General features: G+C 72.4%; 49 protein-coding genes, 1 tRNA gene and 1 pseudogene (2 of these 51 only partly in view). 36 read left to right on the top strand and 15 right to left on the bottom strand.

The features are described 5' to 3' along the window. Nucleotides 1-200 carry the 5' end (the start) of a threonine/serine dehydratase gene (locus ACH4OA_RS02775; protein ID WP_397935450.1) on the bottom strand. The gene continues 808 nt to the left of window position 1, outside the view, so the window shows 200 of its 1008 coding nt (coding positions 1-200); its start codon is at nt 198-200; its stop codon lies beyond the left edge, outside the window. A 323-nt stretch (nt 201-523) separates the two neighbouring features. On the opposite strand from ACH4OA_RS02775, the gene ACH4OA_RS02770 reads away from it, so the two are divergent. Beyond that, complete coding sequence (locus ACH4OA_RS02770) at nt 524-2353, top strand: hypothetical protein (protein ID WP_397967300.1); 1830 nt, start codon at nt 524-526, stop codon at nt 2351-2353. A gap of 172 nt (nt 2354-2525) precedes the next feature. Here ACH4OA_RS02770 and ACH4OA_RS02765 read toward each other — a convergent pair whose 3' ends face one another. After that, the gene (locus ACH4OA_RS02765; protein WP_397935447.1) at nt 2526-3422 is read right to left on the bottom strand and encodes a LysR family transcriptional regulator; all 897 of its coding nucleotides are present in this window, start codon (nt 3420-3422) and stop codon (nt 2526-2528) included. A 194-nt stretch (nt 3423-3616) separates the two neighbouring features. Between ACH4OA_RS02765 and ACH4OA_RS02760 the strand changes: the two genes are divergently transcribed. From ACH4OA_RS02760 to ACH4OA_RS02750, 3 genes are all read left to right on the top strand, one after another. Next, entirely contained in the window at nt 3617-4495 is an 879-nt protein-coding gene (locus ACH4OA_RS02760; RefSeq protein WP_397967298.1) for a carbon-nitrogen hydrolase family protein, read from the top strand. Further along, the gene (locus tag ACH4OA_RS02755) at nt 4492-5883 is read left to right on the top strand and encodes an APC family permease (protein WP_397948091.1); all 1392 of its coding nucleotides are present in this window, start codon (nt 4492-4494) and stop codon (nt 5881-5883) included. The genes ACH4OA_RS02760 and ACH4OA_RS02755 overlap by 4 nt, the downstream gene beginning before the upstream one ends. Nucleotides 5884-6432: 549 nt before the next feature. Then, on the top strand, nt 6433-6906 hold the full coding sequence (locus ACH4OA_RS02750) for a hypothetical protein (protein ID WP_397935441.1): 474 nt from the start codon (nt 6433-6435) through the stop codon (nt 6904-6906). Nucleotides 6907-6943: 37 nt separating this feature from the next. Here ACH4OA_RS02750 and ACH4OA_RS02745 read toward each other — a convergent pair whose 3' ends face one another. Then, the gene (locus tag ACH4OA_RS02745; protein WP_397967295.1) at nt 6944-8095 is read right to left on the bottom strand and encodes a Dyp-type peroxidase; all 1152 of its coding nucleotides are present in this window, start codon (nt 8093-8095) and stop codon (nt 6944-6946) included. An 82-nt stretch (nt 8096-8177) separates the two neighbouring features. Here ACH4OA_RS02745 and ACH4OA_RS02740 point away from each other — a divergent pair, with 82 nt between their 5' ends. Beyond that, nucleotides 8178-9545 (top strand): right-handed parallel beta-helix repeat-containing protein, encoded by a 1368-nt coding sequence (locus ACH4OA_RS02740; RefSeq protein WP_397935437.1) that lies wholly within the window; start codon nt 8178-8180, stop codon nt 9543-9545. Here ACH4OA_RS02740 and ACH4OA_RS02735 read toward each other — a convergent pair. Together ACH4OA_RS02735 and ACH4OA_RS02730 are read right to left on the bottom strand one after the other, a co-directional pair. Next, entirely contained in the window at nt 9529-10209 is a 681-nt protein-coding gene (locus tag ACH4OA_RS02735; RefSeq protein WP_397948181.1) for a hypothetical protein, read from the bottom strand. The genes ACH4OA_RS02740 and ACH4OA_RS02735 overlap by 17 nt on opposite strands. A gap of 305 nt (nt 10210-10514) precedes the next feature. After that, on the bottom strand, nt 10515-12962 hold the full coding sequence (locus ACH4OA_RS02730; protein WP_397967293.1) for an SdrD B-like domain-containing protein: 2448 nt from the start codon (nt 12960-12962) through the stop codon (nt 10515-10517). Between the two features lie 1156 nt (nt 12963-14118). Between ACH4OA_RS02730 and ACH4OA_RS02725 the strand changes: the two genes are divergently transcribed. The 16 genes from ACH4OA_RS02725 (at nt 14119) to ACH4OA_RS02650 (ending at nt 32400) form a co-directional block, all read left to right on the top strand. Beyond that, nucleotides 14119-15420, top strand: coding sequence for a glycosyltransferase (locus ACH4OA_RS02725; protein ID WP_397948085.1), 1302 nt, complete (start codon nt 14119-14121; stop codon nt 15418-15420). Nucleotides 15421-15504: 84 nt separating this feature from the next. Then, the gene (locus ACH4OA_RS02720) at nt 15505-16731 is read left to right on the top strand and encodes a sedoheptulose 7-phosphate cyclase (RefSeq protein ID WP_397935432.1); all 1227 of its coding nucleotides are present in this window, start codon (nt 15505-15507) and stop codon (nt 16729-16731) included. Further along, nucleotides 16721-17467, top strand: a complete 747-nt coding sequence (locus ACH4OA_RS02715) for a cupin domain-containing protein (RefSeq protein ID WP_397935430.1) — start codon at nt 16721-16723, stop codon at nt 17465-17467. Before ACH4OA_RS02720 ends, ACH4OA_RS02715 begins: the two co-directional genes overlap by 11 nt. Beyond that, on the top strand, nt 17464-18393 hold the full coding sequence (locus ACH4OA_RS02710) for a VOC family protein (RefSeq protein WP_397935429.1): 930 nt from the start codon (nt 17464-17466) through the stop codon (nt 18391-18393). The genes ACH4OA_RS02715 and ACH4OA_RS02710 overlap by 4 nt, the downstream gene beginning before the upstream one ends. After that, nucleotides 18390-19190 (top strand): HAD-IA family hydrolase, encoded by an 801-nt coding sequence (locus tag ACH4OA_RS02705; RefSeq protein WP_397967292.1) that lies wholly within the window; start codon nt 18390-18392, stop codon nt 19188-19190. Before ACH4OA_RS02710 ends, ACH4OA_RS02705 begins: the two co-directional genes overlap by 4 nt. Beyond that, a complete protein-coding gene (locus tag ACH4OA_RS02700; RefSeq protein ID WP_397967290.1) occupies nt 19187-19954 on the top strand; it encodes an SDR family NAD(P)-dependent oxidoreductase in 768 nt (255 codons plus the stop codon). Before ACH4OA_RS02705 ends, ACH4OA_RS02700 begins: the two co-directional genes overlap by 4 nt. 65 nt (nt 19955-20019) lie before the next feature. Further along, a complete protein-coding gene (locus tag ACH4OA_RS02695; RefSeq protein WP_397967288.1) occupies nt 20020-21303 on the top strand; it encodes a glycosyltransferase in 1284 nt (427 codons plus the stop codon). 203 nt (nt 21304-21506) lie between these two features. Further along, entirely contained in the window at nt 21507-22646 is a 1140-nt protein-coding gene (locus tag ACH4OA_RS02690; RefSeq protein ID WP_397948078.1) for an MFS transporter, read from the top strand. A gap of 84 nt (nt 22647-22730) precedes the next feature. Beyond that, nucleotides 22731-23969: an MFS transporter gene (locus ACH4OA_RS02685; protein WP_397935421.1), complete on the top strand. Its 1239-nt coding sequence runs from the start codon at nt 22731-22733 to the stop codon at nt 23967-23969. Nucleotides 23970-24020: 51 nt separating this feature from the next. Continuing rightward, nucleotides 24021-26510: an NUDIX domain-containing protein gene (locus ACH4OA_RS02680; RefSeq protein WP_397967286.1), complete on the top strand. Its 2490-nt coding sequence runs from the start codon at nt 24021-24023 to the stop codon at nt 26508-26510. 18 nt (nt 26511-26528) lie between these two features. Continuing rightward, entirely contained in the window at nt 26529-26963 is a 435-nt protein-coding gene (locus tag ACH4OA_RS02675) for a hypothetical protein (RefSeq protein ID WP_397935417.1), read from the top strand. Continuing rightward, nucleotides 26960-28129 (top strand): sugar phosphate nucleotidyltransferase, encoded by a 1170-nt coding sequence (locus ACH4OA_RS02670; RefSeq protein ID WP_397935415.1) that lies wholly within the window; start codon nt 26960-26962, stop codon nt 28127-28129. Before ACH4OA_RS02675 ends, ACH4OA_RS02670 begins: the two co-directional genes overlap by 4 nt. After that, the gene (locus ACH4OA_RS02665) at nt 28126-29187 is read left to right on the top strand and encodes an ROK family protein (protein ID WP_397935414.1); all 1062 of its coding nucleotides are present in this window, start codon (nt 28126-28128) and stop codon (nt 29185-29187) included. The genes ACH4OA_RS02670 and ACH4OA_RS02665 overlap by 4 nt, the downstream gene beginning before the upstream one ends. Then, on the top strand, nt 29184-30089 hold the full coding sequence (locus ACH4OA_RS02660; protein WP_397948075.1) for an SDR family oxidoreductase: 906 nt from the start codon (nt 29184-29186) through the stop codon (nt 30087-30089). The genes ACH4OA_RS02665 and ACH4OA_RS02660 overlap by 4 nt, the downstream gene beginning before the upstream one ends. A 59-nt stretch (nt 30090-30148) precedes the next feature. Beyond that, nucleotides 30149-31390: a glycosyltransferase gene (locus ACH4OA_RS02655; protein WP_397948074.1), complete on the top strand. Its 1242-nt coding sequence runs from the start codon at nt 30149-30151 to the stop codon at nt 31388-31390. A 35-nt stretch (nt 31391-31425) separates the two neighbouring features. Continuing rightward, nucleotides 31426-32400, top strand: coding sequence for an isopenicillin N synthase family dioxygenase (locus ACH4OA_RS02650; RefSeq protein WP_397967284.1), 975 nt, complete (start codon nt 31426-31428; stop codon nt 32398-32400). A 226-nt stretch (nt 32401-32626) separates the two neighbouring features. Here the strand turns inward: ACH4OA_RS02650 and ACH4OA_RS02645 are convergent. After that, nucleotides 32627-33307, bottom strand: a pseudogene (locus tag ACH4OA_RS02645) (polysaccharide deacetylase family protein); the annotation flags it as partial. Nucleotides 33308-33390: 83 nt separating this feature from the next. Beyond that, a complete protein-coding gene (locus ACH4OA_RS02640) occupies nt 33391-34086 on the bottom strand; it encodes a glycoside hydrolase family 11 protein (protein ID WP_365881600.1) in 696 nt (231 codons plus the stop codon). Nucleotides 34087-34452: 366 nt separating this feature from the next. Between ACH4OA_RS02640 and ACH4OA_RS02635 the strand changes: the two genes are divergently transcribed. Next, entirely contained in the window at nt 34453-35538 is a 1086-nt protein-coding gene (locus ACH4OA_RS02635) for an endo-1,4-beta-xylanase (protein WP_397967283.1), read from the top strand. 205 nt (nt 35539-35743) lie between these two features. Then, nucleotides 35744-36160 (top strand): ATP-binding protein, encoded by a 417-nt coding sequence (locus ACH4OA_RS02630; RefSeq protein ID WP_365881596.1) that lies wholly within the window; start codon nt 35744-35746, stop codon nt 36158-36160. Between the two features lie 53 nt (nt 36161-36213). Here the strand turns inward: ACH4OA_RS02630 and ACH4OA_RS02625 are convergent, their stop codons facing one another. Further along, on the bottom strand, nt 36214-37236 hold the full coding sequence (locus ACH4OA_RS02625) for a LacI family DNA-binding transcriptional regulator (RefSeq protein ID WP_397967280.1): 1023 nt from the start codon (nt 37234-37236) through the stop codon (nt 36214-36216). A gap of 134 nt (nt 37237-37370) precedes the next feature. Here ACH4OA_RS02625 and ACH4OA_RS02620 point away from each other — a divergent pair, with 134 nt between their 5' ends. From ACH4OA_RS02620 to ACH4OA_RS02605, 4 genes are read left to right on the top strand one after another with little or no spacing between them, the layout of a single operon-like run. Continuing rightward, nucleotides 37371-38672, top strand: coding sequence for an ABC transporter substrate-binding protein (locus tag ACH4OA_RS02620; RefSeq protein ID WP_397935403.1), 1302 nt, complete (start codon nt 37371-37373; stop codon nt 38670-38672). A 7-nt stretch (nt 38673-38679) separates the two neighbouring features. Next, nucleotides 38680-39636 (top strand): sugar ABC transporter permease, encoded by a 957-nt coding sequence (locus ACH4OA_RS02615; RefSeq protein WP_365881590.1) that lies wholly within the window; start codon nt 38680-38682, stop codon nt 39634-39636. Continuing rightward, complete coding sequence (locus ACH4OA_RS02610) at nt 39633-40451, top strand: carbohydrate ABC transporter permease (RefSeq protein ID WP_397967278.1); 819 nt, start codon at nt 39633-39635, stop codon at nt 40449-40451. Before ACH4OA_RS02615 ends, ACH4OA_RS02610 begins: the two co-directional genes overlap by 4 nt. Next, entirely contained in the window at nt 40448-42832 is a 2385-nt protein-coding gene (locus ACH4OA_RS02605; protein ID WP_397935401.1) for a glycoside hydrolase family 3 N-terminal domain-containing protein, read from the top strand. Before ACH4OA_RS02610 ends, ACH4OA_RS02605 begins: the two co-directional genes overlap by 4 nt. Nucleotides 42833-42884: 52 nt before the next feature. Here the strand turns inward: ACH4OA_RS02605 and ACH4OA_RS02600 are convergent, their stop codons facing one another. Continuing rightward, nucleotides 42885-44252 (bottom strand): cellulase family glycosylhydrolase, encoded by a 1368-nt coding sequence (locus ACH4OA_RS02600; RefSeq protein ID WP_397967276.1) that lies wholly within the window; start codon nt 44250-44252, stop codon nt 42885-42887. Between the two features lie 127 nt (nt 44253-44379). Here ACH4OA_RS02600 and ACH4OA_RS02595 point away from each other — a divergent pair, with 127 nt between their 5' ends. The 3 genes from ACH4OA_RS02595 (at nt 44380) to ACH4OA_RS02585 (ending at nt 46919) form a co-directional block, all read left to right on the top strand. Next, nucleotides 44380-45366, top strand: coding sequence for an aldo/keto reductase (locus ACH4OA_RS02595; protein ID WP_397967274.1), 987 nt, complete (start codon nt 44380-44382; stop codon nt 45364-45366). Nucleotides 45367-45551: 185 nt separating this feature from the next. Next, on the top strand, nt 45552-46454 hold the full coding sequence (locus tag ACH4OA_RS02590) for a sugar phosphate isomerase/epimerase family protein (RefSeq protein ID WP_397948064.1): 903 nt from the start codon (nt 45552-45554) through the stop codon (nt 46452-46454). Between the two features lie 267 nt (nt 46455-46721). Further along, complete coding sequence (locus tag ACH4OA_RS02585; RefSeq protein WP_365883912.1) at nt 46722-46919, top strand: hypothetical protein; 198 nt, start codon at nt 46722-46724, stop codon at nt 46917-46919. A gap of 49 nt (nt 46920-46968) precedes the next feature. Here ACH4OA_RS02585 and ACH4OA_RS02580 read toward each other — a convergent pair whose 3' ends face one another. Next, the gene (locus tag ACH4OA_RS02580) at nt 46969-47973 is read right to left on the bottom strand and encodes a Gfo/Idh/MocA family oxidoreductase (protein WP_397935395.1); all 1005 of its coding nucleotides are present in this window, start codon (nt 47971-47973) and stop codon (nt 46969-46971) included. Between the two features lie 136 nt (nt 47974-48109). On the opposite strand from ACH4OA_RS02580, the gene ACH4OA_RS02575 reads away from it, so the two are divergent. After that, nucleotides 48110-49132 (top strand): LacI family DNA-binding transcriptional regulator, encoded by a 1023-nt coding sequence (locus ACH4OA_RS02575; RefSeq protein ID WP_397967273.1) that lies wholly within the window; start codon nt 48110-48112, stop codon nt 49130-49132. Nucleotides 49133-49279: 147 nt separating this feature from the next. Here the strand turns inward: ACH4OA_RS02575 and ACH4OA_RS02570 are convergent, their stop codons facing one another. Next, complete coding sequence (locus ACH4OA_RS02570) at nt 49280-49624, bottom strand: cupin domain-containing protein (protein ID WP_397967270.1); 345 nt, start codon at nt 49622-49624, stop codon at nt 49280-49282. A 130-nt stretch (nt 49625-49754) separates the two neighbouring features. On the opposite strand from ACH4OA_RS02570, the gene ACH4OA_RS02565 reads away from it, so the two are divergent. After that, complete coding sequence (locus ACH4OA_RS02565; protein WP_397948061.1) at nt 49755-50270, top strand: hypothetical protein; 516 nt, start codon at nt 49755-49757, stop codon at nt 50268-50270. An 87-nt stretch (nt 50271-50357) separates the two neighbouring features. Here ACH4OA_RS02565 and ACH4OA_RS02560 read toward each other — a convergent pair whose 3' ends face one another. Continuing rightward, nucleotides 50358-50936 (bottom strand): TetR/AcrR family transcriptional regulator, encoded by a 579-nt coding sequence (locus tag ACH4OA_RS02560; RefSeq protein ID WP_397935387.1) that lies wholly within the window; start codon nt 50934-50936, stop codon nt 50358-50360. 204 nt (nt 50937-51140) lie between these two features. Between ACH4OA_RS02560 and ACH4OA_RS02555 the strand changes: the two genes are divergently transcribed. Beyond that, nucleotides 51141-52574, top strand: coding sequence for an MFS transporter (locus ACH4OA_RS02555; RefSeq protein ID WP_365883382.1), 1434 nt, complete (start codon nt 51141-51143; stop codon nt 52572-52574). 46 nt (nt 52575-52620) lie between these two features. Continuing rightward, nucleotides 52621-52694, top strand: a tRNA-Pro gene (locus ACH4OA_RS02550). Between the two features lie 141 nt (nt 52695-52835). Here the strand turns inward: ACH4OA_RS02550 and ACH4OA_RS02545 are convergent. Both ACH4OA_RS02545 and ACH4OA_RS02540 read right to left on the bottom strand, forming a co-directional pair. Continuing rightward, nucleotides 52836-53876 (bottom strand): LGFP repeat-containing protein, encoded by a 1041-nt coding sequence (locus ACH4OA_RS02545; protein ID WP_397967268.1) that lies wholly within the window; start codon nt 53874-53876, stop codon nt 52836-52838. Nucleotides 53877-53928: 52 nt separating this feature from the next. Next, complete coding sequence (locus ACH4OA_RS02540) at nt 53929-55119, bottom strand: DUF4185 domain-containing protein (protein ID WP_397967267.1); 1191 nt, start codon at nt 55117-55119, stop codon at nt 53929-53931. Nucleotides 55120-55582: 463 nt separating this feature from the next. Between ACH4OA_RS02540 and ACH4OA_RS02535 the strand changes: the two genes are divergently transcribed. Further along, nucleotides 55583-56632, top strand: coding sequence for an alpha/beta hydrolase (locus ACH4OA_RS02535; protein ID WP_397967266.1), 1050 nt, complete (start codon nt 55583-55585; stop codon nt 56630-56632). A 154-nt stretch (nt 56633-56786) separates the two neighbouring features. On the opposite strand, the gene ACH4OA_RS02530 is transcribed toward ACH4OA_RS02535, so the two are convergent. Further along, entirely contained in the window at nt 56787-57002 is a 216-nt protein-coding gene (locus ACH4OA_RS02530; protein WP_397967263.1) for a hypothetical protein, read from the bottom strand. Nucleotides 57003-57122: 120 nt separating this feature from the next. On the opposite strand from ACH4OA_RS02530, the gene ACH4OA_RS02525 reads away from it, so the two are divergent. Continuing rightward, nucleotides 57123-57223, top strand: partial view of a vWA domain-containing protein gene (locus ACH4OA_RS02525; RefSeq protein ID WP_397967261.1) — the beginning only. 772 nt of this gene lie beyond the right edge of the window; the window shows 101 of its 873 coding nt (coding positions 1-101); it begins with the start codon at nt 57123-57125; its stop codon lies beyond the right edge, outside the window.

Here is a 57223-nt window from a genome sequence, read left to right as displayed (position 1 = left end):
GCTTCCGGTGGCGCGGCGGCCAGGGCGACGAGGGCACCGCGCACCTTGAACGATCCGGTCGGCTGGAGACTCTCCAGCTTCAGCACCGGTTCCCGGGCCGTGCCCGCCCCCATGTCGACCGGAGTGGGGGACAGGTGCCGTGCGATCAGACGGCGTGCGGCTTCCAGTTCCTCCGAGGTGGGGGACGAGCGGTGCGTCATGGGCCGGTGGGTTCTGCCGGGCGTACACAGGTCGGGCCGGCTTTCCGGCCGGGCAGCGCGATTCCGCTCACTCAGGCTCCCACCGCGCGGCCCGCCCGCCCCGTCGGCCCGGCGGTCGCGCAACGTCTCGGCTGTGTCGTCTCCCTCCCAATGTACGTGCTACCTCCGCCAGTTGGGCCGCCCCGCGGACGCCGGTCCGGCCGGCCTCCGACCCCTGGCGATGCCTTCGAGGCATGCCGTCGAACCCCGATGGGTCTTCGACGGCAGCACCGTGCGTCCCCAGAATGCGGGCATCACCCCTTCGTGTTCCCGAGGAGTTCACCGTGCCCTTCTTGCATGCCCGGCGCCGCTGGGCTGTGTTGACCGTGCTCGTCCTGGCCCTGGCCCTCGTGCCGTTCTCACCGCTGGCGGCAAAACCCGCGTACGCCGCGACCGCCGTACCCGGTGATCCGCTCACCGGCAGCGGCGCCGTGTCCAGGTCGGTGCTGACCGCCGCCACCCTGGCCGGCGGCGTGGCCACCGGCACCGTCACCAACGACGCCTTCGCGCTGCCCGCGGCGGCCGCCGCCCCGACGCACGCCTTCGAGGGCACCCTGACGCTCAGAGGCGTGGCCAGAGCGGGCGGTTTCCGCACCATCAAGGACACCTACGGCTACGCGGCCACCGCCGCGCTCAGGCACCTGCCGCCGGTGAGCATCGACCTCGTGCAGAACGGCAGCCACGTCATCCCCGCCGTCCGCGGCCTGCAGATCACCGGGAGCGCGTACTGGAACCTGATCGTCGAGGGCGGCCGCGCCTGGAACGAGAACGGCGACGGCGGCCGCACCCGTGTCTCGCTGCCCTTCGCGCTGGTCGAGCGCAACGCCAACTGCGTGCACAACGGCCTGCTGGCCTTCCTCTTCGACGGCGGCACGATCTCCCAGGTCCGCTACCAGATCACACACGAGACGTGCCAGTACTTCCAGTTCGACATGTGGGGCCAGGTCGGCGCGGCCTACTCCCGGCACACCGTGACCGGTGACACCCGCCTGAAGAACGCGTACGCCGCCGAGGTCGCCGACCGCGTTCCGACCAAGCCGATCAGCGCGCTGAGCACCGACCACCCGGACGCCGGCGTCGACACCAGCGCGTTCGGCAGCGGCATCACCGCCTCGGCGCTGAGCACGTACGGCGTGTCCTACGGCGGGGTCAACTACGTCGGCGCGTGTCAGACCCGCCGGGGCGCCTACCCGTACTGCAACCAGATGGTGCTGCCGTCGTTCTCGCTGGCCAAGACGGTGTTCGCCGGCATCGTGCTGATGCGGCTGACGCAGGTCTACGGCTCGTCCGTGCCGTCGCAGCTGATCCGCGACTGGGTCGGCGAGGCGGACACCTCCGCCTGGACCGGCGTCACGTTCCAGGACACCGCGAACATGGCCACCGGCAACTACTCCTCCCGCGCCTTCGAGGCCGACGAGTCCGGCAGCGGCATGACGGCGTTCTTCGACGCCGAGGCGTACCGGCCGAAGATGACCGCCGCGCTGGCCTTCCCGCACTCCGCCGAGCCCGGCACGCAGTGGGTCTACCACTCCTCCGACACCTTCGTGCTGGCCCGGGCGATGCAGAACTACCTGGTGGCCAAGGCCGGCGCCGGCAGCGACATCCACCGCTGGATCCGCGACCAGGTGCTGGTCCCGCTGCACCTGAGCCCGGACGTGCTGACCACCGAGCGCACCGGCAACAGCGCCACCGGGCAGCCGTTCGGCGGGTACGGCCTGTTCTACACGCAGGACGACATCGCCAAGGTGAGCCGGTTCCTGAACGCCGACGGCGGGAGGATCGACGGCGTGCAGATGCTCGACCCGACGATGCTCGCCGACGCGATGCAGCAGAACCCGGAGAACCGCGGCATCACCACGACCGCCGACACGACCGGCAGGACGTACCAGTACCAGGACGGCTTGTGGGCCCGGCGGTTCACCTCGGCGGACGACCCGGTGTTCACCAGCCCGGTGTACGTGCCGTTCATGTCCGGCTTCGGCGGCATCACCGTGGCGATGCTGCCCAACGGCGCCACGTACTACTACTTCAGCGACAACGACGAGTTCGGCTGGTCGGCGGCGGCCGCGCAGGCGTACAAGCTGCCCGCCACCGGCGGAGACGGCGGAACCTGAACGGCCGGCCGACTGCTCGGCAGCGGCGGCCTCGAGACCGGCACAGCGGACGACGACGCCGTGTCCGACAACGGACGAAGGCCGTCGCCTGAGCCACGCTGACCGCCGCGGTGCCGGACTCCTCCGGCACCGCGCGTCCGCCGGCCACCTGGTCCCACACCGTGGCCGCGGTTCACCGGCGGGCGGCGACCTGTGGCCCGTACCGCTCGACACAGAAGGCAGACAAGCCGGTAGCGAATGCCTCGATGCTGTGCAGCGCATAGTGGCCGGCGTCCCACGCCGCGTGCAGGTGGATCTGCAGCGGTTCGCCCGCGCTGTCGAGGATCAGCAGCGGGTGCAGGTCGAAGCGGGGATCGTCGGAGACCACCGCGACACCATGGCCCGAAGCCGCCATGGCCTGTGCGACGTGCGGGGTGTCGCATTCGAGCACGATGTCGTACGAGGCGTCCGCCTCCTGCACGGCATGGTCCAGGATGCGTCGGGTGCCGTGCGCGGGGGTGAGGACGATGAGCGGCTCCGCGGAGAGTTCCCTGATGGTGACGCGGTCCCGGCCCGCCCAGGCGTGGTCGGCACGGACGTAGGCCCACAGCGGCAGTCGGGCCACCGGGAGTCCGGCGAAACGGCGCCTCGGAGGTGCCGAGGAGATGGCGACGTCGGCGCCCCTCGCAAGGGCCTGATACGCACGTGCCGGACTCTCCGCCTGCACGGTGACCAGCGGATCCTCCGGCCCCCAGGTGGCCAGGAACGGCGCGATCACGTCGGTGATGGTGGTGGGCGGCGCCGCCACGGTGATCCGCATGGCACAACCGGCGGCCAGCGCACCGACCGCGGCCTCGGCGGCGTCCGCGCGGGCGACCAGGTCGCGGGCCAGCGGAAGGAAGCGCCGGCCGGCCGCCGTCAGGACCATCTGCTTGCCGCCGCGGTCGAAGAGCGTCATCCCCAAGGTCCCTTCAAGGCCGCGCAGTTGGCGCGACAGTGAGGGCTGAGCGATACGGACCACCTCGGCAGCCCTGGTGACGGAACCGGTCTCCACGATGGTCAGGAAGTAGCGGAGCACTCGGAGTTCCATGGCGGTGGCCCCTCGGGAGACGGAGGAGACATGACACCTTCATGCCTCAAAGGCATGGTAATCAATCCCGCCAAGTATTTGAAGCTATGACTGACTGGTTGCATTCTTGTCGCATCGGAATTCGCGGTTATCGGCACCCGAATCTCCGAGGACTTCTTCTCGTACAGTGATCCTCTTGATTGGCTGGTTCCCGCATGGCCCGCCCCCTGCCCCTGATCCTCGCCCAGGCGCCCGGCCGTCCGGCCGACGACCTCGCAGGCTTCGCCGCCGACGTGGAGCGGCGCGTGAGACTGCGCGTACCCGGCGCCCTCGTCGTCTACCCCGAACTGCACCTCGGCGAGAGCGCCCCCGGCGTCCCGGCCACCCCGGAGGAGGGGGCCGAGCCGCTCGACGGCAAACGCGATGCGGCCTTCGCCCAGCTCGCGGGGGACCTGGGCATCTGGCTGGTGCCCGGCAGCGTCTACGAGCGAGGCGCGGGCGACCGCGTCCACAACACGACACTGGTCTACTCACCCCAGGGTGAGCGCATCGCCACCTACCGCAAGATCTGTCCGTGGCGCCCGTACGAGACGACCACACCCGGCGACCGGTTCGAGGTCGTCGACCTCGCCGGGGTCGGCCGTATCGGACTGTCCATCTGCTACGACACCTGGTTCCCGGAGATCTCCCGCCATCTCGCCTGGATGGGCGCGGAGCTGATCGTCAACGTGGTCCGCACGTCGACGAGCGACCGCGCGCAGGAAGTCGTCCTCAGCCGCGCCAACGCCATCACCAACCAGGTCTTCGTCGCCAGCGTCAATGCCGCCGCCCCCTCCGGGGTCGGCCGCAGCCTCCTCGTCGATCCACAGGGCACGGTGCGCGCCGAAACCACCGATGCCGGCGACTCCACCCTCACCGACGTGATCGACCTCGACGAGGTCGGCAACGTCCGCCGCTACGGCACCGCCGGTCTCAACCGGATCTGGGACCAGTTCCGCCCCGGCGACCCAGCCCTCGAGCTCCCGCTGTACGGGGGCCGCATCGACCCCGCCACCTGGAACCCCGCCCACACCACCGAGGAGCCACCACGATGAGCAGCGAGACCACCGGGAACAGCATGAGACTGAAGGGCGACCTGAGCCTCCTGTCCGTCGTCCTGTTCGGCCTGGCCTACATCTCCCCGGGCATCGTTGTCACGATCTTCGGTGTGGTCGCCGCCACCAGCGGCGGCGTGGCCCCGACCGCGTTCGCCGTCGCCACCCTCGCGATGCTGCTCACCGGGCTGAGCTACGCGAAGATGGCGCGCGCCGTGCCCGGCGCGGGGTCGGTCTACACCTACGCCCGCAGGATGCTCGACAGCCGCATCGGTTTCCTGTCCGGCTGGGCGATGCTGCTCGACTACTTCTTCATCCCGATGGTCGGCTGGCTGATCACGGCGATCTACTTCAACGCCCAGTTCCCCGAGGTACCCAAGTGGGCCTGGCTGATCCTCTCGGTGGGCGTCACCACAGCCGTCAACGTCTTCGGCATGAAGCTGGCGGACCGCGTCAACAAGGTCCTGATGTTCATCGCTCTGGGGTCGCTGGTCCTCTTCGCCACCCTGTGTACCGTCTTCCTCGGCAAACACGGCTCCTCCGCCCCCGCCACGGACGCCCTCTGGAACTCCGGCACGTCGATCGGCGCGGTCACGGCGGCCGCCGCCATCGCCGCGTACTCCTTCCTCGGCTTCGACGCCGTCTCCACGCTGGGTGAGGAGGCCAGGGGCGGGGCGAGGACGATCGGCCGAGGCATCGTCGGCTGCGTCATCGCCGCCGGAGCGATCTTCATCGTGCTGTCCCTCGTGATGCAACTGGTGCACCCCGGCGCGAAGTTCGCCGACGTCGACGCGGCCGCCTACCACCTGAAGGTCCAGGTCGGCGGCGAGACGTACGCCGAGATCATCAACTTCGTCACCATCGCCGGATCCATCGCCTCCTGTATCGCCCTGCAAGCCTCCGCCGCCCGCCTCATGTACGTCATGGGACGCGACGGCGCACTGCCCAGGGCCGTCTTCGGCAGCCTGTCGGGGAAGACCGGCACGCCCGTCCCGAACCTGCTGCTGACCGCGGCCGCCGGTGTCATCGCCATGAAACTCGACCTGACCACGGCCACCTCGTTCATCAACTTCGGCGCCTTCCTCGGCTTCACCCTGGTGAACGTCTGCGTGATCGCCCACCTGGTCCGCGAGCGCAGACACGGCCGCACCCCCCACCTCTTCTCGTACCTGGTGATGCCCGCCATCGGCGCCGGCGTCTCCCTCTACCTCCTCACGAGGCTCGGTCACGTCGCACTCCAGATCGGCGGCGTATGGCTGGCGATCGGCGTCGTCTACCTGGCCGTCCTGACCAAGGGCTTCCGCCGGCCCGCACCCGAGATGACCTTCGACGACGACACCACCGCCACCGACGGAGCCCCCGCGGCCACGGACAGAGTCACCGCGTAGCTCTCCCGACGCACGGCTGCGGACACGACGTACGAGCTGTCCGGACCGGGCGCGGCGACCATCGGCGAGGCGGTCGCCCTCCTCTCCGACGCCACCGCCGCCGGCGCACGGCGCGACTGACCTGACGGCCGACCGCTCACCTCAAATGCCGCTCAGAAGATCACCTGGTCCCCGCTGCTGTCCCGCTCACGGTCCTAGGACGGGAGCGGTGAAGAGGGCCACTGCCTGCGCAGGAGCGGCGGCGTTGGTGGCGCTCTCCGGGTGCAGCGGCGGCCAAGATGGTGTGACCAAGGCTCCGGCCCTGGCGGGAGGAAAGGTGAAAGCGCAGCTCGCGAAATGCCCGGGGGAACCGGGTACTGGAGATCCGCGGCGGAATGCAGGCCGGTCCCCTTTCGGTCATCGTCACATGCCGGGGAAGGGGAAGGGTGACTGTCTTGGTTCGGCGTGCGGTGGGCACTCACCGTCGGACAGTAGCCACCACGGTCCCGCCCGCCCCGCGCGTGCCGTTCCGGTCCGCTCTGTCAGAGGTGGCCGGTAGCCTCGGGCGCCATGGGGATACGGATCGAAGTCGCGGTGGATTACCCGGTCAACGATGAGATGGAGCGGGTGCTCGGGCTGGCCGAGGCGGTCGGTGAGCCCGTCGCCGTCACGTTCCTGTGGGAGGGGAGCGAGGAGGCGGAGCGGGCCGTGCTGGTGCCCGCGGCCACCCTGGCGCGCTGGGAGCACTGGGCCCCCTCCGCCTACCCCGGGAGCGGCGCGGAGGAGGAGGACGGAGCCGTGGCGCGGAAGCCGGAACTGGCGCACCCGGCGGAATTCGGCCCCTTCACGCTCTTCCGCCGTCGCACGGGAGGACGCACGGCGGTCGCCCGGGACGGCGTGGTGGTCGCCGAACTGCTCGACCCCGACGAGGCGCACTGGCTCCAGGAGAAGGCCCGCGGGGTCCGTCAGGGCTTCATGGACCCCAGGCAGAAGGCGGCGTTCGAGGAGTTCCTCGCCCGGCAGGCTGCCCTCGGCGAGCAGTGACGCGACGGCTCCCACGGCACGCCGGGCACCGGAGCTGTCAGCGGAACGTCCCGGCGCCGAGCGGGTGTTGTTCGTCGAAGCCGGGGAGGATGAGGAACGTCGCGCTGGCGGTGGTGGTCGTGAAGGACAGCAGCGCGTCGGAGGCGTCCATGCGGGCCAGGGTCTTGGTGAAGGCGCGCAGGTCGTTCTGGAAGCTGATGAAGAGCAGGCCGGGGGCGGGCTCGTCGGTGCTGTAGGAACGGCGGAGCATGAGGCCGGCGCCGACCACGTTCGGGTTGGCGCGGCGGACGTGGGCGTCGGCCGGGACGAGGTAGCGGCCGTCCGGTGTCTTGGCGCCGAGGTCCGGGTTCCCGGCCGCGGTCCCGCCGGAGAGGGGCACGCCGGTGGCCCTCCGTCGGCCGAAGACCGCCTCCTGGCCGGCGACGGGGAGCGCGGCGAACCGCGACAGGTCCACTTCCATGCGCCGTAGCACGGCGATCGTGCCGCCGGCGACCGGAGCCGGCCCGGCCAGCCACAGATGGCGTCGGCGTTCGGCCGTGGTGTGCGGGCCCACGATGCCGTCGATGAAACCGAGCAGGTTCCGCGGCGCGGAGACGCCCTTGCCCACGGACACGTCCGGACCGCGGCGTCCGGACTGCCGCCAGCGTTCCCGCAGCCGGTGGCCCGCCTGCCGCAGGAGCGCGGCGGCGACGACCGGTAACAGCAAGGGGTCACCGGCGCAGATCTGTAGCAACAGGTCCCCGCCGCGCTCCTGCGGGGCGATCCGCTCGCGGGAGAAGCGGGGAAGGTCCGCCGCGCCGGGCAGGGCGGGATCGACCCCGCGCACCAGCCGTGGTCCCACCCCGATCGTCACGGTGAGATCGCCCGGCGCCAGGCCCAGCAGGCGCGGATCGGTTCCCGCGGTGAGCGTGCGGACGGCCTCGCCGAGTTCGGCCAGCAGCGGTCCGGCGGCCGCGGCGTCGGCGAGGTCGGCCACCACCGCCAGGAGGTTCGGCTGGGCCGGCTGCGGGAGCGTGACGCCCGCCTGATGACGACCGGTCGGCGACACCGGCGCGGGTGACGCGGCGGAAGGGGGCCGGTCCGACTGGGCCGGGGGCGCTTCGCACCCGGCGGTGAGCCCGGTGGCCGCGGCGGCTCCGGTGGCCCCGATGAACGCGCGGCGTGACGGATGGGCGTCGGCTCGGCTCACGGAGGGAAGAATGCCATATCCGTTCCGGCCGGGGCGAGTTGACCGGCCCCGCGCCGCGGCGACTTCATGCCAGGATGAGGTCATGCCTCGTCTCCGCCTTCGCGTGCTGGCCGCGTCAGTGTCCGCACTGACCTGTGTACTGACGGGCTGCGGGCCCGGCGACGACGGGCCGGCCGACGGCCGGCGGCCCTCCGGGGCGCATGTGACGATCCATGTGCCGGCCGACGCCCCGACGATCTCGGCCGCGGTGTCCCTCGCCCGCCCCGGCGACCTGGTGCTGGTCGCGCCGGGCGTGTACCACGAGTCGGTCAAGGTCTCCACGCCCCGGGTCACCCTGCGCGGCGAGTCCCGGGACAAGGTCGTCGTCGACGGGCGGTTGCGGCAGCCGAACGGCGTGGTGGTCACCGCGCCCGGCGTGGCCGTGGAGAACCTGACCGTGCGGAACAACACCCAGAACGGGGTCCTGGTCACCGGCTCGGCGAAGGCGGCCGCCGGGCTGCCGGGGCAGTCCGGGGGCTACGACACCGGCGACGAGCCCGTCACCTTCCTGAAGTCGTTCCTGGTCTCGCATGTGACCGCCACCCGCAACGGCCTGTACGGCATCTACGCGTTCTCCGCGCAGAACGGCGTCATCGAGCACTCGTACGCCTCGGGCGGCGCCGACTCGGGCATCTACGTCGGACAGTGCAAGCCCTGCCGCATCGTGGTGCGGGACAACATCGCCGAACTCAACGCGGTCGGTTACGAGGGCACCAACGCCGGCGGGGACATGTACGTGGTCGGCAACCGCCTCGTCGGCAACCGGGTCGGACTCACCACCAACTCCGACCACCAGGAGAAACTGCTCCCGCAGCGGGGCGCCGTCATCGCGGGCAACCTGATCGCCGCCAACCAGCAGCGGGCCACCCCGGAGCAGGCCGACGGCGGGTGGGGCACCGGGATCGGCGTCGACGGCGGCAGCGACAACCGGTTCCTGCGCAACCGCGTCGCCGGCAACGCGGGCGCCGGGCTGGTGATCACGGCGACCGCCGACATACCTCCGGTCGGCAATCAGATCGTGGACAACACGTTCACCGGCAACGGCGTCGACGTGGGCTGGACGTTCCCCACCGCCACGCGGGGCCGGGGCAACTGCCTGCGCGGCAACGCCCTGCGCGCCACGGTGCCCGCCCGGCTCACGACAGCCGCGTCCTGCCCGGTCCCGGCCGGGACGCCCTCGCCGGCCGGCCGGTGGGGGACACCCGCGGCACCCGGTGGCATCCCGTTCACCGAGGTCGCGGTGCCCGCGCCGCAACCGCAGTTCCCGCACGCCGCGACCACGGGCGCCACCGCGGTCCCGGCCGTCCCGGCGCTGCCCGACACGGCGGACGTCCCGCTGCCGCCGCCGTCCCTGCTCGCCGCGGGCGCGCGGGTGCGGACGTCCGGCCCGGCGGCTACCGGGTCGGGGTGAGTCCCGGTACCGGCCGCACCGGTACGTACCTCTGGGTGTCGAACGCGATGACCACCGGCTGCGCCTCGGACCGCACGCTGACGCGGACCCGGTACATGGTGCCGTCCGGGCCGAGCCAGTAGCGCACGGTGTCCGCCGTACCGGAGCGGTCGCGGGAGGACGGCCCGGTCATGACGTCCACCCGGCGCCCGCCCACCCGGTCCCGGCCCCACCAGGAGGCGCCGTTCTGCGGCAGCAGCTCGGCGTTGTCCGGCCGGTCGCTGCCCAGCTTGAGAGCGATGGCCAGCGAACTGTCCAGCGCGCTGCCGGACGACCGCAGCGGACGGCCGTACCAGCCCGAGCGGGGCGGCGACGCGGGCGCGTGCGCCGGGGCGTCCGCCATCGGGTGGACGAACACCGAGGTGGCCGTCCACTCGATCAGTCCGTCGCTGGAGGTGTCGCGGCCGCTGCCGTGCACCACGCCGTAACCGATCTTGCCCCGGTAGTCGACGGACCCGGTGACGACCAGCCCGCCGGCCGCGCCCGGCACGGTGATCGTCATCGCGCGGCCCCGCGCCTCGTAGTTGCGGAACCGTGTGATCGCCAGCCGGTTCGCCTCGTCCGAGGTCAGCGCGCGCGGACCGCCGGACTCGGAGCCGCCGCCGGCCAGGAGGACCGCGGCCACCGCGGCCACCGCCACGGCCACGGTGCCGAGGACGGCCGCCGCCCAGCGGGGCCGCGGCCATCGGCGCCGGCCGGCCGCACGGCCCGGTGGAGCCGGCCGGATTCTCCCGCTGCGCACGCGGTTCGACGCTGGCACTCTTCTTCTTCACCCTCTCGGTCACACTGCCCGGCCGCCGCGCGCTCGCGCCGGCCGGGCAGTTCGGTGACGGACGACGTCAAGGCCGGCCTCGGCGGGCCGGCCTCGGCGTGACCGCCCCCACCGCGTCATGCGGACGCGGTGGGGGCGGTCACCGTGGTGTGCTCCGTTCAGTTCGTCCGGGTACGACGCTTCCGGGTCGCGAACGCGATGACCAGACCCGCGCCCGTCAGCAGACCGACGAGGCCGATCAGCTTCGGCAGCCCGGACATGCCGGTGTCCGCCATCGATCCCGAACCCCCGTCGCCGGGACCCGGGTTGGCGGGCGGCATGGGGGACTGCGGCGCGGAGGACGGCGGCGTGGAGGCCGGCGGCCCGCTCGGGGTGGAAGTCGGGGTCGGGGTCGGGGTGGGGGTGGCGGTAGGAGTCGGGGTGGGTGTCGGGGTCGGGGTCGCCTCCGGGATGTACACCCCGGCGTCGATCGTGTGGTCGACGCCGCCCGGCTTGTCGGGGGCGGTGACCGGCGCGAAGCCGTTGCACAGCCGTCCGGTGGTCGGCGGAGTCACATTGGAGTCGTGCGCACGGCTGGCGCCGGCCCGCGGGAGCGTGAACCGCAGCTCGCTCGCCGGGGGTTGTCCGGGCACCTGGCTGGTGTCCGCGGTGCACACGTCGAACTGCACCGTGTACTTCGCGCCCGGCGTCAGCTCGTACGCGGCGCCGACACCACCGAAGTAGTACTCGCCGGCGGCATCGGTCCTGGTCGTGGCGACCTGCTTGCCGTCCGCGTCCAGCAGGTTGACGGTCGCGTCCGGCAGCAGCACGTGCCCGGGGTCCTGGATGCCGTTGTGGTCGCCGTCGAACCAGACGACGTTGCCGATCTGGATCGGCGCGTTCGCCGCCGCGTAGGCGATGTCACCGAGCCCGCCGGCCTTGCCGAAGCCGCCTTGTTCCCGGCTGACGAACTGGAAACCGTTGCCCGTCGGGTTGTTGCCCGGGCCCATGCCGGTCGTGATGTGGTGGTAACCGGTGCCCGAGGTCGCGACGTTGACGACCGGGTCGAACTCCGTGCTGACGACCCACTGCTGCTGCGGGATGTAGGCCACGGACCCCAGCGAGGTCTCCTGGTGCGCGTTGGCGTAGAAGTCGCCCGGGAAGTACTCGACGACGTCGGCCGGCTGGCCCCCGTTGTTGCCGGGAGTGGCGTGGTTGGGGCAGCTCCCGGTGCCTTCCCACTGGTATTCGCCGGTGGCGGTGGCGCAGACCATGGTGATGTCACCACCGGACATGCCGTTCTCCGCCGTGTCGTTGCCCGGGCGGGGGTCCAGACCGCCCCAGCTGAGCGCGTCCATGAAGCGGTCGCGGAAGCCCAGGATCATCGAGCCGTCGCGGCCGAAGGCGAGGGAGGCCAGCTCCGGCTGCGGGTCGATGTAGACGCTGCCCGCCTTCCGGTCGTCCCACGTGTCCAGACCGGTGTTCCACGGGTTCCAGTGGGTGGCCTTGTCACCGGTACCGAAGACGCTGCCGCGCACGTCCGTGAGCGGGTGGCTCAGCACCGTGGTGAACCGCTTGCCGTCGTAGGTGGCGACGACGGCCTTCAGGTCCGCGCGCTGCTGCGTGCTCTCCGCGCTGCACACGCCCGCGACGTACAGCGTGTTGTCGTGAACCTGGAGACCGAACGGCCGCCAGTCACCGGGGCTCGCGCACCCCGGGTCCGGGATCCGCACCGTCGACTCGGGCCGCGAGGCGGTGGCCCCGGTCGCGTCGAAGGTCACCAGGCTGCGGGTCAGCAGGTTCACCGCGTACAGCGTGGAGCCGTCCTCCGACAGGGCCAGACCGCCGATGCTCTCCTTGCCCGGTGCGTCGGTGAACCCGGCGTCCTTGATCAGGTTGGCGGTGTCGTGCGCCGTCACCGTGGCGTCCCGTACCTGCGCGAACAGCTCCGGCGCACCCGAACCGCCGAGCGGCACCGTGTAGATGGCGCCGCCGCCCTTCGGTCCGTACGGGGCGTACCGGCGGGCGAACGCGCTCTGGAACAGCCGGGTCCGGTACGTGTCGTACGCCAGCCCGAACGTCGTGCCCACCTGGTCCTGGGTGGCCAGCGTGGCCGGGCACGCCACATCGGTGGGACAGGTGCCCCGGGTGTCCGTGCCGAACGCCACCAGGGCCCGGTTGTCGGTCGAGTTGGCGCCGTTCTGGACCGGTACGAAATACCGGGAATCCGGCAGCGCGTAGTCGGCCGGGTCCCACACCCCGGTCACCACCGAGGCGTTCTGTCCGTCCGACACGTCCACGAACGACGTGAAGCTGTCGAAGTGGTTCTCCGCCGTCGACGCGGGCGCCGCCCGCAGATAGCGGCTGTACGGTGCCGGGACGCTGACGTCGACGCGGTAGTGGCCGCCGCTCAGCGCGGCCGACCCCGGCACCACGACCTTTCCGGTGGCATCCGTGACGCCGGTGACCTCGTGCCCGGCGGGGTCGGAGACCTCCACCTTGATGCCCTGCTGCGGCACGTCCATCGTCGTGTTGATCACGCCGGTGCCGAAGAAGTCGCGCAGGACCTCGACCGTCAGCGTGCCGTCGGCGGCCGCGGCGGCGGCCGGTCCCGCCGTCGCTCCCATGGCGCCGCCTGCCAGTAAGAGGACGGATAACCCGGTGCGGGCCAGCGGCTCCGCAAGCCGCCGGGCCGACCGGCGCGAGTCTCCGCGGACTCGGTTCATGGCATCACACTCCGCACTTCTCTTGTCTTGACAACGAAGCCCCCGCTTCTCGCCGCACGCCCACTTCGCGGCCCCGGACGCGGGCGCCCGGGCAAAGAAAAAGGGCCCATCGCTGGTGCATGGGCCGCTTTATGAGGATCTTTCGAGGAGGATGCGGGTGTGCCGTAAGCATCGCGGGCCGGAAAAAGCGAACACCCGTTCCGGCTCTCGGGCAGGACCACCCGGGATCGTGTGTTTCCGCAGCTCGATCACGGTACCCCCACCCGCCCACCCACCTCGCCGACCGCCATCGCGAGCAGCGCGCGACAGTCTAACCATCGGTGTCTCGCCGTCACCAGCGGAACCGGCGCATCCGTCGGGATGCGTGAGCGCCCGGGAAACGCGGCCGGAAAGGCGTGCGCCGGCGGGGTGTCACGCATGCGCACGCGAGGGTCGGACACGGCGCGGGTCGGGTCGGGCACGCCCCCCTGGGAGGCGGTCCGGACGCGGGCGCCGGTGCCGGCCGGCCGCGCGCACCGTGGGTCCCGCCGGCGGCTTTGACCCGGCATGGGGCGGGCGAGGGCCGGTTCAGGGTAATCCGAAACCTGAACTTGACTTTTTCTTGGGAATCGGGGTCGAAATGTCGTGACGGGCCCCGGTTCCGGTGCACGGAAGGTTAATAACGCGTTCCACGGGAGAACAGCACATTTCCGGAATGAAAAGTTGATCATGACGGCCTGTGCGACGGTGGCCGATTCCTTTGCTAAGTGTCCCGAAGAACCTGTCCACATCCTGAACACCGCAGGTGGCGGCTTGATCCAAAAGAGTGAGCGGGTTGCCTCACTGGCTGGTATTAATTGCTTGACCGATCAAGTGAGCGCTCTCTAGGATCTTCATGGATCGATCCCTTAAAGAACTGCATGGTCGTAGCAGGCAAGGTTTGTCATAGCCATCCGTCGCGCGTTGTCGGAATACGAGGAAGGTGGCGGACGTGGGGTCGTTGGTCAGTGAGGTGTCACCCGGCTCCGTCAGCGGCGCGCCCCGTGGAGTTTCCCTGCCCGCACGGGTGGCGCAGGCCTTGGCGCAGCGCACCGTCTGGCATCTCAACAGCACCGCCCGCGGTGGTGGTGTCGCTGATTTACTGGAGAAGGCCATAGGCCTGCACAACGAATCCGGACTGCGGGCCCGCTGGCTGGTGCTCGCCGGTGACGCCGAATTCTTCGCGGTGACCAAGCGGCTCCACCACCGTCTGCACGGCAGCCCGGATCCGGTGGGCCCGCTCGGCGCCGCCGAGCGCGAGACCTACGAGACCACCACCTCCCGCCAGGCGCGCGAGGTGCTGGAGCGGGTGGCGCCCGGCGACCTCTGCGTCCTGCACGACCCGCAGACCCTGGGCCTGGCCCCGCACCTCGTCGCCGCCGGCCTGGACGTCGCCTGGCGCTGCCACATCGGCACCGGCGCGCACTCCGCGGTGGTCCGCGACACCTGGACCTTCCTGGAGCCCTATCTGCGGGCGCCGGCCCGGTGCGTCTTCTCGGCCGAGCGGTACGCCCCGCCCGGCCTGCTACGACAGCAGGGAAAGGTCGTCGTGCTGCGGCCGTCGATCGACCCCGCCGCCCGCAAGAACCGCCCGATGACGCCGGCGGCGGTGCACGACCGGCTGCGCGCGATCGGCCTCCAGGCCGGGCCCGGCCGGCCCGCGGCCGCGGGCACCGCCCGCATCGTGCAGGACCGGCCCCTCCCCGAGGACGCCCCCCTGGTCCTCCAGGTGTCCCGCTGGGACCCGCTCAAGGACATGGCCGGGGTGCTGCGCGGCTTCGCCGGGCACGTCGCGCCGGTCCGGGACGACGTGCACCTGGTGCTCGCCGGACCGGACCCGGACGACATCCCCGACGACCCCGAGGGCGCGCGGATCCTGCACGAGCTGCGCGGCGCCTGGGAAGCGCTGGACGGTCCGGTCCGGTCGCGCGTGCACCTGGTCAGCCTCTCGCTGCTGGACGCCGACGCCAACGCCGACTCCGTCAACGCGCTGCAACGGCGCGCCGACGTCGTCGTACAGAAAAGCCTGCGGGAGGGGTTCGGACTCACCGTCACCGAGGCCATGTGGAAGGGGAAAGCCATCGTCGCCAGCGCGGTCGGGGGAATCACCGACCAGATCCGCGACGGATACGAAGGCACCCTGGTGCGAGATCCCCATGACCTTCCCGCATTCGGTCGCGCGCTGCTCCGTCTGCTGGCGGAAAGCGATCTCCGGGAGCGGTACGGAACCGCCGCCCACCGCCGCTGCACGAAGGAATTCCTTATCTACCGGGAATTCATGGACTACTGCTCGCTCTATACCGGTCTCTTACAGGAAACCCCGGCCGCCACGCATTCGTGAGCGGTGCGGAAAAACCTGCGGAGGCCGGACCCGTATCACGTGCACCATTTCCTTTCCATCCGTAACCGATGAGGAAGCGACGACATGGAAAGCCTTGTGCAGTCAACCGCCCACACCCGGTCGGACACCGAAGACACCGTGGTCTCCGCTCTGATCCGCAATGACGGCAACCGGACCGAATGGCTGGTCCAGGCCACGAAGCCGGTCCGCTACGAAGTGCGCATGGTCGACGGACTCCTCGACCCCGCCCACCCCGACCTGGCCCTGGCCGGCGTCACCGAACGCACCGGCAACCGCCGGTTCATCGTCCTCGACGACCACGTGGAGCGCTTCTACGGGGACCGGCTGCGCGCCTATCTGGACGCGCACGGCCTGGAGCCGTCCTTCTGCGTCCTGCCCGCCGAGGAACGCACCAAGACGATGGACAGCGTCGCCCATGTGGTCCGGGCCCTCGACGAGTTCGGGATCTCCCGGCGGCACGACCCGATCATCGCCATCGGCGGGGGCGTCCTGCTCGACATCGTGGGCTTCGCCGCGAGCATGTACCGGCGCAGCACGCCGTACGTCCGCGTCCCCACGACGCTGATCGGCATCGTGGACGCCGGCGTCGGAGTCAAGACCGGTGTCAACTTCGGCAGTTACAAGAACCGGCTCGGCACCTACTTCGCCCCCGCGCTGGCCCTGCTCGACAAGACCTTCCTGGCCACGCTCGACGAACGGCACATCAGCAACGGCCTGGCCGAGATACTCAAGATCGCACTGGTCAAGGACATGCGCCTGTTCTCCCTCCTGGAACGGCACGGCGCCGCACTGGTGTCCAGCCGGATGCAGGCGCAGGGCGCCGAGGGCGACGTGGTGCAGGAGGTGCTGGAGCGGGCCATCCACGGCATGCTCGAGGAACTGCAGCCCAACCTCTGGGAGAGCGAGCTGCAGCGCCTCGTCGACTACGGGCACACCTTCAGCCCCACCATCGAGATGCGGGCGCTGCCGGAGCTGCTGCACGGCGAGGCCGTCGCCGTCGACATGGCCCTCACCACCGCCATCGCCCGGCACCGCGGCATGGTGACCGAGGGCGACCAGCGGCGCGTCGGCGGTGTCATGCGACAGCTGCGCCTCCCGCAGCACCACCCGGTGTGCGAGGTGGACAGCCTCGCCGAGGCGCTGGAGGACACCGTCCGGCACCGGGACGGGTTGCAGCGGCTGCCGCTCCCGGTGGGCATCGGCTCCGCCCGGTTCGTCAACGACGTGACGGTGGCCGAGATCGAGCGGGCCCTCGCCACGCTGGCCGCCGGGGGCCTCGATGCGGCCTGACCTACAGATCTCCGACCTCGGCTCCCCGTCGCACGTCCACGGCGTGCACGGCGCGGCCGGAGTGACCCAGTGGCGCTCGCTCGCGACGGGGCGGGGGCTGCGCGGCCCCTACGAGGCGGTCGAGTGGGCCTGCGTCCCGCCCGGCGGACTCAGCGGCGAGCATCTGCACAGCCGCACCGAGGAGGCCTACGTCCTGCTCACCGGCCGGGGCGAGGCACTGCTCAACGGCGAGCCGCACCCGGTGCGGGCCGGCGAGGTGATCCTGACCGGTCTCGGCGCGACGCACGGCCTGCGCAACACCGGTGCCGAGCCGCTGAGCTGGCTGACGCTCGAAGTCCCCGCCCCCCGCACGACGGCCCTCACCCACACGCCCTGGAAGGACGCTCCCATGACGGATCCGCACGCCGGCGAAGCGGTGGTCGTCGACCTCGAAGAGCTGCGGGACGTCGATCCCCGGCCCACCCTCCAGGGCCCGCTGCACCGGATCCGGCTGCTCGAACTGGCCCCCGGCGCGGTGGAGCGCCTGCCCGGACAGGGCGCCGAGCACACGGTGTTCGTGCTGTCGGGCACCGCGACGGCGTCCAGCGGGTCCGGTGACGTCACCGTACGGGAGGGGATGTCCGTGACCGCGTCCGGCGGCGAGGACCTCCGGCTCACCGCGGCCGCCACGACGTTCCGGGCGGTGTGCGCCAGTTTCGTCGTCCCCTCGCCGCTCGGGAAGGGCGCGGGCCGGTGATCGTCACGGACAGCGGCGCCGCCTCGACCCTGGTGGACGGCGACGGCCGCAGCCGGCGCTGGCGCTGTCTCGCGCGCCGCGGCATGCTCTTCAGCGAGTGCGAGTCCGTCGACCACATGACCCTGGAGAAGGACTCCGTGCTGCACGCCGACCCGGAGGCCGGCACCGAGAGCCTCTGGTACGTGGTGCGGGGCGACGCCGCCTTCCACACCGACGGCGACGGCCCGGGCCGCCCGGTCCGGGACGGCCACGCCGTCCTCGTCCCGGCCGGCGCGTCCGGGCGCCTGGTGGCCGGTTCCGCCACGGAGGTCGTCGTGGTGACCTGCGTACCGGACGCTACGGCGCGGCGCCTGCCGCACCGGGCGCCGTCGCTCCCGGCGCCGGCCCGGGGCATCCCCACCGCGACCAACGTCGACCACATCGCCTACACCGTGCCCGACCTCGACGAGGCCGTGCGCTTCTTCGTCGACGTCCTCGGCGCCGACCTGCTCTACCGCGAGGGCACCATCCGCGCCGACGACGACTGGATGCGCGAGGCGCTCGGCGTGCATCCGCGCGCCACCGCGGACATCGCCATGCTCCGCCTCGGACCGGTCACCAACCTCGAACTGTTCCAGTACACGGCACCGGACCAGAACCCGGTCCCGCCGAAGAACAGCGACGTCGGCGGCCACCATCTCGCCTTCTACGTACGCGACATCGACGCGGCAACCGCGTACCTGCGCCGCCAGCCCGGCGTGCGGATCCTCGGCGACGGACCCCGGACCGTGGACAGCGGGCCCATCGCGGGAGACCGCTGGCTCTACTTCCTCAGCCCCTGGGGCATGCAGCTCGAACTGATCAGCCTCCCCGGGAGACTGCCGTACGAGGAGGAGACACCGCACCGCCGCTTCGGGCCGTGCGACGCCTGGACGGTCGCACCGTGACCGGCGCACCGTCCCGGGTCGGCACAGGGCCGCGCGCCCTGCCGGACGCGGCGGAACTGACCTGCCGCGCCGTGCTGTTCGACCTGGACGGCGTCCTGGTGCGGTCGGAAGCCGTGGTGGAGCGGTCCTGGACCGCATGGGCCCGCGGCCGGGGCCTGGACCCGGCCGGCGTGCTCGCCGCCTGCCACGGCCGGCGCTCCGTCGAGGTGATCGCCGCGTTCGCCCCGGACCTGGACGCGGAGGCGGAGGCGGCCCGGCTGGAGGCCGGGCAGGCCGAGGACATCGACGGCCTGGCGCGCTGCGCCGGCGCGGACACCGTGCTCGCCGCCCTGTCCGGTGCCCCCTGGGCGGTGGTGACCTCCGGGAGCAGGGCCCTGGCCGTGTCCCGGCTGCGCGGCACCGGACTGCCGGTGCCGGACGTCCTGATCACCGCCGACGACGTCGAGCGGGGCAAACCCGCGCCGGACGGCTATCTGGCCGCGTCCGCCGCGCTCGGCGTCCCGCCCGCGGACTGCGTCGTCGTGGAGGACGCGCGCCCCGGCGTCCTCGCCGCGCGCGCCGCCGGCATGCGCGTCGTCGGAGTGAGCGGCACCGCCCTCGGACCCCAAGAGCCGCTGGACCGTGTCGTCGGCACCGTGGGCGACCTCGCTCCCCGCACCGAGGCGGGACACGTCGTCCTGCTGGGCGGCGCCCCACGGCCGGCGCGGACGGTCCGCACCGGCCCCTCACACACCGGCCCGGCTGCCCCGGCCGGCCCCGCGCACGACCCGGGAACACCTTCCAAGGAGGCGTCATGAGCGGAGATTCGCCCACCGTCGGCCTGGTGACCGCGGCATCCGGCGGCATCGGCCGCGCCGTGGCCGGGGAACTGCTCGCCCGGGGCGTCGTCGACCGGCTCGTCGCCGTCGACGTCGCCGAACCCGCCACACCGCTGCCCGGGGGCGCCGACTTCCGCCGGTGCGACCTGCGGGACACCGCCGGGCTGGCCGAACTCGTCGCGGACCTGCCCGCCGAGCTGTCGGTGCTGGTGAACGTGCTCGGCGGCGAACAGCGGCCGCCCGTCGCGCCGGTGACCGACGTGGCCTGGCCGCCGCCGGAGGTCTGGGACGACATCATCGACCTCAACGTCTCGGCCGCCTACCGGCTGACGCGGGCCCTGGCCGGCCGGCTGGTCCCGGGCGCGGCGGTGTGCAACGTCAGCTCCATCGCCGCGGCGATGCCCTGGGCGGTCTCACCCGCCTACGGCGCCGCCAAGGCCGCGCTGGAGCACTGGAGTTCCTCCCTGGCCGTCCTCCTCGGACCGCGCGCCGTCCGGGTCAACCTGGTCCGGCCCGGGTTCGTCTGGAGCCGGCAGTGGGCGGCGGTGGACCGGGCGGAGTTCGAGCGCGTGGTGGCCGACCGGGTCGTCCTGCACGAGGCACCGCCGTACACCAGCCGGGAGCAGACGGCCGCGGACATCGCCGCCGCGGTGGCGTTCCTCTGCTCGCCCGACGCCCGGCACGTGACCGGGCAGGCCATCAACGTCGACGGCGGGGCGACCCTCGTCCGGGCCGCCCGGTGACGGACCCCGCCGTGCCGCCCCCGTTCCCGGGGCGGGTTTCAGCCAAGAGAAGGGCAGACATCGTCATGCAGGAAGAGACCGTTCCCCGGCTGTCCGTGGTCATCCCCACGTACAACCGCGAAGGTCTGCTGGACCGGACGCTGGCGTCCCTGGTGCGGCAGGACCTCCCGGCCTCCGACTTCGAGGTGGTCGTCGCCGACGACGGCTCCTCGGACGGCACCGCCGCCCTGGTCCGCTCCTACGCGGACCGGCTCCGGGTGCGCTACCACTTCCAGGAGGACCTGGGCTTCCGGGTGGCAGCCGCCCGCAACGGCGGGGCCAGGCTGGCGACCGCGCCGGTGCTGGCGTTCCTCGACACCGGCATGATCGTGGGCCCGGACTGGGTGCGCGCCCACCTGGACGTCCACGCGGCCGGCCGCCGGCAGGCGGTGCTCGGCTACTCCTACGGCTACAACCCGGCGAACCCGTGCCGGGAGATGGACGGCATCGTCGACACCCTGCCGCCCGAGGAGGTGGTGCGGCGGCTGATCGACGTGCCGTCCTTCCAGGACATGCGGCTGCCCGACTACGAGCGCTTCGGCTTCGACCCGGGCCGCATGGCGATGCCCTGGGTGTTCCTGTGGACGCTCAACTTCTCGGTACCCGCCGACGAGTTCTGGGCGGTCGGCGGCTTCGACGAGGACTTCACGGGCTGGGGCGTCGAGGACATCGAGCTGGGGTACCGGCTGCACCGCAACGGCAACGCCATGGTGGTCTCCCGTGCGGCGTGGGGGATCGAGCTGCCGCACGAACGGGCGTACGACGCGGCCACCGTCAGTATCCTGCGCAACTGCCAGCGGTTCCTCGACAAGCACCCCGGAGTGCAGACCGAGCTGTACTGGGCGGCGTCCGCCCGGGCGGTCTCCGCCGGCGGCCTCGTCGACCCGCTGGAGGTCGAGTGGGAGGACCTGCTGGCCTGGACCGCGGCGGCCGAGGGACGGGACGCGGCCGGCGAACTGGCCGAGAGCACCCGGGACCTGACCGGGCGCGACGGCGATCCGCTCCGGGTCGCGGTGTTCGGCTGCGGTGCGCAGCTCCCGGCGGAGTGGGCGCACGCGAACGCGCGGTTCACCCTGTGCGACTTCGACGCCGAGGCCCTGCGGCAGGCCATGGCCGGCGCTCCCGCCACGGTCGTGGAGTCCGTGCAGCTGTGCGGGATGCGCACCCCCTGGGCGGACCGGCGATTCGACCTCGTGGTGATCACCTCCCGGCTCGCGGGCGGGCTGTGGAGCCGCTGGGGCGACCACGTCCTGGCCGAGGCCAAGCGGCTCGGCGGCGAGGTGCGCGCCCCCGCTCCCGAGCACATGTGAGGCCCGCGGCGGCCGGTGACGGGCGGCCGGAAAACGACCATCGGCCCTTTATTTTCAGGAAGCCTGCCTGAAAAATGGGCGCCCGTCCGCCCGCGCCGGACCGCCGCACGTGCCTTGTCGTCATCGCACTCCGAGGAGAACCCGCCATGAAAGCGTCGACCGACCGGCCCGCAGGGCCACGCCCCGGGGCACGCAAAGCGCGCGTGCGCACCGCGACCGTCTTCGCCGTGCATGGCGCCGTCGCCGGCAGCTTCGCCACCCGCATCCCCTGGATCGTCTCCCACCTGCACATCAGTGACGGCTCGCTAGGCATCGCCCTGCTGGCCCCGGCCCTCGGCTCCCTGGTCGCCATGCCCCTGTCCAGCAGGCTGGTCCACCGGTTCGGCGGGCGGACGGCACTGCGCACGCTGCTCACCGCCTGGTGCGTCGCGCTGCTGCTGCCCGCGCTCGCCCCCGATCTGGCGCTGCTGTTCACCGGGCTGCTGGTGTTCGGGGCGGCGTCCGGCATGGCGGACGTCGTCATGAACGCCGCCGGGGTCGAACTCGAACAGGAGGTGGGCCACTCGGTGATGGCGAGCATGCACGGCATGTGGGGCGTCGGCGGACTGGTGGCCTCGGGCGCCGGGTCGCTGGCCGCGGCGGCGGGCGTGGACGCCCGGATCCACTTCGCCGCCGCGACCGTCGTCCTCGCCTCCGTCGGGCTGTACGCCATCCAGGGGGTGCCCGACATCCGGCCGCGGCCGGGCCAGGAGGAGCCGCCGCGCTTCGCACTGCCCCCGCGGTCGGCCCTGGCCATCGGCGCGGTCGGCTTCTGCGCCGTCTTCGCCGAAGGGGCCAGCGGCAACTGGAGCGCCCTGTACCTGAGTTCCGTCGCCCACGCCTCCGACGGCGTCGCCGCCGGCAGCTACACGGGCTTCGCCTGCGCCCTGGCCGCCAGCAGGCTGCTCGGCGACCGCCTGGTCCGGCGGATCGGCGTGGTGAACGCGGTACGGCTCAGCGGGGCCGTCGCCAGCGCCGGCCTGCTCCTCGTCGTCCTCGCCCGGACCCCGGCGCCCGCCATCTGCGGCTTCGCCCTGGTGGGCATCGGCGTGGCGGTCGTCCTGCCGCTGTCCTTCGCGGCGGCGGGAGCGGCGTCCGCGGACACCAGCCGTACCATCGCCGGCGTCGCCACCCTCACCTACACCTCCAACCTGCTGGCGCCGGCCGTCATGGGCTTCGTCTCCGACGCCACCTCGCTGCCGGTGTCCTTCGCGCTGGTGGCCGTGCTGACCCTGTCACTCGTCTTCATGGCCTCCGTGCTGCGCCCGTCCGCCACACCCGCCGAGGCGGCCCCCGCCGCCTGACGGCCCACGGCGCGCACGCGACAGGACCCCAGCCGCCGCCCGCGGTCACCCCGCCGAGGGCATCGATCCGGAGAGACAGCCCGCATGGACATCACCACCGACCGCACCGCGCTCCGGCGCGGACGCACCGCCACCTCCCTCCTCTTCCTGCTGTTCGGCGCCGCCCTGGGCGCCTGGACCAGCCGGATCCCCAGCGTGAAGAGCCATCTCGGCCTGGGCGACGGCCTGCTGAGCCTGGCTCTGCTCTCCTTCGCCCTCGGGGCGATCGCCGGCATGATGGTGCTCGGCCGGCTCGCCGACCGGTACGGCAGCACCCGCGTCATGGTGCCGATGGCACTGCTGGAGGGACTCCTCCTCATCCCGCCGGCCTACATGCCGAACCTCGCCGCGCTGATGCTGGCCCTGTTCCTGTTCGGGCTGGTGCACGGCACGTTGAACATCGCGATGAACGCCAACGCCATCGAGGTCCAGCGGGCCTGGGGCCGGCCGATCATGTCCTCCTTCCACGCGGTCTACAGCATCGGCGGCTTCCTGGGCTCGGCGGCCGGCGGACTGTTCGCCCGGCAGGAGCTGAGCCCCCGGGTGACCTTCCTCTCGGTGGGCGGCTGCGTCGTCCTCATGGCGCTCTGGGCGGCCCTGTGGGCCCTGCCGGCCGGCACCGGCGCCGCCCCGGCCGAGACCGGCCCCGCCCGGCCCGAGGGCCGCAGCGTCATGCGCTCGCCGCAGCTGTGGTTCCTCGGCAGCCTGGCGATGTGCGCCCTGGTGGGGGAGGGCACGGCCGCCGACTGGAGCGCCGTCTACCTGCACGAGGACCTCGGCAGCTCACCCGGCTTCGCCGCGTCGGCGTTCGCCGCGTTCTCGATCGCGATGACCGCCGGACGGCTGCTCGGCGACCGGCTCACCGCGCGCTTCGGCCCGGTGGCGCTCGTACGGGCCTGCGGGGTGCTCGCCTCGGCCGGCATGACGGCCGCCCTGCTCGTGGACCGGCCCTGGGCGGGAGTCGCCGGATTCGCCTGCCTGGGCGCGGGCATGTCCTGCATCGCCCCGCAGGTCTACTCCGCGGCCGGACAGCGCGACCCGGCCCGCGCGGGCGCCGCGCTGTCCCTGGTGGTCAGCCTCGGCTACGTCGGTTTCCTCATCGGCCCCATCGTCATCGGCAGCGTCAGCACCTTCGTCGGACTGCCCCTCGCCCTCGGCCTGCCGGCCCTCCTGGTCTTCCTCGTGGCGCTCGGCGCGTCCGCCCTGCGCCCGGCAGGCCGCACCCCCGAGACCCCCGGCCGCGCCCAGGACACCGGGCTGGTGCCCGGCTCCGGACGCGGCTGACCCCTCCCTCCGAAACCGACTTCCCGTATCCCCGAACGAACAGAGGGTCCGGTGCACATCATCGAGTGTCACTTCGAGTTCAGCGGCTTCGACGACCACCTGGTCAAGGCGGGCACCTCCGTCTACCTGTGGAACCTGGCCCGGCAGTTCCGGGACCAGGGACACCGGGTCGGCGCGGTCACCCCCGCCCACGGCCTGCTGCCCCTGCTGCGCGAACAGTACGAGGTCGTCGACCTGGACTGGCGGACGGACGACGAGATCCCGGTGCGGCTGGACCCGGCCGAATGGCCGGACCACCCCGACACGGTACGGCTGCCGGTGTCCGTGCGCGCGCACCGGATGACCGTCGACGGCATCGACATCGTGCTGCTCAGCGGCGGCGTGCTGGACACCCACCCGGACTCCTTCTACCCGCCCGCCGGGCTCAGGGGCCACGACCTCACCGCCCTGAAGACCCTCGTCTTCCAGGTCGCCGCCGCCCGGTACGTCCGGCAGCGCGTCCCGGCGGGCGCGGTCGTGCACCTGCACGAACCCGTCCACCACTACCTGCTGCCCGGGCTGCTCGCCGGCCACGGCTTCCACGTGGTCTCCACCGTGCAGACCAACCTCGCCGTCAACACCAAGGTGTACGGCCCCGAGGTGCGCGCCGTCCTGCGCCACGAGAGGGCCGACGCCTCGGTGGCCGACGGTCTGGCGGACCCGCCGCTCGACGGCCACCTGGAGCGGGCGATGCGCGCCTATCTCCCGCGCACCCTGCTCTACGCGGACTCCCCGGAGCGCCCGGGCCACGACTACCTGCCCGTGCTGGGCCTGGTGTCCCGCTCGGTCGCCGCGCTGGACTTCCTTTCCGACGGCCAGCTGGCGCACGCGCTCACCCAGGCCGGCACCCCCTTCGAGCAGTTGTTCCAGCGGCTGGCCGTACGCCGGGAACTCCGGGCGCGCACCGATCTGATGACCGTCGGCGGCTGTGCCATCGGCGACGAGTGGCTCGACGTGCCGCGGTCCGAGGAGCGCCGCAAGCGGACCCTGGACGCCCTGGGCCTGGACCCCGCGCTGCCCACCCTCTACCACAACGCCCGCTACTCGGTGCAGCACAAGGGCCAGAAGGAACTGTTCCGTGGAGTGCGGCGCCTGCTGGACGAGGGCCACCGGGCCAACGTGCTGCTGCACTGCCTGTCCCCGCGGCCCCCGCACGACGAGGACCTGACCGCGCTGGAACGCGACCACCCCGGCCTGGTGCGCGTGCGGACGGGCCCGATGGGCACCCCGGAACTGATGGACTGGGCGGCCTCCAGCGACTTCTGCGTCTTCCCGTCCAAGTTCGAGATGGACACCTTCCTGATGGCGATGGGCGAGGCCATGGCCGCGGGCTGCGTGCCCGTCGCCACCGCCCAGCAGGGGATGCGCCACTTCGGGCACACCGAGGACCTGGACGCGCCCGGCGCCACCGGGCTGGCGCTGCCCCGCTCCTTCCGGGTGGACGACGAGGCGCTGACACAGGCGGTGCACGACGGCGTGCTGCGCATGCTCACCCTGTGGCACGAGGACCCGGGCCGGATCGCGGCCCTGCGCGCCAACGCCGTTGCCACGGGCCGCGGTTTCACCTGGAAGGCCGCCGCCGACCGGTTCCTCGCCGTGTTCGCCGCCTGCGCCGAGGGGCGCCGGCCGGCGGACGCCACCCCCGTGGTCCGCTCGGTCCTCGCCGGCGCGGGCCACGCGCCGCTGCCGGCCGGACAGGGCCGCGCCCACCGCAGCGGGGACACCGTGCGGGTGCGGTGGCGGGGCACCGGCCTCGGCCGGGTCGAGGTCGTGCCGGCCGCCCCGGACCCCGCCGTGATCCCGCTCGCCGCGCAGCCGCCCGGAGACGTGTTCACCGGCGAGGTCCCCGCCGCCGGCCCGGTGCTGGCGCTGCTCGTCACCGGCCGCGACGGCAGGTCGGCGTGGAGCGCGCTGGAGGTGCGGGACGAGCCGGAGCTGACGGCCACCGGCTCCACGGTGGTCTACGAGAACCGCTGGATGAGCGTGCGGGAGGACACCACCGTCAGGGCCGACGGCACCCCGGGCCTGTACGGCGTGGTGCACAAGCCCGACTTCGCGGTCGTCGTCCCCTACGCCGACGACGGGTTCCACCTGGTCGAGCAGTACCGCTACCCCGTCGAGGGACGCTACTGGGAGTTCCCGCAGGGCTCCTGGGAGGACCGGCCGGACGCCGACCCCCTGGAACTGGCCCGGGGCGAACTGGCCGAGGAGACCGGGCTGACCGCCGCCACGATGACCCCGATCGGGCATCTGTACGCCGCCTACGGCTACAGCGACCAGGGCTTCCACGTGGTCCTCGCCACGGACCTCACCCAGGGCGAGCCCCGTCTCGAACCCGAGGAGGCCGGCCTGGTCAGCCGCTGGTTCCCCGAGGACGAGGTGTGGCGGATGGTCGCCGAGGGCCGGGTCAAGGACGCCTCGACCCTGGCGGCCCTCGCCCTGTTCAGACGGCACCTGGAGAACAGCCGGCCGGACGCGCCGGCCGCCGACGACCGGAGCTGACACGCGGAAAGGGCACACATGGGAACCCACGTATTGGTGGTGCACACCCGGCCGAGACCCGGCGCGGAGGCCGAATACCACCGCTGGTATGACGACTTCCATCTCGACGAGGTGCTCCGGGTCCCGGGCTTCACCTCCGCCCGGCGGCTCCAACTGCTCCCGGGCGAGACGGGCGACGCCGGTGGTGCATTTCCCCTGGGTCCGCAGGCCGGGCCCGGCAGCCACCTCGCCCTGTTCACGGTGGAGTCCGACGACATCGACGCCACCATCGCCGCGTTCCGGCACGCGCAGACCACGATGCGCACCCCGGCCTGCCTCGACCCGGACAGCGTGGCGCTGAGCTGGTGGCGCTGTCTGGACCGGCACACCACCACCGGGAATTCCGGTCACCCGGACGGCGCGAGCACGGCACCCACCCCAGCGTCCCGCGACAGGAAGGCCCCCACGCCATGAACGCACGGCCCGAACCGACGACCGCGACGCCGCCGCCCGCCCCGGGCGGGACGGAGGGAGTACGCGCCGTCCTGCTGGCCGGCGGGGAGGGCCGGCGCATGGGCCCCCTGGGGCGCGGCCGGCTGAAACCACTGGTGCCGTTCGGCGGCACCGCCCGGCTGATCGACTTCAGCCTCGCCAACGCCCGCCGCTCCGGCTTCCGCGACGTGCTGCTGCTCTCCCAGTACGAACAGCGCCGGCTCATGGACGACCTGCACACCGTCTGGAACCGCGACCCCGCCTTCCGCGTGCACTTCGGACCCTACGACCAGGCCTACCGCCGCTCGCCCGGCGCGCTGCCCGACACCGTGCCCGAGCGCACCGGCCCCCGTGAACGGGGCACGGCCGACGCCCTGATCAGCAAGGCCGAACACGTCTTCGCGGGCGACCCGTCCGAGATCCTGGTGCTGCACGCCGACCACGTCTACCACTTCGACTACGGCGACATGATCCGCCGGCACCGCGCCTCCCAAGCCGCGCTCACGGTGTCGTACCAACGCGTCGAACGGCGCTACGTCCACCTCTTCGGCATGGTCGAGTTCGACGCCTCGGGGAACCTGACCCGGTTCGTCGAGAAACCCCCGGAGCCGACCAGCGACCTGGTGTTCGCCGCGTTCTGCGTCTTCGACGCCGCGGTGCTGCGCCGCTACCTCGACCGGCTCCAGGGCACCGACTGGCAGCACGACATCAGCCGGGACGTCATCCCGGCCATGCTGGCCGGCGGCGAGCGCGTCCGCGGCTACGCCGTCGAGGGCCACTGGGAGGACATCGGCACCGTCGACCGCTACCACCGGTCCCACCTGGGACTGGTGCGCCGGCCGCCCACCATGCCGCTGGCGGACCTGCCGCTCACCATCCGCCCCGACCTGCCGCCCCGGTACCTCGACGACGGCGACGGCGTCCGGTCCAGCATCGTCCGCGACGACCTCGTCAACCGCGGCCTCCTCGACCACTGCGTGGTCTACCCCGGCGTACACGTCGGCACCGGCGCGACCGTACGGGACTCCGTGCTGCTGCCGGGCGTCCGGATACCCGACGGGGCCCGGCTGGAGTCGGTCATCGCGCTGGAGGACGGCACCGTACAGCCCTGCGACCGGGAGCCCTCGACCGCCGGGACGGCGTCATGACCGCCACCGGGACCACCGCGCCGGGACCGGGCCGGCCCGTGGTGGCCGACCTGGGCGGCACCACCCTGCGCATCGGCCGGATCGCGGCGCACGGCGGCGTGGAGGCGGTGCGCCGGGTCACCACCGACGGCATCGGCCGCCACGGCCCGGGATCCGCCCGCACCCTCCAGGACCGGGTGCTCCGCCAGCTCGCCCGCGAACTGGAGGAGTACCTGCGCTCACCCGCCGGCCACGGCGCGAGCGCGGTGGGACTGTCCTTCGCCGGCCCGCTGGCCAAGGACGGCGTCGTCCGCGCGGCCCCCACTCTGTGGGGCGGACGGGCCGACCCCGTGCACGTCGGCGACCTGCTCTCGGCCCGGCTCGGCCTGCCGGTGCTGGTCGCCAACGACATCACCGCCGCGGCCTGGCGCTACGCCGAGCGGGAACCGGAGCCGTTCTGCCTCATCACCATCAGCTCCGGCATCGGCAGCAAGGTCTTCCGGCACGGCGAGGTCCTCGTCGACGACCAGGGGCACGGCGGCGAACTCGGCCACTGGCGGATCGACCTGAGCGAGGACGCGCCGCCCTGCGACTGCGGCGGCCGGGGCCACCTCGGCGCCGTCGCCTCCGGCCGCGGCATCCTGCTGGCGGCCCGCCGGGCCGCCGCCGCCGACCCGCGGGCCTTCGCCCGCTCCGCGCTCGCCGCTCCCGCCGGCGACCGCCCGGAGGGCATCACCAACGAGGCGCTGGCCGGGGCCGTCCGGGCCGGCGACCCCTTCGCGACCGAGACCCTGCGCGGCTCGCTGCGCCCGCTCGCCTCGGCCGTCGACTGCCTGTTCACGGCCATCGGCGTCCGCCGCTACCTGTTCATCGGCGGCTTCGCCGTCGCCGTCGGGGACCGGTTCGTGTCCCTGCTGGGCGACGAACTGGTCCGGCACGGCTGCTTCGGCCTCGACGACGACGAGACGCGCGCCATGCTCGCGCTCGGCGCCGCCGACGACGACCACTGCCTGATCGGCATGGGCCGCATGCTCGACCGGTTCCCGCACCCCGTCCCCGTCCTGGAGGAGAGCGTATGAGCACCTTGGTGATAGGCAGCGGATTCGTCGGGCGGGCCGTCGCCGCGCATCTGCTGGACTCCGGTGAGAAGGCCGTGGTGGCCTCGCGGACACCCCCGCCCGCGGAGACCGGTCGGGAGGCGCCGTGGACGGCCCTCGACGTCACCGACCCGGCGGCGGTCCGGCACGCCCTCGACACCACGGGCGCCGAGCGGATCGTCCTCGTCCACGGGCCGTCCGACGTCACCTGGTGCGAGGAACACCCCGAGGAGACCCTGCGCGGCCACGCCGGCGCGGCACGCGTCGTGGCCGAGGCCGCCGACGGCAGGCGGATCGTGCTGATCTCCACCGACAACGTCTTCGACGGCACCGTCCAGGCCCCCGACGAGACCACGCCGACCCGCCCCGCCAACGCCTACGGCCGGGCCAAGCTGGCCGCCGAACGGATCCTCGCCGAACAGGCCGCGGCGACGGTGCTGCGGGTCAGCCTGATCTACGGCTGGGAGCCCGCCACGGCCCCGAAGTGGCTCAACTACTTCTCGTCCTGCGTGCACCGGCTGCGCGCAGGAGAGCGGATCACGGCCCCCACCGACCAGTGGACCACTCCGGTCCTCGTCGAGGACGTCGCGGCGGTCACCGCCGCCGTGCTGTCGGCACCGGCCCCCGCGCTGCTGCACCTCGGCGGACCCGAGCGGATCTCCCGCGCCGACTGGGCCCGGCTCGTCGCGCGCGAACTCGGCCTGCCCGAGGACCGGGTGACGGGACAGCCGCGCGCCCTCGGCCGGTACGCCTCCCGCCCGGAGAACACCTGCCTGGCGAGCACCCTGCTCACCGTCCACCCGGCCACCGCCGGCGTCCGGGTGCGCGGAGTGCACGACGGCACCCGGCTCCTGCTCGGCCGCGCGGAAGCCGCCGTCCACTGACCCCCGCCCCGGCAACCGCCCCACCGACCCCCGCTCTGTGCCGCACAGGAAGGACTCCCGTGGCCGCCCTGATGCCCCACGACCCGGACACCCTGGCCGACGCCGTCGTCACCACCCTCGCGGTCGACGCCGACCCGCAGGCACGCGAAGCCAGCATCTTCTACTGGGAACGCGGACTGCCCTACCGCCAGGCGGTGACCGAAGCCGTCGCCCAGGTCCCCGACCCCGCACTGCTCGCGGCGGCCCGCGCGCTGCGTGACAGACCGGCCGACCCCGCCACCCACGCGGCCCTGCACCGGCGGCTGACCGCGCCGGCGGACGACCGCGCCGCCCCCGCGCTCGACAAGCTGTTCGCCCAGGCCTGGCAGGCGGAGTCCAACTCCCGCCTCGGCTACCACCTGGGAGCCCGCTACCGCCCCCACGAGGGCGACGACGTCACCCCCGAGCGGCTGCACGCCCTGGGCCGCCAAGCCGCCCCGAGCGCGCCCGCCGCCTCCGGCGGGGACGCCGAGACGGTCGTCATCGTGCCGTTCCGCGACCGCGGCCCCGGACGCCGGCTGCGCAACCTGCTGGCCTGCCTGCTCGCGCTGCGCGACCAGTCGGTGCCGGCCTCGTCGTACCGGGTCGTGGTCGTGGAGAGCGACGACACGCCCCGCTGGCGGGACGCCATCACGCCGTACGCCGACCACTACCTCTTCGCCCGCAAGGACGGCCTCTTCAACAAGTCCTGGGCGGTGAACGTCGGCGTGGTCAACGCGCCCGGCCGGCCGGAGGCCGTGTGCATCCTGGACGCGGACGTGCTGGTCGACCGCGACTTCATCGCCCGCAACACCGCCCGGTTCCGGGAGCGCGGCACCATGGGGCACCTCAGCTACCGCGACATGTGGTGCCTGGACGAGTCCGCCACCTCCTGGGCGATCGAGGAACGCCTGTGGCGCGGCGCCGCGCAGGTGGACGGCGACCACCTGCGGGCCTTCGTGCTCCGCCGGCCGCCCGGCTGCTGCGTGTGGGTCCGCACCAGCGCCTTCCACCGGATCGGCGGCATGGACGAGCGCTTCGAGGGCTGGGGCGGCGAGGACAACGACTTCGCCTACCGCATGGACACGCACTCCGCCTTCGACCAGTACCGCGATCCGCTGCTGCACATGTACCACCCCTCCTCCGCCGTGCTGCGCGAGGACGGCGAACTGATCAACGCGCACATCCCCGCCCTGACCTGGGGCCCCGGGCAACGCCTGGGCGACATCGAGCGGTTCGCGACGCAGCGCGCCGACGACGGGACGAACGCGGTGACGAAGTGACGACCGATTTCCACCCTGACGAAAGGCGGCCCGCCGTGGCGCACGACATCCCCGTACTGGACCTGACCGAGTGGGAGGGCGCCGGCCCCGAGCACCGCGCCGGCATCGCCGCGCGCCTGGACGCGGTCCTGCGGCAGACCGGCCTGTTCCTGCTGAGCGGGCACGGGGTGCCGGAGGAACTGACCGACCGGATGCGCACCGAGGGGCGCGAGTTCTTCGGCCTGCCGCGCGAGAGCAAGGAGCGGTACCGGGTCAGCCGTCCCTACGACAACGGGTGGCGGGGACTGGGCGCCCTCCAGGTCGGCGCCCTCGACGGCAAGCCCGACACCTCCGACCTGCACGAGGCGTTCCACGTCGGCCCGAGCCACCGCACCGGCGACGCGGCGTTCGACACGACGTACTACCCCGAGAACAAGTGGCCGGACGAACAGCCCGCGCTGCGCGAGACGGTGCTGGAGTACACCAGGCACATGACCCGCGTCGCCCACGAGGTGATGGAGGTGCTGGCCGGCGTCCTCGACCTGCCCGCGGACTTCTTCACCTCGCGGTGCGCGCGGGCCACCTGGACGCAGAACGTCAACTGGTACCCCTCCCTGACCACCCTCGGCGAGGTGCAGCCGGGCCAGATGCGCGTCGGACCGCACACCGACTTCGGCACGCTGTCCCTGCTCGACCGGCAGCCGGGCGTCGGCGGCCTAGAGGTGTGGAACGAGGAGGACGGCTGGTTCGAGCCGCCGTTCGTGCCGGGCACCCTGGTCGTCAACCTCGGCGACCTGATGTCCCTGTGGACCGACGGCCGCTGGCAGGCCCTGCGCCACCGCGTCCTCGCCCCCAGCGACATCGCCCCGGACGAGGAACTCGTGTCGCTGGTCTACTTCTTCGAGACCGATCCCGACGCCGAGATCGTCCCACTGCCCGCACCGGCGGGCGGCGGCGCGGGCTTCACGCCCGTCATCGCCGGCGAATCGATCCTGCAGAAGGTCGGCGCGACGGTGAGCATCCCCGGCTGACGCCGGGAGCCTGCCGTACGGGCCGACGGGGGCCTGCCGTACTGAGCGACGGGAGGCCCGCCGTGTCGGCCGACGGCGGGTCCTGCCGTTGTTGTCGTACCGGCTGGTGAATCCATGGCTCGGGGGCGGTGCCGGAGAACTCCGGCACCGCCCCCGGCCCGTGTAGTCGACTCGTGTCACCGCCCCTCTCCGGGACCGGTGGCCGCCTCGGCGGGCGACCGCGTCAGGGCGCCACGGCGCGGCCGGTCTGCGGCGAGATCCGGCCGGCGCACAGGCCCTTGGCCGACAGGGTCTGCGCGATGCGCGGGATGGCGGCCAGGGTGTTGGCCGGCCACTCGTGCATCAGGATGATCTGGCCGTTGGACAGCCGGGACACGGCCTGCACGATCGCGTCGGTGCTCGCGCCGTTCCAGTCCTGGGAGTCGACGTCCCAGATGATCTGCCGCAGCCCGTACTTGGCCTCCACCGCCTGGACGGTGGCGTTGGTCTCCCCGTACGGCGGCCGGAACAGCTGCGGGGTGCCGCCGCCGGCCGCCGCGATCGCCTGCTGGGTGCGGGAGATCTCGGAGTCGGTCTGCGCCTGGCCGAGCTGGGTCAGGTGCGGGTGGGTGTAGCTGTGGTTGCCGATCCACATACCGGCGTTGGCCTCGGCCCGGACCTGGGCCGGGTAGGCGGCGGCGAACTGGCCCTCGTTGAACACGGTGGCCCGCAGGCCGCTGAGCCGCAGGGCGTTGAGCAGGGCCGGGGTGTGGTCGTTGGACGGGCCGTCGTCGAAGGTGAGCCCGACGTACCCGGAACAGGCGGCGGCCCGCGCCGGGGTGGCGTGGACGGCGGAGGTGACGGTGCCGGCCACGGCCGTGGCCGCGACGGCCAGGGCGGTGAACAGGGAACGGGATGCGGCGCGCATGCGGGGGTCCTCTCGGAGCGGGCGTGACCGCGGTGGGGGGAGGGGAGGGAGGAGCGGACGGGACCGGGGACGGGACCGGAAGGTCAGCCGCTCACCGTGATGTTGGAGTAACCGCTGCTCTGGTAGCCCTCGGTGGCGAGGATCATGTAGTAGTTGAAGCTGCCGAGGGGCATGCCGACGCGGGCCCAGGCGTCGAAGTGGTTGCCGGTGGTGATGGCGCCGCCGGTCCGCTTGGACTGCCGGACGCTCCAGTACTGGTTGAAGGTCCTGGTGCCTTCCACGGACGGCGCGTTGTACCGCGTCGTCTGGTAGATGTCGTAGGTGCCGCCGTCGCTGGTGACGGTGCCCTTGTACGTGCCGGTGGGCCGGTAGGTGCCCCAGTTGTCGACGATGTAGTACTCGACCAGCGGGTTCGAGGTCCAGCCGTACAGGGCCAGGTAGGCGTTGCCGGACGGGCCGAAGCTGCCCGAGTACTGCACGGTCCGGCGCGCGCCGTTGCTCCAGCCCTTGCCGGCGACGAAGTTGCCGCAGTTCGTCCACGACGTGCTGTAGTTGCCGCCGGAGTTCAGGGTCATCGAGACCGAACCGCCGCCGTCGGTCCAGAAGGAGTAGTAGAAGCCGTTGTTGGTGCCGGTCTGGTTGGTGGTGATGGTCGTGGCGGCGTGGGCGGGGCCCGGCAGCAGCAGCCCGGACGCGGTGCCGGCCGCCGCGAGGGCGCCGGCGCGGCCGAGGAAGCCCCTGCGGCTGATCGGGCGGGAAAGGGCGCGGTCCATGTCCATGCTTCCTCCAGGGTGAAAGCGGGTGGGCGGAACGCCCGGTGCGGGACGGCGGCGCGGGGCATGACGGCGAACACCGTTCACTTTGTCATGCTCGCGCCATACGGCTCGACGGGGCCGTCCCTCGCCGGGGGAGGGCTCGATTGCTGGAGAGTATGCGGCGGAGCCGAAACAGCGGTCAATCCGTCTGTTTCCGAAACTTCCTCGAAACTTCGATGGCATCCACCCGCAGTAGGGTCGAAAATTTCGGAGTCCCAGCAAGGTTGCGGGACTTCTTGATCTCCTCCGTGGTTGACGGGCCCCGGGTGGCTGTCTAGCGTGACGCAACGCTCGTTCGGCTGTCCGAATGTTTCGATACCGGGAGTCCTCGTGTCCCTGCCCCGCCTCGCCGCGGCTGTCGCCACCGCCGGCTGCCTCGCCGTCCTGCCGCTCGCCACCGCCGGCCCCGCGGGCGCGTCGGGCGGCCCCGGCGTACCGGACCGCCCGCTGCGGCAGCTCGCCGCCGACGACCGGCTCCGGATCGGCACCGCCGTCGACACGTCCGCGCTCGCCGACGACGCCGACTACCGCCGGCTCACCGGCGCGCAGTTCTCCACCGTCACCCCGGAGAACGTGATGAAGTGGGAGGTGACCGAGCCCCGCCAGGGGGAGTACGACTACGCCGCCGCCGACCGCCTGGTGGACTTCGCCCACCGGCACGGGCAGAAGGTGCGCGGCCATGTCCTGGTCTGGCACAACCAGCTCCCGTCCTGGCTCACCTCCGGGAACTTCACCGCCGACCAGCTCCGCGAGATCCTGCACCGGCACATCACCGACACCGTCCGGCACTTCAAGGGCCGTGTCTGGCAGTGGGACGTGGTCAACGAGGCGTTCAACGACGACGGCACCCTGCGCGACAGCATCTGGCTGCGCGAGCTGGGCCCCGGCTACATCGCCGACGCCTTCCGCTGGGCCCACGAGGCCGACCCGCACGCCCTGCTCTTCTACAACGACTACAACACCGAGTGGACCGGACCGAAGAGCGACGCCGTCTACGATCTGGTGCGCCGGCTGCGTGCCGAGGGCGTGCCCGTCGACGGCGTCGGCTTCCAGGGGCACCTCGGCATCCAGTACGGCCTGCCCACCGGCATGGCGGCCAACTTCGCCCGCTTCGACCGGCTGGGCCTGGCCACGGCCGTGACGGAGGCGGACGTCCGCATGGAGATGCCGGCCGACGCGGAGAAACTGGCCACCCAGGCCGAGGGCTACCGTCTGCTCCTCGACGCCTGCCTGCGCACCCGGCACTGCGTCTCGTTCACCGTCTGGGGCTTCACCGACAAGTACTCCTGGGTTCCCGGCACCTTCCCCGGCGAGGGCGCGGCCAACCTGTACGACGAGGACTACCGTCCCAAGCCGGCCTACCGGGCCCTGCAAGCGGAGCTGACGGGCCGGGCCCGGCCGGCGTCCGCCGGGTAACGCGGGCCGTCCGCGCCCCGAACCCGCCCATCCGCCGGGCCCGCGCCCGTCCCGGTGAGCCGTGCCCGCACGGTGTCCGCCCGCCCCGGTGTGCCCCGCCGATGGCGGGCGCGCCCGGTTCCGGCGGCCCTGCCGCGGCCTACCGCGCCGTCCCGCGGGTAGCCGCATGGACGGAGACGGCCAAGTCGGACAGACAGGGAAGACCGTGGACGGACGTTCGCTTCGCGCGGTGGGCTGGGCACGCTCGCTGCCGCTCAACAGTCAGGTCAAGACGGCACGGGACTGGGCGCGGGCCCACCTGGACGAGCTGGGCTGGACCAGCTCCGCCCCGGACACGGCGGACGACGTGCTGCTCGTCGTCTCCGAACTGGTCACCAACGCGCACGTGCACGCGCACAGCAACGCGCAACTGGTGATGTCCTGGGACACCGACTGCCTGCACATCGCGGTGCACGACACCTCACCGGTGCTGCCCGAACCCCGCAACCCCGGCGTCCTCCAGCCCGGCGGGCGCGGCATGCTGCTGATGGACGCCCTGGCCGACAGCTGGGAGGCCCGGCACTGCCCGCACGGCAAGACCGTCCTGGCCTGTTTCCGGCCACCCGCTGGCGCGAACGCCTGACCCGGCGTACGGCCCCGTCCGCGCCCCGCGGGCACCCTGGCGCCGAGCGGCGTTCAGTCCGCCGCCGGGGGCGCGGTGCTCTGACGTACCACCAGATGCGTGGCCAGTTCGATGCGCAGCGCCGCCTTCCTGGGGTCGGTGGGGCGCAGCAGCATCCGGGCCGCCTCTTCGGCCATGCGCTGGAGCGGCTGCTGCACCGTCGTCAGCGGCGGGCTCGACCAGCGGGCCGGAGGCACGTCGTCGTAGCCCACCACCGACAACTGGCCGGGCACGCTCAGGCCCAGCACCCGGGCCGCCTCCAGGACGCCCAGCGCCTGCAGATCGCTGCCGGCGAAGATGGCCGTCGGACGGTCCGGCCGGCGCAGCAGGTCCATGGCGTGTTCGAAGCCGCCCTGGACGTGGAAGTCGCCGAACCGCACCAGCCGCGGGTCCGGTTCGTGGCCGGCCATCGCCATCGCCGAGCGGTAGCCGTCCAGCCGGGCCAGCGAGCACATCAGGTCCTCGGGGCCGGTGATGATGGCGACCCGCGAGTGCCCCTGGTCGGTGAGGTGGCGGGTGGCGGCCACCCCGCCGGCCCAGTTGGCCGAACCGACGGAGGGGACGTCGGGATCGGGGTCGCCCGCCGGGTCCACGATGGCGAACGGGATGGCCCGGGACCGCAGTTGGCGTTTCACGTCCTCCGGTACCGTCGAGAAGACCAGCAGCACGCCGAGCGGCCGGCGGCGCAGCACACCCCCGATCCACTCCGGTCCGGGAGCCTGCCGGGTCCCGCTCTCGGTGAGCGCCACGGTCGCGTCGTTCTGCTTGGCGACGTTCTCCACCCCGCGGATCAGCTCCATCGCCCAGACGCTCTCCAGCTCGTGGAAGACGATCTCGATGAGCGGGGCCTGCGGCGGTCCCACGGTCCGCCGGCGGTAGCCGTGCACCTCCAGCAGACGCTCGACCTTGGCTCGGGTCGCGGTGGAGACATCCGAACGACCGTTGAGAACCTTCGAAACTGTCGGAAGCGAGACGCCGGCCTCTCTGGCCACGGCTGCCAAGGTGACTCTACGACCGACCTGGGCTTCTTCGCGCATGGACGCAGCATAGGCCACGACGCCGGGTAACGGTTTGGCTGCGTAACTGCACGACCGTTGACCATTTCTCCCCGCGCCTCCTACTGTCCAGCCGCAGGACTTTCGGCTCTTATACCGAAACTTTCGGAAGGCGGATGACCATGCGTACACGGATGCCCAGAGTGGTCGCCTGCGGCGCGACGCTCGCCCTCGCGGCGACGCTCGCCGCGTGCGGGAACGGAAGCGGCGGTTCCGGCGACGACGGCAAGATCCATGTGCTCGTCTACGGGGACGCCGGGAACAAGGTGGAGCGGCAGATCGTCGACACCTTCAACAAGACCTCGGACGTCAAGGCCGTCCTCGACACCATCCCCGGCGCCGACTACCAGCAGAAGCTCCAGACGATCATCAATACACCGCAGGCGCCGGACGTCTTCTTCAACTGGGGCGGCGGCAGCATCCAGCCGTTCGTCAAGGCCGGTCTGCTGCTGCCGCTGGACGACTTCGTCAAGAAGGACCCGAACCTCGACGACAAGTTCCTGCCCAGCGTCTACAACAGCGCCGTCATCGACGGCAAGCCGTACGGCGTCCCGATGCGCGGCACCCAGCCGGTGCTGCTGTTCAGCAACAAGAACGTCCTCGCCAAGGCGGGCGTGAAGCAGCCGCAGACCTGGGACGAGCTGCTGGACGCCGTCAGGAAGCTCAAGTCCGCGGGCGTCACGCCGATCGCCCTCGGCGGCGGCGACCAGTGGCCGACGCTGATGTGGTTCGAATACCTCTACGACCGCGTGGCCGGCCCGGAGCTGTTCCAGAAGGCCCTCGGCGGCGACAAGGACGCCTGGGCGAGCCCGGACAGCAAGAAGGCGCTCGGCATGATCAAGCAACTGGTCGACGCCGGCGCGTTCGGCAAGAACTACGACTCGGTGAAGTACACCAACGGCGCCTCGCCCGCGCTGGTCGCCCAGGGCAAGGCCGGCTTCGAGCTGATGGGCTCCTGGTACTACTCGCAGCAGCAGGAGGACGCCAAGGACTTCGCCGCCAAGGGCCTCGGCTACAGCACGTTCCCGACCGTCCCCGGCGGCAAGGGCGCCCCGACGAACGTCGTCGGCAACACCAACAACTTCTACTCGGTGCTGAAGAAGACCAAGCATCCCGAAGCGGTCGCCAAGTTCCTGAAGCTCATGTACTCCGACCAGTTCGTCGAGGCGCAGCTGTCCATCGGCAACCTGCCCACCACCACCAACACCCCGCAGTTCCTTCAGAAGTCGGCCAACCCCGCGTACTCCCGCTTCCAGTACGGCCTCGTGGCCAAGGCCAAGTCGTTCCAGCTCTCCTGGGACCAGGCCTACCCGCCGTCGGCCATGACGCCCATCCACCAGGCCGTCCAGCAGTTCCTCAACGGACAGTTCGACGAGGACGGCTTCATCAAGGCCATGCAGGCCCTCCCGACCGAATGAACCGCTCATGACCACACAGCTCACGAGCGCCCCGCCCGCCGCCGCGGCCACCAAGAAGGCCCGGCGGCGGCCGGAGGACTCGTACACCGCCCACGGCACGCGCCCCGGATTCCTCTGGGCGCTGCCCGCCACCGTGTTCTTCGCCCTCTTCGCCATCGCACCGCTGATCATGGTCGCGGTGCTGTCCTTCATGAGCTGGAACGGCCTGGGATCACCGCAGTTCGTCGGGATGGACAACTGGCACCGCATCCTCGACGACCCCGTGATGATCAAGAGCATCTGGCTCACCCTGCTGCTCACCGCCCTGGGCGTGGCCCTGCAGACCCCGCTCAGCATCCTGCTCGGCGTCTGGGCCGCCGGACACCAGCGCAACCGCGCCGTCCTCTCGGCGATCTACTTCGTCCCGCTGCTGCTGTCCTCCACCGCCGTATCGGTGCTCTGGCGGGCGCTGCTCGACCCGAACTTCGGCATCCCCGCGCGGATGACCTGGCTGTTCGGCGACGGCAACCTGTTCGGTGAGCAGGCCTCGGCCATCGGGGTGCTGGCCTTCGTCAGCACCTGGCAGTTCACGCCGTTCCACACGCTCATCTACCAGGGCGCCGCCCGGGCCATCCCGCCGGTGCTGTACCAGGCGGCCGAGATCGACGGCGCGGGCCGCTTCCGCCAGTTCTTCCACATCACGCTGCCGCAGCTGCGCAACTCGGTCGTCACCTCGATGATCCTGATGATCGCCGGCGGGCTCACCACCTTCGAGACCGTGCTCATCCTCACCCAGGGCGGACCGGGCACCGACACCACGATCAGCGCTTATTACATGTACCAGAAGGCGTTCAAGGGCTTCGACTTCGGAGCGGGTTCGGCCATCGCCCTGTGCCTGGTCGTCGCCGCCACCATCGTCTCGCTGGTCGTGGTCCGCGTCTCCGGCTACGACAAGATGCGCAGCGACATGGAGGGCGTGTCATGAGGCGCCGCCCCAACTACCTCGCCGGCACCGGCTCGATCGTCTGGCTGGTCCTCGTGGGCCTGCCGCTGTACGTGCTGCTCGCCGCCACCCTGCGCACCCGGCAGGACTACGCGAAGAACGGCCCGGTCTCCTTCCCCGGCGACTTCACCCTCGACAACTACACCGGGGCGTTCGACTCGGGCTTCGGCGAGTACTTCCTCAACACCATCATCGTGACCGTCTGCGTGGTCGGGGTGGTGCTGCTGCTCGTACCGCCGCTCGCCTACGCGATCGTCCGCAACCGCAGCCGTGTCACCTCGCAGGTCTTCCGGCTGTTCCTGCTGGGCCTCGCCATCCCCGCCCAGGCCGTCATCGTGCCGATGTTCTACCTGATCAGCGAGGCGGGGCTGTACGACAACCTGCTCGGGGTCATCCTGCCCACCGCCGCGTTCTGCCTGCCGATGTCGGCACTCATCCTCAGCGGCGCCATGCGGGACATCGCCCCGGAGCTGTTCGAGGCGATGACCATGGACGGCGCCAGCCCGCGGCGGATGTTCTTCCAGCTCGTCGTGCCGCTCTCGCGCGGCGGCCTGTCCACGATCGTGGTGTTCTCCGCGCTCCAGGCGTGGAACGGCTTCCTGTTCCCGCTCGTCCTGACCCAGTCCGACTCGACCAAGGTGGTCACCCTCGGTCTGTACAACTTCCAGACCGAACACGGCGTCGACATCCCCGGCCTGCTGGGAGCCGTCACGCTGTCCATGGTGCCCGTCCTGCTCGTCTACCTGTTCGCCCGACGGTCCCTGGTCCAGGGTCTGATGGGCATGGGAGGAAAGTGACCGCCAACGTGGCCGTAGAGACCACCCCCGAGATCCCCCTCTGGAACGACCCGGCCCAGGACATCGGCACCCGTGTCCGCGCGCTGATCGACGCGATGACCCTGGAGGAGAAGACCGCCCAGCTGTACGGCGTGTGGGTCGGCGCGTCCGACGAGGGCGGCGAAGTAGCGCCGCACCAGCACGACATGGAGGAGGCCGTCGACCTCGACGCCCTGCTCCCCGCCGGTCTGGGCCAGCTGACCCGCCCGTTCGGCACGGCGCCCGTCGATCCCGCGCTCGGCGCGCTCTCCCTGCTGCGCACCCAGACCCGGATCACCGCCGCCAACCGCTTCGGCATCCCCGCGCTGGCGCACGAGGAGTGCCTGGCCGGCTTCGCCACCTGGGGCGCCACCGCCTACCCCGTCCCGCTGTCCTGGGGCGCCACCTTCGACCCGGACCTGATCCGCCGGATGGCCGCCGCCATCGGCCGCGACATGCGGTCCGTCGGCGTCCACCAGGGCCTCGCGCCCGTCCTGGACGTGGTGCGCGACGCCCGCTGGGGCCGGGTGGAGGAGACCATCGGCGAGGACCCGTACCTCGTCGGCAGCATCGGCACCGCCTACGTCCAGGGACTGCGGTCCGCCGGTGTCGTCGCCACCCTGAAGCACTTCGCCGGCTACTCCGCCTCCCGCGCCGGCCGCAACCTCGCGCCCGTCGCCATGGGCCCGCGCGAACGGGCGGACGTCCTGCTGCCGCCGTTCGAGATGGCCGTACGCGAGGGCGGCGCCGACTCCGTCATGCACGCCTACACCGACACCGACGGGATGCCCTCGGCGGCCGACGAGGACCTGCTCACCGGACTGCTGCGGGACACCTGGGGGTTCGACGGCACGGTCGTCGCCGACTACTTCGGCATCGCCTTCCTCAAGACCCTGCACGCCGTCGCCGGCGACTGGGCACAGGCCGCGGCCACGGCCCTGCGCGCGGGCGTCGACGTGGAACTGCCCACCGTCAAGACGTTCGGCGCGCCGCTGACCGAGGCCGTCGCCGCGGGCCGGGTACCGGAGGCGCTGATCGACCGCGCCCTGCACCGCGTGCTCGCCCAGAAGGCCCGGCTCGGCCTGCTCGACGCCGGCTGGGACCCGGTGCCGGCCGCCCTGCGCGGAGCGGACCTGGACGACCCGGACGCGCTGCGCGGCACCGTCGACCTGGACAGCGCCGGCAACCGGGAACTGGCCCGGACCGTCGCCGAGGAAGCGGTCGTCCTGCTGCGCAACGACGGCACCCTGCCGCTCGGCCGGCCCCGCCGCATCGCCCTGGTCGGCCCCAACGCGACCGCGCCCACCGCCGTACTGGGCTGCTACTCCTTCCCCCAGCACGTCGGCGTGCACCACCCGCAGACCCCGCCCGGCATCGACCTGCCGACCCTCGAGGACGCCCTCGGACGGGAGTTCCCCGACGCCGAGCTGACCGTCGTCCAGGGCACCGGCATCGACGACGGGGACGTGTTCGGCATCGCCGAGGCCGTCGGCACCGCGCGCCGGGCCGACGTCGTCGTCGTGGCCCTCGGCGACCGCGCGGGACTGTTCGGCCGGGGCACCAGCGGCGAGGGCTGCGACGCCGAGTCCCTGGCCCTGCCCGGCGCCCAGCAGCAACTGCTCGACGCGCTGCTCGACACCGGTACGCCCGTGGTGGCGGTCCTGCTGTCCGGCCGGCCCTACGCCCTCGGCCGGGCCGCGGACGAGGCCGCCGCGCTCGTGCAGTCCTTCTTCCCCGGAGTGGAGGGCACCACCGCCATCGCCGGCGTGCTCAGCGGCCGCACCAACCCCTCCGGCCGGCTGCCCGTCAGCGTGCCCCGGGACACCGGCGGCCAGCCCGCCACCTACCTCGGGGCGCGGCTCGCCCAGGCCAGCGACGTGTCCAGCATCGACCCCACGGCGGCCTTCCCGTTCGGCCACGGCCTCTCCTACACGTCCTTCGACTGGAGCGGCCTGACGGTGGACCGGCCGGAGACGGACACCGGCGGCGCCTTCTCCCTCTCCTTCACCGTGCGCAACACCGGGGAGCGGGCCGGCACCGAAGTGGTCCAGCTCTACCTGCACGACCCGGTCGCCTCCGTCGTCCAGCCGGTGCAGCGGCTCATCGGCTACGCCCGGGTGCCGCTCGCCGCGGGGGAGGCCCGCCGGCTGCGGGTCACCGTCCCGGCCGACCTGGCCTCCTTCACCGGGCGCGACGGGCGCCGGGTGGTCGAACCGGGCGAGCTGCACCTGCGTCTGGCGGCGTCCAGCACCGACGTCCGCCTGACCGCGACGGTGACCCTGACCGGCCCCGAACGCCACGTGGACCACACCCGCCGGTTCCACGCGGACCTCGTACAGGAGCCGGCCGGCCCCGCCGTCTGACCCGCGGCGATGCGATCCGGCCCGTCCCTCCACGCGGGGGACGGGCCGCCGGTCAGCCGCGCCTCACGGTGACCGTCACCCACGCGCCCGGAGCCGCCAGGACCCGGGCCCGGCCGGGCGTACGGCCCACCACGCGCGCCGCGCCGTCCGCCGTGATCCGCCAGCGGCCCGGCGGCAGGGACAGCCCGGTCACCCGGGAGCCGTGCGACGCGGCGCGGTACGTCAGCCGGTACACGCCCGCCCCGGAGTCGTACCCGGCCGACCGGACCGTGCCCGCCACGGCCTCGGCGTACGGCTCGGCGGTCAGCTCCTTGTGGGGGCGGAAGGCGCCCGCGCCGTCCACCGCGCAGTACCCGCCGCCGTAGCACCACACATAGCCCGCCCAGCCGGACGCGTAGCGGCCCAGGGAGGCCAGCGCGTCCCGGTAGAAGAGGCTCATGTGCGGCAGCGAGCTGTCCGGCGGGCCCCACTCGCCGACCACCACCGGCACCCGGTACCGCCGCGGGTAGACGGTGACGGCCCGCTCGTACGCCGCGATCCAGCCGGCCCCGGGGTCGTAGTCGGCGCCCGCCTCCATGGCGGTGTCGTAGAAGTGCGGCGCGTACACGACCCGGGGATCGTGGACGCGGCCGAGGCCGGTCGGCACGCCCTCGCCGACGACCGGGGTCGGCTCCACGAACAGCCAGGCGTCCGGGTCGGCGGCTCGGACGGCGCCGGCCAGCCGGTCGTACATCGGCGTGAGCTGGTCGCGTTCGATCCGGCGCGCGGCCGTCGCCAGATCCTCGCCGGGCCGTTGCTCGCCCATCGGCTCGTTGAGCAGGTCGTAGCCGAGCACGGCCGGGTGGGCGGCGAAGCGGGCGGCCAGGGTGTGCCACATCCGCGCCTGGGCGCGGCGCAGGTCCGGGTCCTCGTAGAGATGGGTGAAGGCGCGCTGCACGGCGGGTTCGAAGTACTCGGCGAACCAGTCGTCCGGGTGCGCGGTGAACGGCAGCCCGTCGGTCCTGGTCGCCCACCGCGGTATCCCGCGATGGCCGAAAGCCGGCCCGAAGACGTCCTGGTGGGCGTCGAGGACGACCTTCACGTCATAGCGCTCCGCCCAGTCCAGGACGCGCCCGATCCGGCGCAGATAGCCCCGGCTGTACCGCCCCGGACTCGGCTCCAGGTCGTCCCAGAAGACCAGCAGCCGGGCGAACCCGAAGCCGTGGACCCGCAGGTCGCGCAGATGGCGCTCGGTGATCGCGGACAGGGCCTGCTCGCCCCGGTGCGCCTTGTCCTCGATGTTCCAGCCGCGCAGTGTGAGCACCCGCCCGTGCCGGTCGGTGAGCGGCGGGATGCCCGGCCCGGCATCCTCGGCGCGGCCGGTGGCGGGGGCCAGCAGCGCGGCGACGACCGCGCCCGCCGTGAGCAGTGCGCGCAGCACGGGACACCTCCGGGACGGTGGGACCGGATCGGGCTTCCTGGACTCGTTCCTGCCGGACTTCCTTGACTTCGCGTGCACTTGAAGCGGAACACTCCCGTGCTACCAGCCGTGCTCGGGAAGGACCAGCATGAAATACCGCTTCATCGGAACGGAACCGGCCACCCGGCGGAAGGTGAGCGTCCTCGCGCTCGGCGCGATGCTGTTCGGGTCGCGCACCGACGAGAAGACCTCCTTCGCCGTCCTCGACCGCTACGCGGAGGCCGGCGGGACCTTCGTCGACACCTCCGACAACTACGCCTTCTGGGAGGACGGGAGCCAGGGCGGCCAGAGCGAGGAACTGCTCGGCCGGTGGCGGCGCAGCCGGGGCGTCGGCGACGAGATCGTCATCGCCACCAAGGTCGGCGCCCGGCCCCTCGCCCCCGGCACCTCCTTCACCGACAACCCCGAGGGCCTGTCCGCGAAGGTGATCCGCGAGTCGGCCGAGCGCAGCCGGGACCGGCTCGGCGTGGACCGGATCGACCTGCTCTACGCGCACATCGAGGACCGCGCGGTCCCGCTCCAGGAGACCGTCGAGGGCTTCGCCGCGCTGGTCGCCGAGGGCACCGTGGGCCTGCTCGGCGTCAGCAACCACGCCGTGTGGCGGGTGGAACGGGCCCGTGCCCTCGCGGCGGCGGCCGGACTGCCGGGCTACGAGGTGCTCCAGTACCAGCACAGCCATCTGCGGCCCCGGACGGACGTGCCGAGCGAGCTGTTCCCGCACGGCAGCCTCGGCGGCGCCGACGCCCAGCTCCGCGACTACCTGCACGCCGAGCCGGAGCTGACCCTGGTCGCCTACTCGCCGCTCCTCGCCGGCGCCTACACCCGCGCCGACAAGCCGCTGCCGGCGGACTACGACCACCCCGGCACCCCCGCCCGGCTCGCGGTGCTGCGCGAGGTGGCCCGGGAGACCGGGGCCGGCGTCAACCAGGTCGTGCTGGCCTGGCAGCTGGGCGGCGACCTGCCCGTGATACCGCTCGCCGGCGCCTCCTCGGCGGCCCAGCTCGACGAGAACCTCGCCGCCGTGGAGCTGGAACTCACCGACGAGCAGCGGGCCCGGCTGGACGCGGCGCACTGACCCGCGCCGCCCCTGCTCCGTCCGCGTCCGACACCTGCGGGCCGACCGGCCGTGAGAGGATGTCTTGACAAAGCAGGGGTGGCGGGCGCCAACTGAACCGGGTACGCGCGCCGGCACCGGGGAACCGTCCGAGGAGGGCGGCCCCACCGCGCCCGAGGCCACCACTGCCGAAGGGAACCCCGACCATGCCCCAGGCCCTCGACCGCATCCGGGTCGGCTCCGCCCCCGACTCCTGGGGCGTCTGGTTCCCCGACGACCCGCGGCAAGTCCCCTGGCAGCGCTTCCTGGACGAGGTGGCCGAGGCGGGCTACGCGTGGATCGAACTCGGCCCCTACGGCTACCTCCCCACCGATCCGGCCCGGCTCACCGAGGAGGTGGCCCGGCGGAACCTGAAGGTCTCGGCGGGCACGGTCTTCACCGGCCTGCACCGCGGCCCGGCCGTCTGGGAGGAGACCTGGGCCCAGGTCAGCCGGGTCGCCGCGCTCACCCAGGCGATGGGCGCACGGCACCTGGTGGTGATCCCCTCCTTCTGGCGGGACGACAAGACCGCCGAGATCCTGGAGCCGCCGGAGCTGACCGCCGAGCAGTGGACGCACCTGGCGCGGGGCATGGAACGGCTCGGCCGCGAGGTCCGGGAGACCTACGGCCTGGACATCGTCGTCCACCCGCACGCCGACACCCATCTGGACACCGAGGCCCACGTCGCCCGCTTCCTCGACGCGACCGACGGCGGACTGGTCGGCCTCTGCCTGGACACCGGGCACTACGCCTACTGCGGCGGCGACAGCGTCAAACTGATCGAGACCTACGGCGAACGCATCGGCTACCTGCACCTCAAGCAGGTCGACCCGGACATCCTCGCCGAGGTCGTCGCGCAGGAGCTGCCGTTCGGGCCCGCCGTGGCGCGCGGGGTGATGTGCGAACCGCCGTCCGGGGTCCCGGCGCTCGGCCCGGTGCTGGAGGCGGCACAGCGCCTGGGCGTGGACCTGTTCGCCATCGTGGAGCAGGACATGTACCCGTGCGAGCCGGACGCGCCGCTGCCGATCGCGGTCCGCACCCGGCGGTTCCTGCGGTCCTGCGGCGCCTGACGCGACGCCCGACGGTTCCCGCGGTCCTGCGGCGCCTGGCGGGGTGCGCGCCGGATCCTGCGGTCCTGCGATCCTGCGGGCGCCTGGCAGGGCGCGCGCCGGTTCCTGCGGTCCTGCGGTGCCTGACGGGGCGCCCGGCGGTTCCTGCGCTTCCCCGACGGATTCGGCCGGGGCGGGGCCGGGAACCAACCGGGGCACGCGGGCGTCCGACCAGAGAACCCGGACAGCCCCGGCAGCGGGGAACGTCTGCGCGGACGGGAGGACGACATGGCACACCGCACGCAATCCGACGAGACGTCCCGGGAGACCGACGACGAGGCCGGCGCCGGGCGTCAGCGGCGCTACGGCAGGCTGCCCGAGCGGATACGCCCCCAGGACACGGTGGAGACGAAGCCGGCCACCCTGCCCGATCCGGCGCGGGACACCTACCACGCGGACGAGTGGCTGATCCGGTACTGCGGCTGACCGGAAGGGGAGCGGGGCCGGGCGTGCCCGGCCCCGCTCCCCTATCCGTTCAGCCGGTCCGTACCTCCGCGAGTGTCACCGGCCGGTGCTCGCGCAGGGACAGGGCGCACGCCTCGGCGGTCCAGCCGGCCTCCAGGGCGTCCTCGACCGTGCACGGAGACGGCCGGGTGCCGGCCACCACCTCGGTGAACGCGGCGAGTTCGGCGCGGTAGGCGTCGGCGAACCGGTCCATGAAGAAGCCGTGCGGAGGGCCGGCCGGGAAACCGGCGCCGGGCTCGACCGAGCGCAGCGGCAGCCTGTCGTCCAGACCGACGGCGATCGAGTCGGCGAAGCCGTGCAACTCCATGCGCACGTCGTAACCCCGCGCGTTGTGCCGGGAGTTGGACACCACCGCGATCGTGCCGTCGTCCAGGGTCAGCACCGCCCCGGTGGTGTCGGCGTCCCCCGCCGCCCCGAGGGGACCGGCACCCCGGTTGCCGCCCACCGCGTACACCTCGGCGACCTCACGGCCCGTCACCCAGCGGATGGCGTCGAAGTCGTGCACGGCACAGTCGCGGAAGATGCCGCCGGACGCCGCGATGTACGCGGCCGGCGGCGGCGCCGGGTCCAGGGTGGTGGACCGCACCGTGTGCAGCGGGCCCAGCTCCCCGGACCGCACGGCGGCCCGCGCGGCGGCGAAGCCCGCGTCGAAGCGCCGGTGGTAGCCGATCTGGACCGGCACACCGCCGTCCCGCACCACCGCGCGGACCCCGACGCCCTCGCTCATCGTCCGGGCGACGGGCTTCTCGCAGAAGACCGGGACGCCGGCCTCCACGCCGGCCCGGATCAGGGCCGGATGGGCGTCGGTGGCGGCGGCCACGACGAGCCCGTCCACACCGGCCGCCAGCAGGGCCGCGGGCGAGTCCGCGACCTCGGCGCCGAACCGCTCCGCCGCGGCCTTGGCCGCGTCCGCGACCGGATCGGCCACGACGAGCGACTCGACGACGGCGAGCCCGGCGAGGGTCTCGGCGTGGAAGGCGCCGATCCGGCCGAGACCGAGGATTCCGATACGCATGAGGGTGCGCTCCTAGGGTGGGTTGCCGAGTTCTGGGGCGGAGCCGCGAGGCCGGTCCGGCCCTGCCATTCTTGTCCGTACAAACCCCGCGCACCATCAGCGGCGAGCCGTCAAAAACCCCTCAAGGAGCCGGGCCATGGGCCACCCGTTCCCGATCCGGGAGATCGCCCGGCAGGCGGGCCTCAGCGAGGCCACCGTGGACCGGGTGCTGAACGGCAGGTCAGGGGTGCGCGAGAGCACCGCGCGCGAGGTGCGCCGGGCCATCGCCGACCTCGACCGGCAGCGCACCCAGGTCCGGCTGGTCGGCCGTACCTTCATGGTCGACATCGTGGCGCACGCGCCCGGACGGTTCACCGCCGCCGTACGCGCCGCGCTGGAGGCCGAACTGCCCGCGCTGCACCCGGCCGTCGTCCGCTCCCGCTTCCACTTCCGGGAGACCGGCCCCGTCCGGGACCTGGTCCGCGTCCTGGACCGGATCGCCCGGCGCGGCTCACAGGGCGTGATCCTCAAGGCGCCCGACGTGCCCGAGGTCACCGCGGCCGTCGCCCGGCTCACGGACGCCGGCGTTCCCGTCGTCACCCTCGTCACCGACCTGCCCGCGAGCCGGCGGATCGCCTACGCCGGCATCGACAACCGCGCGGCCGGCGCGACCGCCGCCTATCTCACGGGCCAGTGGCTCGGTGACCGGCCCGGCAACGTCCTCACCAGCCTCAGCAGCGGATCGTTCCGCAACGAGGAGGAACGGCTGACGGGGTTCCGCGCCGTCATGCGGGCCCGGCAGCCGCGGCGGGGGCTGGTGGAGACGGCCGGGGGAGAGGGCCTGGACGCCACCCAGTACGACCTGGTCCGCGCCGCCCTGGAACGGGACCCGGAGATCCGCGCCGTGTACTCCATCGGCGGCGGCAACCAGGCCACCCTGCGGGCCTTCGCCGACCTCGGCCGGGAGTGCGCGGTGTTCGTCGCGCACGACCTGGACCAGGACAACACCCGGCTGCTGCGCGAGCACCGCCTGTCCGCGGTGCTCCACCACGACCTGCGGCACGACCTGCGCGAGGCCTGTCACGCGGTGATGCGCCGGCACGGCGCGCTGCCGCCCGCGGGCCCGCCGCAGCCGTCGGCGATCCAGGTGGTCACCCCCTACAACCTGCCGTCGGAGTAACCCGGTTCCGCGTGTCCGCCGAGCGCGCCATCGCGTCCGGCACGGCCGCGCCGCGCACGGCGTCCGCGACCAGCCGGGGCCGCGGCGGCAGGTGCGGACAGTGGTGCGGGAGCCGCGCGTACGCCCGGGTGCGCACCCGGCCCCTCCTCACAGACGGATCACGTACGCCTTGCGCAGCGTCTCGTGCACCGTCCACGTCGTACGGTCGCCCGCGCGCAGCACCGCCAGGTCGCCGGGCCCCACCCGTAGCGTCGGCCCGTCCGCGACCTCGATCGTCGCGGACCCGCTGATCACCACGAACAGCTCGTCCGCCTCCGTGTCCGTGACCACGCCCGGCGTGATCTGCCAGATCCCGCGGAGCTGGCGCCCGTCCGCCGACCGCTCCACCACCTTCCCGCTGACCTCCGGAGTCCCGGAGACGATCCGCGCCGGGTCCAGTGGCTCGGGTTCGAGAACGGCGTCGGCGATGTGGAGCGCGAAGCTGTGCGTCATGCGGCCGACCCTAGGCGGCGCGCGGGTCCGGCCGCCGTGGACAGTGTGTGGGGCATCGGGCCTGGTCACCGGACACTTCGTCGGGCCACGCCGACTGGCGCGGGCGCCGGGCCCGGGTGATCGTGGGGACATGGCCGACTCCACCGCGGCCGGCCCGGCACCGCCCCGGCGGCACAGCATGCGCGAGATGGTCCTGTTCGGCGGCGTCTACGGCGCCGTCCTCGCCAGCTCGATGGTCGCCGCGCTCACCCAGTACGGGCACACCTCCGCCGACGTCCGCGGCTACGACGCCGCGTGGGTGCTGGTGACGGCGGGCGCCTCCGCGCTCGCGCACGGCTACGCCCACTACATCGCCGAGCGCGCCCCGCACCGCCGGTGGGACGTCCTGCTCGCCCTGCGCGACGAGTGGCCGCTCGTCGCGGCCGTACTGCCCACGGTCCTGCTGCTCGCGGGCGCGCGCTGGGGCTGGTGGACCGCGAAGGGCGTCGAGTACGCGGCGTTCGCCCTCAACATCGCGATCCTGTTCGTGCTCGGCGTCCTCACCGCCCGCTGGTCGGCGCGGCGCTGGCCGGTCGCCGTGCTCATGGGGGCGGGGGACGCGCTGCTCGGACTGGTCGTGGTGGTGGCGAACGCGGTGATCAAGTAGGTGACGGGAGCGGTTGCGTCGGGCGACGGGACCGCACCGCGAGCCGTTGCCGACACGGGCGCGGGGCGGGCGCCCGAGCGGGCGGTGTCAGCGGGTGGCGCGGACCCCGTCCAGGGCGATGGCGAGCACGCGGTCGCGCTGGGCGTCGTCCGCGAAGGCCGTCGCCGTGATGCCGGCGGCCATCCGCACCAGATCGTCGAAGTCCATGTCGGTCCGGGCGACACCCGCCCGCTGCGCGCGCTCCAGCAGCGGGCTGCCGGCCGCGTACATGGAGTCACGGCAGGTCTGGAAGATGTCCGACGTGCCGTCGAGGGCCTCGCGTACGGCGCGCTTGGTGACCATGTAGCCGGCGAACCGGTGCAGCCAGGCGGTCAGCGCCTCCCACGGCTCCCGTCCGGCGAGTTCCACGGCCGCCCGGCACAGCGCGTCGACCTCGTCGGCGTAGACGGTCTCGAACAGATCGCGGCGGGTCGGGAAGTTGCGGTACAGCGTGCCGATGCCGACGCCCGCGCGGCGGGCGATGTCCTCCAGGGAGGCGGCCGCCCCGTGCTCGGCGAACGCCGCGCGGGCGGCGTCGAGCAGGGCGTCGTAGTTGCGGGCGGCGTCCTTGCGCAGCGGCCGGCGGGCCGCCACGATCTCGCCGACGGGGAACGGCGTGGCCGTCACTGCTGCCTCCCGGAGGGGGAATCGATTGAAACCGGAGGTGATCCTCCGCTACAGTGGAGGGGTACCTCCACTTTACCAGTGCGGGGTGGCTCCGCCCTGGCCGGACGCGGCCCGGGCCGCCGCCACCGCACCCGGCGCACGGACCGTACGACCGTGCCCCCTCCCTCCCGACCCTCCGAACCCCGATTCCGGAGAGGCTTCCTCATGCCCCGCGCGTCCACCCGCCTGACCTTCGCCGTCCTCGCGACCGGTGCCGGCGTCTTCTCCATGCTCCAGTCGCTGATCGCGCCGGCCCTGCCGACCGTCCAGCACGCCCTGCACACCTCCCAGTCCACCGTGACCTGGGTAATGACCGCCTATCTGCTGTCCGCCTCGGTCTTCACACCGATCCTCGGCCGGGTCGGCGACATCGCCGGGAAGAAGCGGACCCTCGTCGCCGTCCTGCTCACCGTCCTCGCCGGCTGCCTCCTCGCCGCGCTGGCCCCCAGCATCGGCGTGCTGATCGTCGCCCGGATCGTCCAGGGCGTCGGCGGCGCCCTGTTCCCGCTCTCCTTCGGCATCATCCGGGACGAGTTCGCCCCGGCCCGGGTCAGCGGCAGCATCAGCAACATCTCCGCCGTGATCGCGGCCGGCGGCGGGGTCGGCATGGTGGCCGCCGGACCCATCGTGTCCGCGCTCGACTACCGCTGGCTGTTCTGGATCCCGGTGGCGATCGTCGCCGCGACGGCCCTGCTCGCCCTGCGCTGCATCCCCGAGTCGCCCAAGCGGGCCGAGGGACAGGTTGGTTGGGCCGGCGCCGTGCTGCTGTCGGGCTGGCTCGTGGCCCTGCTGCTGCCGCTGAGCCAGGCCGGGCGGTGGGGCTGGGGCTCGGCGCGGGTGCTCGGCCTGTTCGCCGCCGCCGTCGTCCTGTTCGCGGTGTGGCTGACCACCGAGGCCCGCTCGCGCAACCCGCTCATCGACCTGCGGGTGCTGCGGCTGCCCGCGGTGTGGACCACCAACACCGCCGCCCTGCTGTTCGGCGCCGGCATGTACTCCATCTGGTCCTTCCTGCCGGGCTTCGTCCAGACACCGGCCACGGCCGGCTACGGCTTCGGCGCCGGCGTGACCGCGTCCGGCCTGCTCATGCTGCCGATGCTGCTCGCCATGTTCCTCTCCGGCATCCTGTCCGGCCGCCTGGAACCCCGCGTCGGCGCCAAGGCGCTGCTCACCACGGGCGCCGCGCTCGGCGCGCTGGCCTGCGGCTTCCTCACCCTGTGGCATGACGCGCAGTGGCAGATAGCCGTCGTCGCGGGTCTCTTCGGCCTCGGCATCGGACTGGCCTTCGCCTCGATGGCCAACCTCATCGTGGGCAGCGTGCCGGTGGAGCAGACCGGTGCCGCCACCGGTATGAACGCCAACATCCGCACCATCGGCGGCTCCATCGGCGCGGCCCTGACCAGTGTCCTGGTCACCGGCCGGCTCCAGCCCTCGGGCCTGCCGTACGCCTCGGGCTACACCCACGGCTGGACCCTGCTCGCCCTGCTCTGCCTGGCCGCGGCCGGCGCCGCCCTCCTGGTCCCGGCCCACCGCTCCGGCCGCCGCCCGGCCGAGCCGCACACCACACCGGGGGTGACACGGGCACCCGCGCGGGTGCGGTAGGGTTGACCTGCGTGATCACGCGGGCCGCCCCGCGTGATGACCGCAACGGGACGTGGCGCAGCTTGGTAGCGCACTTGACTGGGGGTCAAGGGGTCGCAGGTTCAAATCCTGTCGTCCCGACTCGTGAGAGTCGCAGGTCAGGGCCGTTTTCGGAGCAATCCGGAACCGGCCCTCGGCCGTTTCGGGGACCAGTCGGTAACCAGGCTCCCTTCCTCCTCGGCGTGGCCTCCGGATCGGGAAGGAGTGCGCTGATGGGTCACCTCAGTTGTCGGTGATCCAGGTGCCCTTGTCGGGGTGCCAGTGGATGGTGGCCTTCTGGAAGTGCTGTGCTCTGCCGCCGCCGGTCTCGTCCACCTCGTCCGTGGTGGGATAGCCCAGCACGCTTTCGTGGCCCGCCGCGTGGAAGGCGTCGTAGATCGCGTCATGGACGACGTGCGTGCCGGTGGACGGCGACCACAGGAACAGGCCCCGGTCGAAGAACTGGTAGCGGCCCCGTGTCCCGTCCGGTGCCCGGGAGGCGTCCGCCTCGTCCATGGTGGGAAAGCCCCAGCGCCGCTCCGCGTCCGTCGCCCAGAACGTGGTCAGGATGTCGCCGTGCACCGCGTACGCCACATCCGGATGCCACAGGATGATCCCGTGTTCGAACAGCTGGAAGCGCCCGCCCAGCGAGGCTGCCTCCTCGGCCCGGACCGGACCGCCGAGGACGCTTCCCGGGCCGCCCATGCCGTCGTACTTCGCCCCGATGGTGCCGTAGGGCCGGAACGCCTCGTCCTCCAGCCCGCGGGCGATGCCCTCCGCCTGGTCGTAGCGGTCAGGGTACGCGGAGCGCTGAACGGCCTGGGCGAGCTGCCCGGCGGTGCTCCCCTCCATGCCGGGATCCATCTGCAGGGCCACCTCGAAGAACTTCTCCGCCGCGTAGTCGACGTCCATGACCTGTTCGGGCGAACCCCAGCCCTGCGAGGGGCGCTGCTGGAAGACGCCGAGCGAATCCCGGTCCCCGCACGACAAGTTGTTCATCCGGGACTCGACCCAGCCCGTCTCGAACCCGGCGAGCATGACCTTCTGGGAGACGTTCAGGCGCTGGCCGACCTCGTAGACCTTACGGGTGACCGCGATGTCACGCTCCGGAGGGACGTCGCAGTACAGCGTGGCGGGGGCGGAGTGGTTCAGGGGACCAGGGATGTCCTTCCGGGGCTTCGCGCCCTGGGCGCTCGCCGGACTGCCGCTCAGTACGGTCAGGGCGATGAGGGCGAGCAGGGCTATGCTGCCTGGTCTCGCGCGTCGTAAGCGGGCTCCGCTCATATGTTCCTCCTGTAGTGGGGGTGTGTGCCGAAGGGGAAGTACGCGGTGTGGTCTACGGGTTGATGCCGTCGTACTGCAGCACCCGGTAGGGCGACTGGTGGGGCTGCCCGTTCCACTGCGACACGATCAGCGTCAGGGAGTTCGGCGCTGCGCTGCCCGGGTGGATGTACCCGCCGTAGAGGAAGGGGAGTTGGGGCTTGCCCCAGTGGTTGGGCGGCCAGGCGGTGTCACCGACGATCTGCGGCTTCGGTGCGCTCCACACGGCGTCGGGCCGGGGGGCGGTGCGGGTGCAGATCGAGTAGTCGGTGACGTCGAAGTAGCTCATGCAGTACGTGCTGCCGATGCGCTTCACGGAGAACTCACCGATGTTGTTCCCGGAGAGGATGACCGAAGGCTGGACCGCACGGGTCCACTGCCAGCGGCCGTCGAGGTAGGCCCAGTTCTCCTGTGCTCCGAAGTTGCCGGCGCGGAACTCCTCCGGTCGGATACGGAAGAGCTGGATCGCCCCGCCGTCACCGGTGTTGCGGTGGCTGCCGTTCCAGCGTTTGGAGAAGATGTACAGCCAGCCGTCGGGGTCGATGCCCGCGAACGACCACATCCCGTACATGGACTGGTTCACCCCCTGGGTGTCACCCGCCCAGTGGTAGGGGTAGTCGTGCCAGGTCACGCCGTGGTCGTCGGAGTAGGCGACACCGGACATCCGGGAGCCGTCGTAGCCCGCGGGCGGCTGCCAGACCTCCACGGAGGTGTACTGGATGTACGTACGGCCGCCGAACTCGATGCAGTCGTTCGGGATGCGGCTGACCTCGAAGCCGTATCCGTTGTCGGCGTTGTGCTGGTAGTCGAACAGCTGCCGGGCCGCGCCTCCCGTGGGCATCGCCCAGCTGAAGGAGATCGGGGTCGCGCCGGAGGCATCGAACGCGGCCTGGTTCAGCATGACCGGGGAACCCAGGTATTCCCCTCCCAGTGCCGGTTCGGTGAAGGAGTCACCGAAGACATAGCCCCAGGTGTTGTCGTGCTCCCGGTAGTAGGGGATGGCGAGATCCCCCGACCCCAGCCCCTGCGAGCGCGCCGAGTCGCCGGGCTGTTCGCACAGGGCTGTCCCGCGCTGAGCCGCGGCGGCGCGGGGCGCGGCGGCGATCGAGCTGCCCAGGACACCGGCGCTCAGGGCGACGCCCGCTCCGGCCCTCAGCAGCGACCTGCGGGTCAACGAGAGGTGGTCGGCGTGTGCGGAATGGGACATGGTCGGCCCTCCAGGGTCGGCTCACCGCGGTGCACGCGGTGTCGAGTCGGCAATGCGTCCACGAGCGTCGTGCCGGCCGTTGCGTGTCTCCTCATGCCTCGGTCGGTGCCGGGCCAGCACAGGGCGCTCGCTGCGCCACGGCTCCGGGAACGGCCCGGGCGGCCGCAGCAGGTTCATCCTGGCGAGGGGCGTTGACAAGGTGATGAAATCCCTGGGCACCGCGGGATTCCCGCCACAGACCATGCGGCGGTTGCTGTTCCCCGGCGACAGCCGGGTGGCCGGCCTGGGAGCTGACAAGCGGACACGAGCACATCGGAACGCCGGTGCCGGTCTACGGCCTGCGCTTTCATCGGGACTTCACCGCTTCCCGATACAACGTGCGCCACCAGCACGAGCGCTCACGAGGAGGCACGCTGTGAAGAGGAGGCAGGCTGTGAAAGGGACACCGAACGGGTGGCGACTCATGGCGGCAGGGATCGTCACCGCACTCGCCATGGCGGTCATGCCGGCCGCTGCGGCACAGGCCGCCGACACCACCTCACCGCCCCCGATGGCGAACGGATTCGGCCTGACCCAGGTCGACACGGCCGTAGGCGGCCCCGCCAACTTCTCCATCACCGTGACCACGCCCGAGGTGGCGGGCAAGCACCACATCAAAATCATCCTGCCGAGCGGCTACTACGACGACCCGGGCAGGCGCTACCCCGTGCTGTACTTCCTGCACGGCTCACCGGACGACCCGGTCCGGCAGAACTACCCGGCGCTGACGATGTCGGACTCGATGATCACCGTCATTCCGGACGGTGGGGCTCGGGGGTGGTACGCCAACTGGCTCAACCAGAAGACGCAACTCGGCGCCCAGAACTGGGAGAACTTCCATCTCAAGCAGGTGATCCCGTTCATCGACGCCAACCTGCGGACCCTTCCCACCAAGAAGGCCAGGGCCATCGCCGGTGTGTCCATGGGCGGGTTCGGCGCCTTCCACTACGCGCAGGTCCGTCCCGACCTGTTCAGCCAGACCGCATCCCTCTCGGGAGACATCGACCTGTCGGCCAAGTCCATGGACCTGCGGCTGGCCGTCGTCGCCTCCGTCACCGATGCGCTGGGCGCGATCTGCGGCTCGTCATCCGGAGCCTGTGACCCCGACAACTCCCCCTACAAGCCCGGCGTGGACAGTGACGCGCTGTTCGGCTCCCCCTACCCGGTATTCAATGCCGACTGGCGCTGGAACGAGGTCGACCCCGCAGCGCACATGGACAAACTCGCCGGAGTCGGGGTCTCCGTCTACGTGGGCAACGGAGGCGGCTCACCCGTCGAACCCGAGTTCTGGCTCGAAGGCGCGGCCCAGCACGTCAAGGACAGCATGGACGCGCTGGGCATGTCCTACCACTACGTCGACTACGGCGACGGCTCCGCCTGGGGCACTCAATGCAACGGCGGCCACAACGCCGGCTGCTGGGAGCAGGACCTCCGGGACCTGATCCCCAGGCTGGAAAAGGCTTTCGCCTCCTGACCCGGCCGAGTTCCTGCGCACCTACGGGGATGCGGGCGGTACGCAGGAAGACCCGGCAGCAATCGTGTCCCGGCTCATCCGACGGGCGTCCGGCCACGTGGCGCGGCTGCTGGAGCGGCTCAGCGCACCTACACGCCGCACACTCGGCACATCCCTAAGCGAGCGACAAGTGCCCGTAGCTGGCCAGTACTTCGCGCGCCTCGGGTGCGTCCTCGTACTCCTTCAGCCGCTGCAGGACCGTCCGGGCCCGCTCCGCCGCGCGCTCCGAGGCGAGATCCCTGGACGTGCCGATGACGCGGCGTGCCTCTTCGGCGGCCTGCTCGGGCTCGTTCGCGTCGGCCAGCGCCACGGCCAGCCACGACCGGTACACATTTTGCCGACTCCCGCACCCGCGGCGAGTCGCTCGCCCTACGATGGGCGCGGGGGGATCTCGGCGTCCCGGCGTGCGCGCTGACAGCCGGAAGTCGGCATGCCGTGTGAGCTCCTCCGGATGACCGACCTCTCAGCAGTCCATCAGGAGCGCCACGTGCCGTACACGGCCGAGATCAGCCGCAGCAACCCGACGAGCATCATCTTCCTCGTCGATCAGTC

It is taken from the genome of Streptomyces sp. NPDC017095 (assembly GCF_044332325.1).
GTDB lineage: Bacteria > Actinomycetota > Actinomycetes > Streptomycetales > Streptomycetaceae > Streptomyces.
This window is presented reverse-complemented; position numbering and strand designations above follow the sequence as displayed.

What these genes read in the sequence shown, in the direction of transcription:
- ACH4OA_RS02765 (WP_397935447.1), bottom strand. Translation starts at nt 3,422, where the DNA reads ATGGAACTCCGAGTGCTCCGCTACTTCCTGACCATCGTGGAGACCGGT.
- ACH4OA_RS02760 (WP_397967298.1), top strand. Translation starts at nt 3,617, where the DNA reads ATGGCCCGCCCCCTGCCCCTGATCCTCGCCCAGGCGCCCGGCCGTCCG.
- ACH4OA_RS02755 (WP_397948091.1), top strand. Translation starts at nt 4,492, where the DNA reads ATGAGCAGCGAGACCACCGGGAACAGCATGAGACTGAAGGGCGACCTG.
- ACH4OA_RS02750 (WP_397935441.1), top strand. Translation starts at nt 6,433, where the DNA reads ATGGGGATACGGATCGAAGTCGCGGTGGATTACCCGGTCAACGATGAG.
- ACH4OA_RS02740 (WP_397935437.1), top strand. Translation starts at nt 8,178, where the DNA reads ATGCCTCGTCTCCGCCTTCGCGTGCTGGCCGCGTCAGTGTCCGCACTG.
- ACH4OA_RS02730 (WP_397967293.1), bottom strand. Translation starts at nt 12,962, where the DNA reads ATGGGAGCGACGGCGGGACCGGCCGCCGCCGCGGCCGCCGACGGCACG.
- ACH4OA_RS02720 (WP_397935432.1), top strand. Translation starts at nt 15,505, where the DNA reads ATGGAAAGCCTTGTGCAGTCAACCGCCCACACCCGGTCGGACACCGAA.
- ACH4OA_RS02715 (WP_397935430.1), top strand. Translation starts at nt 16,721, where the DNA reads ATGCGGCCTGACCTACAGATCTCCGACCTCGGCTCCCCGTCGCACGTC.
- ACH4OA_RS02700 (WP_397967290.1), top strand. Translation starts at nt 19,187, where the DNA reads ATGAGCGGAGATTCGCCCACCGTCGGCCTGGTGACCGCGGCATCCGGC.
- ACH4OA_RS02695 (WP_397967288.1), top strand. Translation starts at nt 20,020, where the DNA reads ATGCAGGAAGAGACCGTTCCCCGGCTGTCCGTGGTCATCCCCACGTAC.
- ACH4OA_RS02685 (WP_397935421.1), top strand. Translation starts at nt 22,731, where the DNA reads ATGGACATCACCACCGACCGCACCGCGCTCCGGCGCGGACGCACCGCC.
- ACH4OA_RS02675 (WP_397935417.1), top strand. Translation starts at nt 26,529, where the DNA reads ATGGGAACCCACGTATTGGTGGTGCACACCCGGCCGAGACCCGGCGCG.
- ACH4OA_RS02670 (WP_397935415.1), top strand. Translation starts at nt 26,960, where the DNA reads ATGAACGCACGGCCCGAACCGACGACCGCGACGCCGCCGCCCGCCCCG.
- ACH4OA_RS02665 (WP_397935414.1), top strand. Translation starts at nt 28,126, where the DNA reads ATGACCGCCACCGGGACCACCGCGCCGGGACCGGGCCGGCCCGTGGTG.
- ACH4OA_RS02660 (WP_397948075.1), top strand. Translation starts at nt 29,184, where the DNA reads ATGAGCACCTTGGTGATAGGCAGCGGATTCGTCGGGCGGGCCGTCGCC.
- ACH4OA_RS02640 (WP_365881600.1), bottom strand. Translation starts at nt 34,086, where the DNA reads ATGGACATGGACCGCGCCCTTTCCCGCCCGATCAGCCGCAGGGGCTTC.
- ACH4OA_RS02625 (WP_397967280.1), bottom strand. Translation starts at nt 37,236, where the DNA reads ATGCGCGAAGAAGCCCAGGTCGGTCGTAGAGTCACCTTGGCAGCCGTG.
- ACH4OA_RS02620 (WP_397935403.1), top strand. Translation starts at nt 37,371, where the DNA reads ATGACCATGCGTACACGGATGCCCAGAGTGGTCGCCTGCGGCGCGACG.
- ACH4OA_RS02615 (WP_365881590.1), top strand. Translation starts at nt 38,680, where the DNA reads ATGACCACACAGCTCACGAGCGCCCCGCCCGCCGCCGCGGCCACCAAG.
- ACH4OA_RS02610 (WP_397967278.1), top strand. Translation starts at nt 39,633, where the DNA reads ATGAGGCGCCGCCCCAACTACCTCGCCGGCACCGGCTCGATCGTCTGG.
- ACH4OA_RS02595 (WP_397967274.1), top strand. Translation starts at nt 44,380, where the DNA reads ATGAAATACCGCTTCATCGGAACGGAACCGGCCACCCGGCGGAAGGTG.
- ACH4OA_RS02590 (WP_397948064.1), top strand. Translation starts at nt 45,552, where the DNA reads ATGCCCCAGGCCCTCGACCGCATCCGGGTCGGCTCCGCCCCCGACTCC.
- ACH4OA_RS02585 (WP_365883912.1), top strand. Translation starts at nt 46,722, where the DNA reads ATGGCACACCGCACGCAATCCGACGAGACGTCCCGGGAGACCGACGAC.
- ACH4OA_RS02580 (WP_397935395.1), bottom strand. Translation starts at nt 47,973, where the DNA reads ATGCGTATCGGAATCCTCGGTCTCGGCCGGATCGGCGCCTTCCACGCC.
- ACH4OA_RS02575 (WP_397967273.1), top strand. Translation starts at nt 48,110, where the DNA reads ATGGGCCACCCGTTCCCGATCCGGGAGATCGCCCGGCAGGCGGGCCTC.
- ACH4OA_RS02570 (WP_397967270.1), bottom strand. Translation starts at nt 49,624, where the DNA reads ATGACGCACAGCTTCGCGCTCCACATCGCCGACGCCGTTCTCGAACCC.
- ACH4OA_RS02565 (WP_397948061.1), top strand. Translation starts at nt 49,755, where the DNA reads ATGGCCGACTCCACCGCGGCCGGCCCGGCACCGCCCCGGCGGCACAGC.
- ACH4OA_RS02555 (WP_365883382.1), top strand. Translation starts at nt 51,141, where the DNA reads ATGCCCCGCGCGTCCACCCGCCTGACCTTCGCCGTCCTCGCGACCGGT.
- ACH4OA_RS02545 (WP_397967268.1), bottom strand. Translation starts at nt 53,876, where the DNA reads ATGAGCGGAGCCCGCTTACGACGCGCGAGACCAGGCAGCATAGCCCTG.
- ACH4OA_RS02540 (WP_397967267.1), bottom strand. Translation starts at nt 55,119, where the DNA reads ATGTCCCATTCCGCACACGCCGACCACCTCTCGTTGACCCGCAGGTCG.
- ACH4OA_RS02535 (WP_397967266.1), top strand. Translation starts at nt 55,583, where the DNA reads ATGGCGGCAGGGATCGTCACCGCACTCGCCATGGCGGTCATGCCGGCC.